Source organism: Pseudomonas sp. G5001, assembly GCF_013385475.1.
Lineage (GTDB): Bacteria > Pseudomonadota > Gammaproteobacteria > Pseudomonadales > Pseudomonadaceae > Aquipseudomonas.
Genome location: NZ_JACAPZ010000007.1, coordinates 1 through 48,326 on the forward strand (window position 1 = coordinate 1; position 48,326 = coordinate 48,326).

At 61.7% G+C, this 48,326-nt stretch carries 42 protein-coding genes and 3 pseudogenes; 23 read left to right on the forward strand and 22 right to left on the reverse strand.

Going from position 1 to position 48,326, the window contains the following annotated elements:
* From HX805_RS05970 to HX805_RS06065, 20 genes and pseudogenes are all read left to right on the forward strand, one after another.
* Positions 1 to 137: hypothetical protein (locus HX805_RS05970; protein WP_177008282.1), on the forward strand; the 137-nt coding region annotated here is incomplete at its 5' end.
* 142 nt (positions 138 to 279) lie between these two features.
* The gene (locus HX805_RS05975) at positions 280 to 1,719 is read left to right on the forward strand and encodes a cytosine permease (protein ID WP_087692903.1); all 1,440 of its coding nucleotides are present in this window, start codon (positions 280 to 282) and stop codon (positions 1,717 to 1,719) included.
* A pseudogene (locus HX805_RS05980) lies at positions 1,706 to 1,853 on the forward strand (histidine ABC transporter substrate-binding protein); the annotation flags it as partial. The gene HX805_RS05975 and the pseudogene HX805_RS05980, both read left to right, overlap by 14 nt.
* A 71-nt stretch (positions 1,854 to 1,924) precedes the next feature.
* Positions 1,925 to 2,776: a proline/glycine betaine ABC transporter permease gene (locus HX805_RS05985; protein ID WP_003209260.1), complete on the forward strand. Its 852-nt coding sequence runs from the start codon at positions 1,925 to 1,927 to the stop codon at positions 2,774 to 2,776.
* Positions 2,773 to 3,597, forward strand: coding sequence for a glycine betaine/L-proline ABC transporter ATP-binding protein (locus HX805_RS05990; protein WP_008430269.1), 825 nt, complete (start codon positions 2,773 to 2,775; stop codon positions 3,595 to 3,597). The genes HX805_RS05985 and HX805_RS05990 overlap by 4 nt, the downstream gene beginning before the upstream one ends.
* Before the next feature lie 146 nt (positions 3,598 to 3,743).
* Positions 3,744 to 5,267, forward strand: coding sequence for a histidine ammonia-lyase (gene hutH / locus HX805_RS05995; RefSeq protein ID WP_102367932.1), 1,524 nt, complete (start codon positions 3,744 to 3,746; stop codon positions 5,265 to 5,267).
* A 114-nt stretch (positions 5,268 to 5,381) separates the two neighbouring features.
* A complete protein-coding gene (hutH, locus tag HX805_RS06000; RefSeq protein WP_085984627.1) occupies positions 5,382 to 6,920 on the forward strand; it encodes a histidine ammonia-lyase in 1,539 nt (512 codons plus the stop codon).
* A 182-nt stretch (positions 6,921 to 7,102) separates the two neighbouring features.
* Positions 7,103 to 8,509, forward strand: a complete 1,407-nt coding sequence (locus HX805_RS06005; RefSeq protein ID WP_177116693.1) for an amino acid permease — start codon at positions 7,103 to 7,105, stop codon at positions 8,507 to 8,509.
* A gap of 16 nt (positions 8,510 to 8,525) precedes the next feature.
* The gene (hutI, locus tag HX805_RS06010; RefSeq protein ID WP_003209269.1) at positions 8,526 to 9,731 is read left to right on the forward strand and encodes an imidazolonepropionase; all 1,206 of its coding nucleotides are present in this window, start codon (positions 8,526 to 8,528) and stop codon (positions 9,729 to 9,731) included.
* 11 nt (positions 9,732 to 9,742) lie between these two features.
* The gene (gene hutG / locus HX805_RS06015; RefSeq protein WP_087692905.1) at positions 9,743 to 10,543 is read left to right on the forward strand and encodes an N-formylglutamate deformylase; all 801 of its coding nucleotides are present in this window, start codon (positions 9,743 to 9,745) and stop codon (positions 10,541 to 10,543) included.
* 259 nt (positions 10,544 to 10,802) lie between these two features.
* On the forward strand, positions 10,803 to 11,750 hold the full coding sequence (locus HX805_RS06020; RefSeq protein ID WP_008439284.1) for a choline ABC transporter substrate-binding protein: 948 nt from the start codon (positions 10,803 to 10,805) through the stop codon (positions 11,748 to 11,750).
* A 154-nt stretch (positions 11,751 to 11,904) separates the two neighbouring features.
* A complete protein-coding gene (locus tag HX805_RS06025; RefSeq protein ID WP_177116694.1) occupies positions 11,905 to 12,840 on the forward strand; it encodes an alpha/beta hydrolase in 936 nt (311 codons plus the stop codon).
* A 103-nt stretch (positions 12,841 to 12,943) separates the two neighbouring features.
* A complete protein-coding gene (gene pip / locus HX805_RS06030; protein ID WP_008439282.1) occupies positions 12,944 to 13,915 on the forward strand; it encodes a prolyl aminopeptidase in 972 nt (323 codons plus the stop codon).
* Entirely contained in the window at positions 13,912 to 14,349 is a 438-nt protein-coding gene (gene dtd / locus HX805_RS06035) for a D-aminoacyl-tRNA deacylase (RefSeq protein ID WP_087692908.1), read from the forward strand. Before pip ends, dtd begins: the two co-directional genes overlap by 4 nt.
* A 267-nt stretch (positions 14,350 to 14,616) precedes the next feature.
* Positions 14,617 to 16,368, forward strand: a complete 1,752-nt coding sequence (locus tag HX805_RS06040) for a glucan biosynthesis protein G (protein ID WP_008439280.1) — start codon at positions 14,617 to 14,619, stop codon at positions 16,366 to 16,368.
* Positions 16,361 to 18,936: pseudogene (mdoH, locus tag HX805_RS06045) on the forward strand (glucans biosynthesis glucosyltransferase MdoH); the annotation flags it as partial. The gene HX805_RS06040 and the pseudogene mdoH, both read left to right, overlap by 8 nt.
* Positions 18,937 to 19,173: 237 nt before the next feature.
* Positions 19,174 to 19,977, forward strand: a complete 804-nt coding sequence (locus tag HX805_RS06050) for a transporter substrate-binding domain-containing protein (protein ID WP_177116695.1) — start codon at positions 19,174 to 19,176, stop codon at positions 19,975 to 19,977.
* A gap of 219 nt (positions 19,978 to 20,196) precedes the next feature.
* Positions 20,197 to 20,994 carry a transporter substrate-binding domain-containing protein gene (locus HX805_RS06055; RefSeq protein ID WP_003209284.1) on the forward strand — a complete coding sequence of 266 codons (798 nt, stop codon included), beginning with the start codon at positions 20,197 to 20,199 and terminating at the stop codon, positions 20,992 to 20,994.
* A gap of 128 nt (positions 20,995 to 21,122) precedes the next feature.
* A complete protein-coding gene (locus tag HX805_RS06060) occupies positions 21,123 to 22,082 on the forward strand; it encodes an amino acid ABC transporter permease (protein WP_003209286.1) in 960 nt (319 codons plus the stop codon).
* Complete coding sequence (locus HX805_RS06065) at positions 22,075 to 22,809, forward strand: amino acid ABC transporter ATP-binding protein (protein ID WP_087692909.1); 735 nt, start codon at positions 22,075 to 22,077, stop codon at positions 22,807 to 22,809. Before HX805_RS06060 ends, HX805_RS06065 begins: the two co-directional genes overlap by 8 nt.
* A gap of 126 nt (positions 22,810 to 22,935) precedes the next feature.
* Here HX805_RS06065 and HX805_RS06070 read toward each other — a convergent pair whose 3' ends face one another.
* The 12 genes and pseudogenes from HX805_RS06070 to ubiE all read right to left on the reverse strand — a co-directional run bounded on the left by HX805_RS06070 (position 22,936) and on the right by ubiE (position 33,127).
* Entirely contained in the window at positions 22,936 to 24,843 is a 1,908-nt protein-coding gene (locus HX805_RS06070; RefSeq protein ID WP_177116696.1) for a methyl-accepting chemotaxis protein, read from the reverse strand.
* Between the two features lie 172 nt (positions 24,844 to 25,015).
* Complete coding sequence (locus tag HX805_RS32540; protein ID WP_371317069.1) at positions 25,016 to 25,888, reverse strand: methyl-accepting chemotaxis protein; 873 nt, start codon at positions 25,886 to 25,888, stop codon at positions 25,016 to 25,018.
* Positions 25,874 to 26,932 (reverse strand): annotated as a pseudogene (locus tag HX805_RS32545) (methyl-accepting chemotaxis protein); the annotation flags it as partial. The pseudogene HX805_RS32545 and the gene HX805_RS32540, both read right to left, overlap by 15 nt.
* Positions 26,933 to 27,110: 178 nt before the next feature.
* Positions 27,111 to 27,818 carry a 16S rRNA (uracil(1498)-N(3))-methyltransferase gene (locus HX805_RS06080; RefSeq protein WP_003209293.1) on the reverse strand — a complete coding sequence of 236 codons (708 nt, stop codon included), beginning with the start codon at positions 27,816 to 27,818 and terminating at the stop codon, positions 27,111 to 27,113.
* Positions 27,815 to 28,606, reverse strand: a complete 792-nt coding sequence (tatC, locus tag HX805_RS06085; protein WP_026078063.1) for a twin-arginine translocase subunit TatC — start codon at positions 28,604 to 28,606, stop codon at positions 27,815 to 27,817. The genes HX805_RS06080 and tatC overlap by 4 nt, the downstream gene beginning before the upstream one ends.
* Positions 28,603 to 29,049, reverse strand: coding sequence for a Sec-independent protein translocase protein TatB (gene tatB / locus HX805_RS06090; protein ID WP_003209296.1), 447 nt, complete (start codon positions 29,047 to 29,049; stop codon positions 28,603 to 28,605). The genes tatC and tatB overlap by 4 nt, the downstream gene beginning before the upstream one ends.
* Positions 29,050 to 29,059: 10 nt before the next feature.
* A complete protein-coding gene (locus tag HX805_RS06095) occupies positions 29,060 to 29,338 on the reverse strand; it encodes a twin-arginine translocase TatA/TatE family subunit (protein WP_003209298.1) in 279 nt (92 codons plus the stop codon).
* A 25-nt stretch (positions 29,339 to 29,363) separates the two neighbouring features.
* The gene (locus tag HX805_RS06100; protein ID WP_008439273.1) at positions 29,364 to 29,696 is read right to left on the reverse strand and encodes a phosphoribosyl-ATP diphosphatase; all 333 of its coding nucleotides are present in this window, start codon (positions 29,694 to 29,696) and stop codon (positions 29,364 to 29,366) included.
* Positions 29,697 to 29,698: 2 nt separating this feature from the next.
* Positions 29,699 to 30,091, reverse strand: coding sequence for a phosphoribosyl-AMP cyclohydrolase (gene hisI, locus HX805_RS06105; RefSeq protein ID WP_003209300.1), 393 nt, complete (start codon positions 30,089 to 30,091; stop codon positions 29,699 to 29,701).
* A gap of 41 nt (positions 30,092 to 30,132) precedes the next feature.
* Complete coding sequence (gene ubiB / locus HX805_RS06110; RefSeq protein ID WP_003209302.1) at positions 30,133 to 31,737, reverse strand: ubiquinone biosynthesis regulatory protein kinase UbiB; 1,605 nt, start codon at positions 31,735 to 31,737, stop codon at positions 30,133 to 30,135.
* Entirely contained in the window at positions 31,734 to 32,357 is a 624-nt protein-coding gene (locus HX805_RS06115) for an SCP2 domain-containing protein (RefSeq protein ID WP_003209304.1), read from the reverse strand. Before HX805_RS06115 ends, ubiB begins: the two co-directional genes overlap by 4 nt.
* Positions 32,357 to 33,127, reverse strand: coding sequence for a bifunctional demethylmenaquinone methyltransferase/2-methoxy-6-polyprenyl-1,4-benzoquinol methylase UbiE (gene ubiE, locus HX805_RS06120; RefSeq protein WP_003209306.1), 771 nt, complete (start codon positions 33,125 to 33,127; stop codon positions 32,357 to 32,359). Before ubiE ends, HX805_RS06115 begins: the two co-directional genes overlap by 1 nt.
* A gap of 143 nt (positions 33,128 to 33,270) precedes the next feature.
* Between ubiE and HX805_RS06125 the strand changes: the two genes are divergently transcribed.
* The 3 genes from HX805_RS06125 (at position 33,271) to HX805_RS06135 (ending at position 35,097) form a co-directional block, all read left to right on the forward strand.
* The gene (locus HX805_RS06125) at positions 33,271 to 33,546 is read left to right on the forward strand and encodes a polyhydroxyalkanoic acid system family protein (protein WP_177116698.1); all 276 of its coding nucleotides are present in this window, start codon (positions 33,271 to 33,273) and stop codon (positions 33,544 to 33,546) included.
* 105 nt (positions 33,547 to 33,651) lie between these two features.
* Positions 33,652 to 34,074, forward strand: a complete 423-nt coding sequence (locus HX805_RS06130) for a phasin family protein (RefSeq protein WP_134325603.1) — start codon at positions 33,652 to 33,654, stop codon at positions 34,072 to 34,074.
* 12 nt (positions 34,075 to 34,086) lie between these two features.
* On the forward strand, positions 34,087 to 35,097 hold the full coding sequence (locus HX805_RS06135; RefSeq protein WP_102367937.1) for a phasin family protein: 1,011 nt from the start codon (positions 34,087 to 34,089) through the stop codon (positions 35,095 to 35,097).
* Positions 35,098 to 35,268: 171 nt separating this feature from the next.
* Here HX805_RS06135 and HX805_RS06140 read toward each other — a convergent pair whose 3' ends face one another.
* From HX805_RS06140 to HX805_RS06185, 10 genes are all read right to left on the reverse strand, one after another.
* Positions 35,269 to 35,889, reverse strand: a complete 621-nt coding sequence (locus tag HX805_RS06140; RefSeq protein WP_008439270.1) for a TetR/AcrR family transcriptional regulator — start codon at positions 35,887 to 35,889, stop codon at positions 35,269 to 35,271.
* 27 nt (positions 35,890 to 35,916) lie between these two features.
* Positions 35,917 to 37,599, reverse strand: a complete 1,683-nt coding sequence (gene phaC, locus HX805_RS06145) for a class II poly(R)-hydroxyalkanoic acid synthase (protein ID WP_177116699.1) — start codon at positions 37,597 to 37,599, stop codon at positions 35,917 to 35,919.
* Between the two features lie 101 nt (positions 37,600 to 37,700).
* Positions 37,701 to 38,546 (reverse strand): poly(3-hydroxyalkanoate) depolymerase, encoded by an 846-nt coding sequence (gene phaZ / locus HX805_RS06150; RefSeq protein WP_003209316.1) that lies wholly within the window; start codon positions 38,544 to 38,546, stop codon positions 37,701 to 37,703.
* A 174-nt stretch (positions 38,547 to 38,720) separates the two neighbouring features.
* A complete protein-coding gene (phaC, locus tag HX805_RS06155; RefSeq protein WP_003209318.1) occupies positions 38,721 to 40,400 on the reverse strand; it encodes a class II poly(R)-hydroxyalkanoic acid synthase in 1,680 nt (559 codons plus the stop codon).
* Between the two features lie 249 nt (positions 40,401 to 40,649).
* Complete coding sequence (locus HX805_RS06160) at positions 40,650 to 41,027, reverse strand: gamma-butyrobetaine hydroxylase-like domain-containing protein (RefSeq protein WP_177116700.1); 378 nt, start codon at positions 41,025 to 41,027, stop codon at positions 40,650 to 40,652.
* Between the two features lie 162 nt (positions 41,028 to 41,189).
* A complete protein-coding gene (gene hslU / locus HX805_RS06165; protein WP_008439258.1) occupies positions 41,190 to 42,527 on the reverse strand; it encodes an ATP-dependent protease ATPase subunit HslU in 1,338 nt (445 codons plus the stop codon).
* A 38-nt stretch (positions 42,528 to 42,565) separates the two neighbouring features.
* The gene (gene hslV, locus HX805_RS06170) at positions 42,566 to 43,096 is read right to left on the reverse strand and encodes an ATP-dependent protease subunit HslV (RefSeq protein WP_003209323.1); all 531 of its coding nucleotides are present in this window, start codon (positions 43,094 to 43,096) and stop codon (positions 42,566 to 42,568) included.
* Between the two features lie 256 nt (positions 43,097 to 43,352).
* Positions 43,353 to 44,057, reverse strand: a complete 705-nt coding sequence (locus HX805_RS06175) for an SPOR domain-containing protein (RefSeq protein WP_003209324.1) — start codon at positions 44,055 to 44,057, stop codon at positions 43,353 to 43,355.
* 1 nt (position 44,058) lies between these two features.
* The gene (argS, locus tag HX805_RS06180; RefSeq protein WP_177116701.1) at positions 44,059 to 45,795 is read right to left on the reverse strand and encodes an arginine--tRNA ligase; all 1,737 of its coding nucleotides are present in this window, start codon (positions 45,793 to 45,795) and stop codon (positions 44,059 to 44,061) included.
* Between the two features lie 234 nt (positions 45,796 to 46,029).
* Complete coding sequence (locus tag HX805_RS06185; protein ID WP_177116702.1) at positions 46,030 to 48,249, reverse strand: primosomal protein N'; 2,220 nt, start codon at positions 48,247 to 48,249, stop codon at positions 46,030 to 46,032.
* Positions 48,250 to 48,326 lie beyond the last annotated feature (77 nt).

The following is a 48,326-nucleotide window of genomic DNA, read 5'->3' on the forward strand; positions in this document are numbered from 1 at the left end:
ACGAAGCCGCCGAGCGTATCGCGCGCGTGCTGCACAACGACCCGGCGACCGGCGTGATGCGTCATGCGGATGCGGGCTACCAGATCGCGATTGATTGCGCCAAAGAGCAGGGCCTCAATCTCCCGATGATCAAATAACTAATGTGGGAGCGGGCTTGCTCGCGAATGCGGTGTATCAGTCACTGAAGTCGTTAGCTGACCCATCGCTTTCGCGAGCAAGCCCGCTCCCACATGTGATCTGCGTTTCACCCAAAAACAATCCATCAGAGGTTGAACATAAATGGCAGTAAAAGACGCTCGTGCAAGCACCACCCCGTTGATCGAAAGGCGTTCGATCGACTACATCCCGGAAGCGGAAAGACACGGCCGTCTATTGAGTCAGTTCACCCTGTGGTTGGGTGCCAACCTGCAAATCACTGCGATCGTCACCGGGGCCCTGGCCGTGGTGCTGGGCGGTGATGTGTTCTGGTCGTTGATCGGTCTGTTGATCGGTCAACTGCTGGGCGGTGGCGTCATGGCCCTGCATGCGGCGCAAGGCCCGCAACTGGGCTTGCCGCAGATGATCTCCAGCCGCGTGCAGTTCGGCGTGTATGGCGCGGTGATTCCCCTGGTGCTGGTGTGCCTGATGTACATCGGTTTTTCCGCCAGCGGCTCATTGCTGGCGGGGCAGGCGGTGGCGCAGTTGCTTCACGTTGAAGACTGGGTCGGCATCGTGTTGTTCGCGGGGCTGATCATGGTGTTTACGATCTTCGGCTACCGGGTGATCCACGGCATCGGTCGCATCGCCAGCGTGCTGGGGGTGGTTGCCTTCGTGTACTTGTTCTACAGGCTGCTGGCCGGTAACGACATCGGTGCGTTGCTGGGCAACAAGCATTTTTCCCTCAGCAGTTTCCTGCTGGCGATTTCCCTCTCGGCGTCCTGGCAGATTGCGTTCGGCCCGTATGTGGCGGACTACTCGCGCTACTTGCCGCGCAGCACGCAGGCCTCGAAAACCTTCTGGGCCGTGGGCCTCGGTTCGGTGATCGGCGCGCAGGCTTCGATGGTGTTCGGTGTGTTTGCGGCAGCCCTGGCAGGCTCGCAATTCGCTCACCACGAAGTGTCGTTTATCGTCGGCCTGGGCGGCACCGGGATCGTCGCGGCGCTGCTGTATTTCAGCATCGCCTTCGGCAAGGTCACCGTCACTACCCTCAACGCCTACGGCAGCTTCATGTCGATCGCGACAATCATCAGTGGCTTCCGTGGCAGCCGGCATATCGGCAGTGGCACGCGGCTGTTGTACATCTTCGTGATGGTGTCGATTGCCGCCGCGCTGGCGTTGCTGGGCAAGGACTCGTTCCTCAAGGATTTCTCCGCGTTCATCCTGTTCCTGCTGGCGTTTTTCACGCCCTGGAGTGCGATCAACCTGGTGGACTTCTACTGCATCACCAAAGAGCGCTATGACATCCCGGCCCTGTCCAACCCCAACGGTCGCTACGGTCGCTGGAACCTGATGGGCATCAGCATCTACGTGTTCGGCGTGCTGATTCAGATGCCGTTCATCTCGACGCATTTCTACACCGGCCCACTGGTCGCGAGCCTGGGCGACACCGATATCTCGTGGATCATCGGGCTGGTGGTGCCGGCGGCGTTGTACTACTGGGCTGCGAAAAAATGGCACAGCCCGATTCCTGAGCGCCTCGTGCTGCCCGATGTGCAGGGCGCCGCTGCTCAACCTGCTTAACCAGAACCCGGTACGCATGACAAACAGCGAATTGAAACAGCAAAACTGGCGAAAACTTTCCTCAAGGGACATCCTGAACTCTGGCACGCATGGTGAGCGACAACGCAGCCAAGAAAATCGACGCGGCCTTGTAGGTTGAGCGTTTCCGGTTGCCGCCACAGGCAACCGGGCGCCCGGCCACAATCCACTGGATCGAGAGCACACTATGTTTCCTGAGAGTTTTACGTTTTCCATCGCCGACTGGGTCAACAGTTGGGTCGATGCGCTGGTGACCAACTACGGCGATGTGTTCCGGCACATCTCCGATACGTTGCTGTGGGCCATCGTTAACCTGGAAGGTTTGCTGCGCGCAGCGCCCTGGTGGTTGATGTTGCTGATTGTTGGCGGTATTGCCTGGCATGCCACTCGCAAGTGGTTCACCACCGTCGTGATCGTCGGCCTGCTGTTTCTGGTGGGCGCGGTCGGGCTGTGGGACAAGCTGATGCAAACCCTGGCGCTGATGATGGTGGCCACGGTGATCTCGGTGCTGATCGGCATTCCCCTGGGGATTCTGTCGGCCCGCAGCAACCGCCTGCGTTCGGTGCTGATGCCGCTGCTGGACATCATGCAGACCATGCCCAGCTTCGTGTACCTGATCCCGGTGTTGATGCTGTTCGGCCTGGGCAAGGTCCCGGCGATTTTTGCCACGGTGATCTACGCCGCACCGCCGCTGATTCGTCTCACCGACCTGGGCATTCGCCAGGTGGACGGTGAAGTCATGGAAGCGATCAACGCCTTCGGTGCCAACCGCTGGCAGCAACTGTTCGGCGTGCAACTGCCGCTGGCCCTGCCGAGCATCATGGCCGGGATCAACCAGACCACCATGATGGCCCTGTCGATGGTGGTGATCGCCTCGATGATCGGCGCCCGTGGCCTGGGTGAAGATGTACTGGTGGGCATCCAGACCCTCAACGTTGGACGCGGCCTTGAAGCCGGTCTGGCGATCGTGATTCTTGCCGTGGTCATCGACCGCATTACGCAAGCCTATGGTCGTCCACGGCATGAGGCGAGCAAATGACTACTGTCAGCAAAATTGAAGTCAAAAACGTATTCAAGATTTTCGGCAACCGCTCCAAGGATGCACTGGCGTTGATTGGCCAGGGCAAGACCAAGGACGAGGTGCTGGCCGAGACTGGTTGCGTGGTGGGCGTGAACGACCTGTCCCTGAGCGTCGACACCGGTGAAATCTTCGTGATCATGGGGCTGTCGGGTTCCGGCAAGTCGACCCTGGTGCGTCACTTCAACCGGCTGATCGACCCTACCAGCGGTGCGATCCTGGTGGACGGTGAAGACATCCTGCAACTGGACATGGAAGCCTTGCGCCAATTCCGCCGGCACAAGATCAGCATGGTGTTCCAGAGCTTTGGCCTGCTGCCTCACAAGAGTGTGCTGGACAACGTTGCCTACGGCCTGAAAGTGCGTGGCGAAACCAGGCAAGTGTGCGCCGAGCGTGCGCTGCACTGGATCGAAACCGTGGGCCTCAAGGGCTATGAAAACAAATACCCGCATCAACTTTCCGGCGGCATGCGTCAGCGTGTAGGCCTGGCCCGGGCGCTGGCGGCCGACACTGACATCATCCTGATGGACGAGGCGTTCAGTGCGCTCGACCCGCTTATCCGTGCCGAGATGCAAGACCAGTTATTGGAGCTGCAAAAGACCCTGCACAAGACGATCGTGTTCATTACCCACGACCTCGATGAGGCGGTGCGCATCGGCAACCGCATTGCGATCCTCAAGGACGGCAAGCTGATCCAGGTCGGCACGCCCCGCGAGATTTTGCATTCACCGGCGGATGAGTACGTGAACCGGTTTGTCCAGCGGCGGGTGGCGGTGGTTTGATCCGATATTTGTGGTGGGTTGGCTGAGGCTATCGCAGGCAAGCCAGCTCCCACATTTGGAATGCGTTTCCCCTGTGGAAGCTGGCTCGCTTGCGATGAGGCCAGTGAAGCTGCACAACAATTGCGAATTTCATGAAGAGGTCAACGATGTCCCAGGCTGAAAAAATCATCATCGCCGACGCCCCGATGCGTTGGCAGGACGTGGTCGCCGTGGCTCGCCACGGTGCGATCCTCGAACTCTCGGGCCAGGCCTGGGCTCGCATCGACAATGCACAGGCCATCGTCCAGCGCATCGTCACCAGCGGCGAGCGCGCCTACGGCATCAACACCGGCCTGGGCGCCTTGTGCAACGTGTCGCTCAAGGACGAACAACTGAGCCGGCTGTCGCGCAATACCCTGCTTAGCCATGCCTGCGGCGTCGGTGCGCCACTGAGCGTGGAGCAAACCCGCGCGATCATTTGCGCGGCGATCATTAACTACAGCCACGGCAAATCCGGCTTGCATCCGCAGGTGGTGCATTCGCTGCTGGGGCTGCTCAACCATGGCATCACGCCGCAAGTGCCGTCCCAGGGTTCCGTGGGTTACCTGACCCACATGGCGCACATTGGCGTCGCCTTGCTCGGCGTCGGCGACGTCAGCTATCGGGGTCGTATCGTTCCCGCACACCAGGCGCTGGCTGAAGAAGGTTTGCAGCCGGTAGTGCTCGGTGCCAAGGACGGGCTGTGCCTGGTCAACGGCACGCCGTGCATGACCGGCCTCAGCAGCCTGGCCCTGGCCGATGCGCACCGCCTGCTGCAATGGGCCGATGTGATCGGTGCCATGAGCTTCGAAGGCCAGCGCGGCCAGATCGACGCCTTCGACGAAGAAATCATCGCGCTCAAGCCGCACCCGGGCATGCAGCAAGTGGGCATCAACCTGCGCGCGTTGCTGGACGGCAGCGAAGTGATCGCCAGCAGCAAAGGCATTCGTACCCAGGACGCCCTGAGCATCCGTTCGATTCCCCAGGTGCACGGCGCGGCGCGCGACCAACTGGAACACGCCACCCGGCAGATCGAAACCGAACTCAACGGTGCCACCGATAACCCGCTGGTGCTCGGCACGCCAGACAGCTACCGCGTGGTGTCCCAGGCCAATCCCCACGGGCAGTCCGTGGCCCTGGCGGCAGACATGCTGGCCATCGCCATGGCCGAAATCGGCTCCATCGCCGAGCGTCGCCTGGACCGTCTGATCAACCCGCACGTCAGTGGTTTGCCGGCGTTCCTGGTGAGCAACCCCGGGGTCAACTCCGGGATGATGATCGTGCAGTACGTCGCCGCCTCGCTGTGCGGGCAAAACCGCCAGTTGGCGCAACCCGCGGTGCTCGACAACTTCGTCACCTCGGGCCTGCAGGAAGACCACCTGAGCATGGGCACCAACGCCGCGCTGAAGCTGTATTCGGTGCTGGAAAACGTCACCCAGATCCTCGCCATCGAGTACTTGCTGGCGGCCCAGGCGTTCGAGTTCCTCCAGGAGCAACGCTTCGGCGCCGGCACCGATGCCGCCTGGCGTTTGCTGCGCGAACACGTCCCGGCCTACGACCAGGACCGCTGGCTGGCGCCAGACATCGCAGCCACCGCCGCGTTGCTCAAGGACGCCGATTTACTGCAACGCACGCTACCGAATTTGCACTGACCTTTTCCCAACAATAACCAGCGTGCCAAGCCGACTGATCCTCTAAAAGAGCACAGTGGCGGATAACGGAAGCATCCGGAGCGACTGGTAGTTAACAACACTCTCAAAAGGAGCATGAATGTGACTGCGCTAAACCTGATTCCAGGCCAACTGAGCCTTGCCCAACTGCGGGCCATCTACCAGCAGCCGGTAACCCTCAGTCTGGATGACAGCGCCTCGGCCCAGATCGAAGCCAGTGTCGCCTGTGTGGAGCAGATTCTCGCCGAGAACCGCACCGCCTACGGCATCAACACCGGTTTCGGCCTGCTGGCCTCGACCCGCATTGCCAGCGAAGACCTGGAAAACCTCCAGCGTTCCCTGGTGCTGTCCCACGCCGCCGGCGTCGGTGAGCCCATCAGCGATGCGCTGGTACGGCTGGTCATGGTGCTCAAGGTCAACAGCCTGAGCCGGGGTTTTTCCGGGATTCGCCGGCAGGTCATCGACGCGCTGATCGCCCTGATCAATGCCGAGGTCTACCCGCATATTCCGCTGAAAGGTTCGGTGGGCGCCTCCGGTGACCTGGCGCCATTGGCCCACATGTCGCTGGTGCTGCTGGGCGAAGGCAAGGCCCGCTACAAAGGCGAATGGCTGGAAGCTACCGAAGCGCTGAAAGTTGCCGGCCTGACGCCGCTGACCCTGGCGGCCAAGGAAGGCCTGGCGCTGCTCAACGGCACCCAGGTTTCCACCGCTTATGCATTGCGTGGGCTGTTCGAGGGCGAAGATCTGTTCGCCGGTGCCCTGGCCTGTGGCGCCCTGACGGTGGAAGCCGTGCTGGGTTCGCGCTCGCCGTTCGACGCACGCATTCACGCTGCCCGGGGCCAACGCGGCCAGATCGACTCTGCGGCCGCGTATCGCGCCCTGCTGGGTGAAAGCAGCGAAGTGTCGCAATCCCACGAGAACTGCGACAAGGTCCAGGACCCGTACTCCCTGCGTTGCCAGCCACAAGTCATGGGCGCCTGCCTGACCCAGTTCCGCCAGGCGGCCGAAGTGCTGGTGGTGGAAGCCAACGCCGTGTCGGATAACCCGCTGGTGTTTGCGGCTGAAGGTGACGTGATTTCCGGTGGCAACTTCCACGCCGAACCGGTGGCCATGGCGGCGGACAACATGGCGCTGGCCATCGCGGAAATCGGCTCCCTGAGCGAGCGTCGCATCTCGTTGATGATGGACAAGCACATGTCGCAACTGCCGCCATTCCTGGTGGGCAATGGCGGTGTGAACTCCGGCTTCATGATCGCCCAGGTGACGGCGGCGGCATTGGCCAGCGAGAACAAGGCACTGGCGCATCCCCATAGCGTCGACAGCCTGCCGACGTCAGCCAACCAGGAAGACCACGTGTCGATGGCCCCGGCGGCGGGCAAGCGCCTGTGGGAAATGGCCGAGAACACCCGCGGTGTGCTGGCGGTGGAATGGTTGGCGGCTTGCCAGGGCCTGGACCTGCGCAATGGCTTGAAAACCTCGCCGGCGCTGGAAAAGGCGCGTGGGATCCTGCGCAGCAAAGTCGCGTTTTATGAGAAGGACCGCTTCTTTGCGCCGGACATCAATGCCGCCAGTGAGCTGCTGGCAACGCGTTGCCTGAACGAGCTGGTGCCGGCGAAGTTGTTGCCGAGCTTGTAAGAGCGACACCGATCCAGTGTGGGAGCTGTCGAGCCCCGGCGAGGCTGCGATGGCGCCGGAACAGGCAACACTTTCGTAGCCTGACCCACCGCTATCGCAGCCTCGCTGGGGCTCGACAGCTCCCACATTTGATCTTCTACAGATTCGAATTTTCTCAGGATAAAAATAATTAAGGACGAGAAATGCACTCGGAAAAAGGTTTAAACCGCGGGCTCTCCGCCCGACATATTCGCTTCATGGCCCTCGGTTCCGCGATCGGTACCGGGCTGTTCTACGGCTCTGCCTCCGCCATCCAGATGGCCGGCCCCGCCGTGCTCCTGGCCTACCTGATCGGCGGCGCCGCGGTGTTCATGGTCATGCGCGCCCTCGGCGAAATGGCCGTGCATAACCCGGTGTCCGGCTCCTTCGGCCAGTACGCCAGTACCTACCTGGGCCCGATGGCCGGCTTTATCCTCGGCTGGACCTACGCCTTTGAAATGATCATCGTCTGCCTCGCCGACGTCACCGCCTTCGGCATCTACATGGGCTTCTGGTTTCCCGAAGTCGCGCGCTGGGTCTGGGTGCTGGGCATCGTGTTGCTGATCGGCGGCCTGAACCTGTGCAACGTCAAAGTCTTTGGCGAAATGGAGTTCTGGCTGTCGCTGCTCAAGGTCGGTGCCATCGTCGCAATGATCCTCGGCGGCTTCGGCATCATGCTGTTCGGCATTCACTCGGCGGGCGAAGCACCGGCTACCGGCCTCAGCAACCTGTGGGCCCACGGTGGCTTCATGCCTAACGGCGTGGGTGGCTTGATCGCGTCCTTCGCGGTGGTGATGTTTGCGTTTGGCGGCATCGAAATCATCGGCATCACCGCCGGCGAAGCCAAGGACCCGCAGCGGGTGATCCCCAAGGCAATCAACGCCGTGCCGCTGCGTATCCTGCTGTTCTACGTGCTGACGTTGTTTGTGCTGATGGCGATCTACCCGTGGCCGCAGATCGGCAGCCAGGGCAGCCCGTTCGTGCAGATCTTCAGCAACCTGGGGATAGGCTCGGCGGCGACCATCCTTAACATTGTGGTGATCTCGGCCGCCGTCTCGGCCATCAACAGCGACATCTTCGGCGCCGGTCGCATGATGTATGGCCTGGCCCAGCAAGGGCAGGCGCCCAAGGGTTTTGCCCAACTGTCGAGCCAGGGCGTGCCGTGGATGACCGTAGTGGTGATGGGCGCCGCGTTGCTCGGCGGTGTGGTGCTCAATTACCTGATCCCGGAAAACGTGTTCCTGGTCATCGCCTCGATTGCAACCTTCGCCACGGTGTGGGTGTGGCTGATGATCCTGGTCACCCAGGTGGCCATGCGTCGCTCGATGACCAGGGAGCAGATTGCCGAGCTGAAATTCCCGGTGCCGTTCTGGCCCTATGCGCCAGCGGCCGCCATCGTGTTCATGCTGTTCATCTTCGGCGTGCTGGGTTACTTCCCGGACACCCAGGCCGCTCTTATGGTCGGCGCCGTGTGGATCGTCTTGCTGATCGTCGCCTATCTGCTGTGGGTCAAGCCCGCCGCCGGGCAAACGGTCAAGGTCCACTACGACCCGGCTTTGTCTCATCGATAACCTAATGGAGGCGTTGATGAAAACGCTTTGGCAACACTGCCACGTTGCAACCATGGCCCAGGGCAACTACTCGATCATCGAGGACGCCGCCATTGTTACCTCGGGCACGCTCATCGAGTGGATCGGCCCGCGCGCCGATCTGCCGGATGCGAACTACGCAACCACCCATGACCTGCAAGGGGCGTGGGTCACGCCCGGGCTGATCGACTGCCACACCCACACGGTGTTCGGCGGCAATCGCAGCGGCGAGTTCGAGCAGCGGCTGCAAGGCGTGAGCTACGCCGAGATCGCAGCGGCCGGTGGCGGTATTGCCAGCACCGTGCGCGCCACGCGTGCGGCGAGCGAAGATGAACTGTTTGCCAGCGGCCACAAGCGTCTGCGCAGTTTGCTGCGCGACGGTGTAACCACCGTCGAGATCAAGTCCGGCTACGGCCTGGACCTGGCCAGCGAGCGCAAGATTTTGCGGGTGATCCGTCGCCTCGGCGCCGAGTTGCCGGTCAGTGTGCGCAGCACCTGCCTGGCGGCACATGCGTTGCCGCCGGAGTACGTGGACCGGGCCGATGCCTACATCGATCACATCTGCACCGAAATGCTCCCGGCGCTGGCAGCGGAAGGCCTGGTGGACGCGGTCGACGCCTTCTGTGAGTACCTGGCGTTCTCACCGGAGCAGGTGGAGCGTGTGTTCATCGCCGCCCGGAAACTTGGCTTGCCGGTAAAACTGCACGCCGAACAATTGTCGTCCCTGCATGGCTCCAGCCTGGCGGCGCGTTACCAGGCGCTGTCGGCGGACCACCTGGAATTCATGACCGAGGAAGACGCCATCGCCATGGCTGCTTCCGGCACCGTCGCGGTGCTGCTGCCGGGCGCGTTCTACTTCCTGCGGGAAACCCAGTTGCCGCCGATGGATGCCCTGCGCAAGCACGGCGTGAAGATCGCGATCGCCAGCGACCTCAACCCGGGCACCTCGCCGGCGTTGTCGGTGCGCCTGATGCTGAACATGGCCTGCACCCTGTTCCGCATGACCCCGGAAGAAGCCCTGGCCGGCGCCACGCAACACGCGGCCACCGCCCTGGGCCTGGGCAACAGCCATGGCTCGCTGGAAGTGGGCAAGGTCGCGGATTTTGTCGCCTGGCAGATTGATCGTCCCGCCGACCTGGCCTACTGGCTGGGTGGCGAGCTGGATAAACGCGTCGTGCGCCACGGCGTCGAAGTCACCGTTTAAGGAGTACCGCTGTGGATAAGGTTCTGAACTTCAAACAAGGCCGTGTGCCGCTGCTGATCAGCATGCCCCACGCGGGCCTGCGCCTGACGCCGGCGGTGCAAGCCGGGCTGATTCCCGAGGCGCAAAGCCTGCCGGACACCGACTGGCACATTCCCACGCTGTATGACTTCGCCGAAGCGCTGGGCGCCAGCACCCTGGCGGCGGAGTATTCGCGCTTTGTCATCGACCTGAACCGGCCTTCAGACGACAAGCCGCTGTACGTTGGCGCCACCACCGGCCTGTACCCGGCGACACTGTTTGATGGTGTGCCGCTGTTCCGCGAAGGCCTGGAACCGTCTAAGGCCGAGCGCGCCACGTACCTGGAGCAGGTGTGGACGCCGTATCACCGCACTCTGCAAAACGAACTGGCCCGGCTCAAGGCTGAGTTCGGTTATGCGCTGCTGTTTGATGCGCACTCGATCCGCTCGGTGATCCCGCACCTGTTCGAAGGCAAGCTGCCGGACTTCAACCTCGGCACCTTCAACGGCGCGGCCTGCGATCCGCAGCTGGCCAGCGAACTGGAAGCCATCTGTGCCGGCCACCCGCAGTACAGCCATGTGCTCAACGGGCGCTTCAAGGGCGGGCACATCACCCGTCACTACGGCAACCCGGCCGAGAACATCCACGCCGTGCAGCTGGAGTTGGGGCAGTGCACCTACATGGAAGAGTTTGAGCCCTTCCGTTATCGCGCCGACCTGGCCGAGCCGACGCGGGTGGTGTTGAAGGAACTGCTGGAAGGGTTCCTGGCGTGGGGCAAGCGGCATTACTCCTGAGTGGCGTCGCTGCTGAGATAGCCTTCGCGAGCAAGCCCGCTCCCACATTCGACCGTGTTTCTTCAGGAGGAACACGGTCGAATGTGGGAGCGGGCTTGCTCGCGAAGAGGCCCTCAACAGCAACACACCTCCCAAGTCGTCTGTGTGCAAATCCCTGTCGCCACAGTTCGCTTTGATCAAGGTCTCGCTGGGTAAGGTGTTGGGCACGGCGCGTCAGACGCCACTCCCACAATAAAAACTGCCGAGTGAGACCGCATCGATGAAAAGACTGTTCAACCGTTGTCTGTTGATTCTCACCGGCGCCGCACTCTTGAGCGCCAACGCGATGGCTGCCGACCCGGCCTCGTGCAAGGTCGTGCGCATGGGCGTGGTCAGCTGGACCGACGTGATCGCCACCAGCGGCATGGCCGACGTGCTGCTCAATGGCCTGGGCTATGACAGCAAGCAAACCAGCGCCGTGCAGCAGATCATCTTTGCCGGCATCCGCGACAAGCGCCTGGATATATTCCTCGGCTACTGGAAACCGGCGATGGACAACAACATCGCGCCATTCCTCGCGGCCAAGCAGGTCAAGGTGTTCGACAAACCGAGCCTGTCCGACGCCCAGGCGACGCTGGCGGTGCCGCAGTACGTTGCCGACGCCGGCTTGAAAACCTTTGCCGACATTGCCCGCTTCAAGGACAAACTGGGCGGCAAGATCTATGGCATCGAGCCGGGCAGCGGTGCCAATACCGATATCCAGAAAATGATCGACAGCAATCGCTTTGGCCTCGGCGGCTTCAAGCTCGTGGCCTCCGGCGAGGCGGGCATGCTGGCGGCGGTGCAGCGGGCGGTGAATCGCAAGGAGTTCGTGGTGTTTGTCGGCTGGACCCCGCACCCGATGAACATCAACATGAAAATGGCGTACCTGACCGGCAGTGAAGATGTGTTCGGTGCCAACGAAGGCATGGCCACGGTCTCCACGGTGACGGCGCCGGATTACGCCGAACGTTGCCCCAACGTGACACGCCTGCTGGAAAACCTGACCTACACCGCGGCCCAGGAAAGCCAGTTGATGGTGCCGATCATGGACCGCAAGACGCCGCAGGATGTGGCCAGACAGTGGTTGCGCGACAACCCCGAGGATTTGCAGCGCTGGCTGGCGGGTGTAACGACCCTGGATGGCAAGGACGGCGTGGCGGCGGTGCAGGCCAGCCTCAAGCCCTGAGCAAATGAAGATCAAAATGTGGGAGCGGGCTTGCTCGCGAATGCGGTGGGTCAGCCACACAAGTATTGACTGATACACCGCATTCGCGAGCAAGCCCGCTCCCACATTGGATTCGTGGCGGCTGTTAAATCCTTATCTTCAGGACGATCCTTCGATGTCCCATTACCCGATTTCCGCGCAGATGTGCGCCTTCGTCGAAAAAACCGAATCCTTCACCAGCGACGACACATCGCTGGCCGGATTGCGCCGAGGCTATGACCGCATGTGCCAGGCGTTCACCCCGGCGCGGCCCGAAGGGTTACAGGTGTCAGACGTTTCCCTGGGTGGCGTGGGCGTACGCATTTATCAGCCGGCGACGCCAATCCCTGATGGCGGCTGGCCATGCATCCTTTATATGCACGGTGGCGGCTGGGTGGTCGGCGGCCTGGATTCCCATGACTTCATGTGTGCTGAGCTGGCCGACTCACTGCAAGTGCTGGTGATCGCCATCGATTACCGCCTGGCACCCGAACACCCGTTTCCGGCCGCCTTTGAGGATTGCCGTGCGGTCTGGCAGGCGATCCAGGTGGGCGAAGCGCCCCAGCCGATCAACCTTCAGCGTCTGGTGGTGGCCGGTGACAGCGCCGGCGGTAACCTGGCGGCGGCCCTGTGCCTGGGCCTGCGGGATGACCATCAGCCGCAGCCCCTGGCGCAAGTCCTGATCTACCCCGGCCTGGGCGGCCCCGCCGACCTGCCGTCCCGCCGCGATTGCGTCGACGCGCCGCTGCTCAGTACCGCCGACACCGAGTGCTATCTCGCCCTTTACCTGCGTGGGCCGGGCAAGCCGTCGCCCTACGCCATGCCATTGCTGGCCGTGGATTTCAGCGGGTTGCCGCAGGCTTTGATCGCTGTCGCCCAGTTCGACCCGTTGCGGGACGACGGCATGCTCTACGCCGAACGCCTGCAAGGCGCCGGGGTGGCGGCCACGCTGTATCCCGGCAAAGGCCTGGTTCACGGCTGCCTGCGGGCCCGGGGCCAGGTGTTGGAGGTCGACCGGCTGTACGTTTATCTGCTGGACTACCTGCGTGGTGTTCTGCTGACACAGGTCTAGGTCCACGAGGACATGCTCATTGCACAATTCGGGTTTATGATGCCAGACGGCAAAATAATAGACGTCCCCCCAGGGATGAACTCGACCCCTTACGGAGCGCGCAATGCAGACTTTGTACCCGCAGATCAAACCCTACGCCCGGCACGATCTGGCCGTCGATGAAACCCACGTCCTGTACGTCGACGAAAGCGGTTCCCCGGAAGGCTTGCCCGTTGTGTTCATCCATGGCGGCCCCGGCGCCGGGTGTGATGCCAATAGCCGCTGCTATTTCGATCCTAATCTGTACCGAATTGTTACTTTTGATCAGCGTGGCTGCGGGCGCTCCACCCCACGGGCCAGCCTGGAAAACAACACCACCTGGGACCTGGTGGCCGACCTTGAGCGGATTCGCGAACACCTGGGCATCGAAAAATGGGTGCTGTTCGGCGGTTCCTGGGGCTCGACCCTGGCCCTGGCCTACGCGCAAACCCACCCGGAGCGTGTGCACGGCCTGATCGTGCGGGGCATTTTCCTGGCCCGCCCCCAGGACATTCAGTGGTTCTACCAGGCTGGCGCCAGCCGGCTGTTCCCCGATTACTGGCAGGACTACCTGGCGCCTATCCCGGCGGAGGAGCGGCACGACCTGCTCAGCGCCTACCACAAGCGCCTGACCGGCAACGACCAGATCGCCCAGATGCACGCCGCCAAGGCCTGGTCCACGTGGGAAGGGCGCATGTTGGGCCTGTGCCCGAACCCGCAATTGATCGAGCGTTTCTCCGAACCCCAGCGCGCCCTGTCGATTGCCCGTATCGAATGCCATTACTTCACCAATAACTCGTTCCTTGAACCTGACCAACTGATCCGCGACATGCACAAGATCGCCCACTTGCCTGGCGTAATCGTGCATGGTCGCTACGATATGATCTGCCCGCTGGACAATGCCTGGGAGCTGCATCAGGCCTGGCCCAACAGTGAGTTGCAGATCATCCGCGAGGCCGGCCATGCGGCTTCCGAACCCGGAATTACCGATGCGCTGGTGCGTGCGGCGAGTGAAATGGCACGGCGCCTGCTTGATTTGCCGCCTGAAGAAGCATGAAGGGGCTTTTGCAACGGGTGCGCGGCGCCCGGGTCGAGGTAGAGGGGCAGGTGGTCGGGGCGATAGACCAGGGTTTGCTGGTGCTGGTGGCTGTCGAGCCTTCGGATACGCAAGCCAGCGCCGACAAGCTGCTGCATAAGCTGCTTAACTATCGGGTGTTCAGCGACGACGAGGGCAAGATGAACCTGTCCTTGAAAGACATTGGCGGCGGTTTGCTGCTGGTGTCGCAGTTCACCCTGGCGGCAGACACCAAGAGTGGGCTGAGGCCGAGCTTCTCCACGGCGGCACCGCCGGCGTTGGGCGAGGCGCTTTTCGACTATCTGCTGTTACAAGCGCAACAATTGCATGGCACGGTAGCGGCAGGGCGTTTTGGCGCTGATATGCAGGTGCATTTGGTCAATGATGGGCCGGTCACCTTCCTGTTACAGACGTGAATGTACTGAAAACGACTTGTGATGCCCAAAAAACCGGGTTTTCGCTACAAATACTTCGCTGACCCTGATGCGTTGTCACGCGGGCTACTAGATAATCGCGCGCTACGGGGATCAGCGTTAATTGGTCCATTTTTGACTTAGGTAGAGACTTGTCCGATAGCCATTGGGGAATCATTTAGCCCCATGGGAGTCGGAACAATGCTCGCCAACCTGGCATATAGATAGCTGGCCGTTGGTTTTTTGATCTGTTTTCGGCGAGGGTTGCTCGTGATTGTTAGTCCCTGTAATGCACCAAAATTGTCTGCCAAACGGTTACGAAACGTACTGGTGACGGGCTCTGCCCTGTTTTGCCTGTTCGGCGCGGGTCAACTGTGGGCATTCAGTCTGGATGATGTGTCGGCCAAGGCAAAAGAGCTGGCCGGGCAGAAATACGAAGCTCCGCGCAGCAATTTGCCGAACGAATTCCGCGAAATGAAATTCGCTGATTACCAGAAAATTCGTTTCCGCAACGAAAAAGCCGAGTGGGCCGATCAGAACACCCCGTTCAAGCTGTCCTTCTACCACCAGGGTATGCATTTCGATACACCGGTGAAAATCAACGAAGTCACCGCCGACAGCGTTCAGGAAATCAAGTACGACCCGTCCCGCTTCGATTTCGGCGACGTCAAGTTTGATCCCAAATCCACCGAACAGCTGGGTTATGCCGGTTTCCGTGTGCTGTACCCGATCAACAAGGGCGACAAGCAAGACGAAATCATGACCATGCTCGGCGCCAGCTATTTCCGCGTCGTGGGCAAGGACCAGGTCTACGGCCTGTCTGCCCGCGGCATGGCGATCGACACTGCGTTGCCGTCCGGCGAAGAATTCCCGCGTTTCACCGAGTTCTGGATCGAGCGTCCAAAACCGGGTGAGAAACAGCTGGTGATCTACGCCCTGCTGGATTCGCCGCGGGCCACCGGCGCTTATCGCCTGATCCTGCGCCCGGGTACCGACACCATCGTCGACGTCAAATCCCAGATGTACCTGCGTGACAAGGTCACCAAGCTGGGCATCGCCCCGCTGACCAGCATGTTCCTGTTCGGCGCCAACCAGCCGTCCAAGGTCCTCAACTACCGTCGCGAGCTGCACGATTCCAGCGGCCTGTCGATCCATGCCGGCAACGGCGAGTGGATCTGGCGCCCATTGAACAACCCCAAACACCTGTCGGTCAGCAACTTCACCGTGGAAAACCCGCGTGGTTTCGGCCTGCTGCAACGCGGCCGCAACTTCAGCCACTACGAAGACCTCGACGACAACTACGACAAGCGCCCAAGCGCCTGGATCGAGCCTGAAGGCGACTGGGGCAAGGGCTCCGTCGACCTGGTAGAGATTCCGACCGCCGATGAAACCAACGACAACATCGTTGCGTTCTGGAGCCCGGAAACACTGCCGGAGCCAGGCAAGCCGCTGGACGTTGCCTACCGCCTGCACTGGACATTGCAAGACGCCGAGTTCCATTCGCCGGAAAGCGCCTGGGTCAAGCAGACCCTGCGTTCCACCGGCGACGTCAAGCAATCCAACCTGATCCGTCAGCCAGACGGCAGCGTGGCTTACCTGGTGGACTTCGAGGGCCCGTCCCTGAAGAAACTGCCAGCTGACGCACCGGTTCGCAGCCAGGTCAGCGTGGGCGACAACGCCGAAATCGTTGAAAACAGCGTGCGCTACAACCCGCACACCCAAGGCTGGCGCCTGACCCTGCGCATGAAGATCAAGGACGCAGGCAAGCCGACTGAAATGCGTGCTGCTCTGGTTCAGGACATCGTGCAGCCGGAACCGGAGAAGGTTTCGACCCAAGTGTTGAAAGCCGACAAGGTCCTGGCCAAGCAGCACGAGAAAGCAGCCAAGAAAGACGCCAAGGACAAGGACGCCAAGCAGCCGGAAGCGGCTGCCCCAGCCACACCACTCCCTACCCAGGATCAGGCCAAGACAGAGCAAGTCCTGACCGAAACCTGGAGCTATCAGTTGCCTGCCGATGAGTAATTCTCAAGTCCAGCCAGAGACTCTTGCCGAGTACCTGGCGCATCTACCGATGACCGATGAGCAGCGCGCCGAACTGGCGGGCTGCGAGTCCTTCAGTGAATTGCACAAGCGCCTGTCATCGTCCACGTTCGACGCACCTGCCGACGCTGCCCAGGCATCGGTAGGCGCCCGGCTGACCCTCAACACTGCCGAAGAGCTGCAAGACGCCGAAATGCTGGTGCTCGACGCCAGCGGCCGGGTTTGCCTCAAGGCCACGCCGCCGATCCGTCGGACCAAGGTCGTGCCTGAGCCGTGGCGCACCAATATCCTGGTGCGTGGCTGGCGCCGCCTGACCGGCCGCACCAATCCACCGGCCCCGCCGAAGGATGAGCGCGTACTGCCGGCCGCCCGCTGGCGCACCGTCGGTTCGATCCGTCGCTATATCCTGCTGGTGCTGATGCTCGGCCAGACGATCGTTGCCGGCTGGTACATGAAAGGCATCATGCCGTACCAGGGCTGGTCCTTCGTCGACTTTGACGAGATCCGCAACCAGACCCTGCTGCAAACCGCGACCCAGGTACTGCCTTACGCCCTGCAAACCAGCATCCTCGTGCTGTTCGGGATTCTGTTCTGCTGGGTCTCGGCCGGTTTCTGGACCGCGCTGATGGGCTTCCTGGAACTGCTGACCGGTCACGATAAATACCGTATCTCCGGTAAAAGTGCCGGTGACGAGCCGATTCCGAAAGACGCCCGCACCGCCCTGGTCATGCCGATCTGCAACGAAGACGTGCCCCGGGTATTTGCCGGCCTGCGCGCGACGTTCGAATCGGTGGCTGCCACCGGTGACCTGGACCGTTTCGACTTCTTCGTCCTCAGCGACAGCAACGAGGCCGACATCTGCATCGCCGAGCAGCAAGCCTGGCTCGACGTGTGCCGCGAAGCCGGTGGCTTCGGCAAGATCTTCTATCGCCGCCGTCGCCGTCGCGTCAAACGCAAGAGCGGCAACCTCGACGACTTCTGCCGTCGCTGGGGCGGTGACTACAAGTACATGGTGGTGCTCGACGCCGACAGCGTGATGAGCGGCGAATGCCTGACCAGCCTGGTGCGCCTGATGGAAGCCACGCCGGATGCCGGGATTATCCAGACCGCGCCACGTGCGTCGGGCATGGATACCCTGTATGCGCGCATGCAGCAGTTCGCCACCCGGGTGTACGGCCCGCTGTTTACCGCCGGCCTGCACTTCTGGCAGTTGGGTGAATCCCACTACTGGGGTCACAACGCGATCATCCGCATGAAGCCGTTTATCGAGCACTGCGCCCTGGCGCCGTTGCCGGGTAAAGGTGCGTTTGCCGGTGCGATTCTTTCTCACGACTTCGTTGAAGCGGCGCTGATGCGCCGTGCCGGCTGGGGCGTGTGGATTGCCTACGACTTGCCGGGCAGCTACGAAGAGCTGCCGCCGAACCTGCTGGACGAACTCAAGCGTGACCGTCGCTGGTGCCACGGCAACCTGATGAACTTCCGCCTGTTTTTGGTAAAAGGCATGCACCCGGTGCACCGTGCGGTGTTCCTCACCGGCGTGATGTCGTACCTGTCGGCGCCGTTGTGGTTCTTCTTCCTGGTGCTGTCCACGGCCTTGCTGGCGGTCAACACACTGATGGAGCCGCAGTACTTCATGGCGCCGCGCCAGTTGTATCCGTTGTGGCCACAATGGCATCCGGACAAGGCGGTGGCGCTGTTCTCCACCACCATCGTGCTGCTGTTCCTGCCTAAATTGCTGAGCATCATCCTGATCTGGGCCAAGGGCGCGAAAGAGTTCGGCGGCAAGTTCAAGGTGACCCTGTCGATGCTGCTGGAGATGCTGTTCTCCATGTTGCTGGCGCCGGTGCGGATGATTTTCCACACCCGTTTCGTACTGGCCGCGTTCCTCGGCTGGGCGGCGACCTGGAACTCGCCACAGCGTGACGACGACTCCACGCCATGGAGCGAGGCAGTCAAGCGCCACGGTCCACAGACCCTGCTCGGCTTCTTCTGGGCGCTGCTGGTGGTGTGGTTGAACCCAAGCTTCCTGTGGTGGCTGGTGCCGATCGTCGGTTCGCTGATGCTGTCGATTCCGGTGTCGGTGATTTCCAGCCGGGTCAAACTGGGCCTCAAGTCTCGCGACGAGAGCCTGTTCCTGATCCCCGAGGAATACAATCCGCCCCAGGCGCTGTTGTCGACCGACAAGTACACCCACGAAAACCGTTGGCATGCGCTCAATGACGGTTTTGTGCGGGCGGTGGTCGATCCGCAGCAGAACGCCCTGGCGTGCGCCTTGGCAACTTCCCGTCACGGGCAGGCGGAGCCGATTGAGTGGCTGCGTGTTGACCGGGTTCGCCACGCGTTGAAAGTCGGCCCGGCCGGCCTCAACAACGGTGAACGCCTGGCCTTGCTCAGCGACCCGGTCGCCCTGGCACGCTTGCACGAGCAGGTCTGGAGCGAAGGCCACGCCGAGTGGCTGAGCGCCTGGCGCGAATCGGTCAAGGCCGATCCGCATGCGCCATTGCTGCCATTGAAGCCGCTGTCGTCCCAGGCTCAACCGGCCTGATTCCGACGCCCCCGAGGTGCCACCTCGGGGGCGTTTGCGATAACCGTCCTACGTTGTTTTTCCCTTCTGCTGCATCGCGCTAACTCCTTGTTATTTCGAAACAAAAGACCCTTCTCCGAGGCATATTGCCGTGCCTGCGAGTGGGTTAGCATCGCCCCCCAAATCTGACTCGAAGCCTGCGGCTTACGCGAACTTGCGCGTGGCCGGGTGTGGGAGTGTTTAATGGAACAGGGGCTTTTTTCATGATCAAAAGGTATTTGTCGATGCTGCTGCTCGGCATCGTCACATTTTCCCACGGTTACCTGGCGCATGCCGGAGCCATAGATGAGGCCGTTCGGCGGGGTGTGTTGAAAGTCGGCACCAATCCGGCCTACGTGCCCTTTGAGATGACCGACAAGAAAGGCCGGATCGTCGGGTTTGAAATTGACCTGCTTCGGGAGATGAGCAAGGCGCTGGGGGTCAAGCTGGAGCTGGTTTCGGTACCGTATATCGACCTGATTCCCGGCCTGCTGGCCAGCCGGTTCGACCTGATCGGCAGCGGCATGACTGTCACGCAGGAGCGCAACCTGACCCTCAATTTCAGCGACTCGTTCATCATCGTCGGCCAGACCGTGCTGCTGAACCCTCGGTTGGCCGACAAGGTCCAGAGCATCGAGGACGTGAACGAGGCCGGTTACCGGATCGTGGCCGCCGAAGGCACCACAGGCGAGGCGGCGGCGAAAAGGTTTCTCGGCACTGCACGGCTGCGCAGTTTTCCAACACCTGAAGAAGGCGTGCGCCAGGTGGTGGAGGGCAAGGCCGATGCGTTTATCCATGATGCGCCGTATAACCTGATCGCCATTACCAAGCCCCAGAACAGTGCGCTGTTGGCGCTGGAGCAACCCTTCACCTACGAGCCCCTGGCGTTCGGTTTGAAAAAGGGCGATTACGACAGCCTCAACTGGATCAATCATTTCCTCAACCAGGTGGCCCAGGACGGCACCTACGATCGGCTGCATGACAAGTGGTTCAAGGACTCGGGCTGGATGGCGGAAGTGGGCTGGTAGTCATAACTGCTTACACATCAAGCAATTGGCTGGGCCGTGGGTCGAGGTGTCTAGCCATGCCTTTCTCTGCACGGTTGTGGGGCTTTTCTGTCATACCTTGGCAACAAATCCCGGCGAAACCTTTGTACCCGGCGGTGAGTGAGTTAGGATCGCACCCCGAAATGGTGCAGCCCTTTTGCGCGCCGACCTCACAAGAAAATGAGTTCAGGGGACTTGATGATGAAAAAGTATCTTTCGATGCTGCTGCTGGGTGTCACCGCACTGGTGGCGGTCAACGCGGCACATGCCGGCGCCATCGATGATGCGGTCAAGCGCGGTACGCTGAAAGTCGGCATGGACCCGACCTACATGCCGTTCCAGATGACCAACAAACGCGGTGAAATCATCGGCTTTGAAGTCGACATCCTCAAGGCCATGGCCAAGTCGATGGGCGTGAAGTTCGAGCCGATTTCCACCGGTTACGACGGCATCATCCCGGCCCTGTTGACCGACAAGTTCGACATGATCGGCAGCGGCATGACCCTGACCCAGGAACGCAACCTGCGCCTGAACTTCAGCGAACCGTTCATCGTGGTCGGCCAGACCCTGCTGATCCGCAAGGAGCTGGAGGGCACCATCAAGTCCTACAAAGACTTGAATGACGAGAAATACCGCCTGACCTCCAAGCTCGGCACCACCGGCGAAATGGTGGCCAAGAAGCTGATCTCCAAAGCCAAGTACCACGGCTATGACAACGAGCAGGAAGCTGTTCTGGACGTGGTCAACGGCAAGGCTGACGCCTTCGTCTATGACGCCCCGTACAACGTGGTGGCCGTGAACAAGGTCGGCGCCGGCAAACTGGTGTTCCTTGATCAGCCGTTCACCTTTGAACCCCTGGCGTTCGGCCTGAAGAAGGGCGACTACGACAGCATCAACTTCATCAACAACTTCCTGCACCAGATCCGCAACGACGGCACCTACGATCGCATCCATGACAAGTGGTTCAAGAGCTCTGAGTGGCTCAAGGACATGGAATAAGGTTGGCTTAATACCGAGTCGAGCCCTTCGCGAGCAAGCCCGCTCCCACATTAGATCGCGGTCGAAATGTGGGAGCGGGCTTGCTCGCGAATAGGGCCTGCCAGGCGATACACATCCCGGAACCTGAAATGAAACAGAAAAAAGCCCAATGGCCCTGGCACCTGCTGACGGTGCTGGTGCTGGTCGGCCTGGCCGGCGCGTTGTATTACGCCACCTCGCTGATGTCCTACGAATGGCGCTGGAACCGCGTGCCGCAGTACTTCGTCTACCAGGCCGAAGAATCCCAGCGTGCGTCGGACATTTCCACCGTCAGCGAGTTGGTGCGCAAGGGCGATGTGGCTGACGTCACCCTGCGTAATGACGAGGGCAACGAACAGCACCTGACCGTGGCCGAGAACAGTCTGCAAGTGGCCAAGGGCGATGACGTGGCCGAGGGCGATGTGGTCGGCGTCACCCGGCATTGGGCTGCAGGCCCTCTGCTGTGGGGCTTGTGGACTACGTTGTGGCTATCGGTGGTGTCCGGGGTGCTGGGACTGTTGATCGGCCTGGCGACCGGATTGTGTCGCCTGTCGAACAACCCGACTTTACGCGATCTGTCGACGATCTACGTCGAACTGGTACGCGGTACGCCGTTGTTGGTGCAGATCTTCATTTTCTATTTCTTTATCGGCACGGTGCTCAACCTGTCCCGGGAATTCGCCGGGATCGCCGCGCTTTCGCTGTTTACCGGTGCCTATGTGGCGGAAATCATCCGCGCCGGCGTGCAGTCGATTGCCCGTGGGCAGAATGAGGCGGCACGTTCCCTGGGGCTCAGTGCCGGTCAGTCGATGCGCCACGTGGTGTTGCCGCAAGCCTTCAAGCGCGTGCTGCCGCCCCTGGCCGGGCAATTTATCAGCCTGGTCAAGGACACGTCCCTGGTGTCGGTGATCGCGATTACCGAGCTGCTCAAAAGCGGCCGCGAGGTCATCACCACCTCGTTCTCGCCGTTCGAAATCCTGTTCTGCGTCGCAGGCCTGTACCTGCTGATCAACCTGCCGCTGTCGAAAATCGCCAGCCGGCTTGAGCGGAGGCTCGCGCAAAGTGATTGAAGTCCGCGATCTGGTAAAAGTCTTCGACACCCGTGGCCACGTCGTGCGCGCGGTGGATAACGTGACCACGCAGGTGGCCAGGGGTGAAGTGCTGGTGGTGATCGGCCCGTCCGGTTCCGGCAAGTCGACGTTCCTGCGCTGCCTTAACGGCCTGGAGGAATTCGATTCCGGCTCGGTAAGCATCGACGGCCTGCAACTGGCAGACCCGAAAACCGACGTGAACGCCTACCGCCGTGAAGTCGGCATGGTGTTCCAGCACTTCAACCTGTTCCCCCACATGACCGTGCTGGAAAACCTCTGCCTGGCGCAAAAAGTCGTGCGCAAGCGCGGCAAGAAAGAGCGCGAGGCCAAGGCCCTGGCGCTCCTGGAGAAAGTCGGCATTGCCCAGAAAGCCCACGAGTTCCCGTCGCGGCTTTCCGGTGGCCAGCAGCAGCGCGTCGCGATTGCCCGCGCGCTGGCGATGGAGCCCAAGGTGATGCTGTTTGACGAGCCCACCTCGGCCCTGGACCCGGAAATGGTCGGCGAAGTGCTGGACGTGATGAAGACCCTGGCCCTGGAAGGCATGACCATGGTCTGCGTCACCCATGAAATGGGCTTTGCCCGAGAAGTGGCTGATCGCGTGCTGTTCTTCGATCACGGCAAACTGTTGGAGGACGCCGCCCCGGCGCAATTCTTCGATGCGCCGAAGGACCCTCGCGCCCAAGCCTTCCTGCGCCAGGTTCTATAAATGCGTGGGAATGCTTCTTGTGGCGAGGGAGCTTGCTCCCGCTGGGCTGCGTAGCGGCTCCCAAAAAAGATAGGAGCGCTGCGCACTCCAGCGGGAGCAAGCTCCCTCGCCACAGGTTGGGTTTTTTCAGACCTTGAACTTGCCCACCCACACCTGCAAATCCGCCCCCAGGCGCGCCAGTTCGACACTGGCCGCCGCAGTGTCCTGACTCGCGGCCCAGGTCTGTTCCGACACGTCCTTGACCTTCAGCACGCTGCGGTTGATCTCCTCGGCGACCGCGGTTTGTTCCTCGGCGGCAGCGGCAATCTGCGGGTTCATCTCCTGAATCACTGACACGGTACGGGTGATACCCGCCAGTGCGTCTCCTGCGCGACGGGTCAGTTGCACGCTGTTGTCGGTGAGGCTGCGACTGTTGTCCATGATGTCGGCCACCTGCTGCGTGCCCCGGTGCAGGCCGCTGATCAACTCCTCGATTTCCTCGGCCGACTGCTGGGTGCGTTGTGCCAGGCTGCGCACTTCATCGGCGACCACGGCAAACCCCCTGCCGGCTTCGCCTGCGCGAGCCGCCTCAATCGCGGCGTTGAGGGCCAGCAAGTTGGTCTGTTCCGATACCGACTTGATCACTTCCAGCACGCTGCCGATCTTCCGGCTTTCCTGTTGCAGGCCTTGCATGGCCTGGCTTGAACGAGCCATCTCCTGAGCCAGGTGCTCGATGTGGGTAATGGCCTCAGCCACCACCTGATCGCCCTGGCCCGCCTGCCGGTCGGCCTCGGCAGCAGCCAGCGACGCTTGCTCGGCATGGCGCGCAACTTCCTGGGAGGTGGCGAGCATCTCGTTCATGGCGGTGGCCACCTGTTCGGTTTCCTGCTTCTGGCCGTCGACCCCGTCGCGAGTTTGCTCGGTGACCGCCGAGAGTTGCTCGGCGGCGCTGGCGATCTGCTGGGCGCTGTCGCCGATGCCGCTGATCAAGCCCCGCAGGTTGAGGGTCATTTGCCCGATGCTGCGCTGCAACTGCCCCAGTTCATCCTGGCGCGAGGCCTGGATGTCGTGGCTCAGGTCACCTTCGGCAATCCGGTTGGCCACGGACAGGGCCTGGCGCAGCGGCGCGACGATCTGGCCGGCGATCAACCAGGCGGCCACGACGCCGAGCAACAGCGCCGCTGCAGTAACGTTGAGCAGCAGGGTGCGGGCGAGGCTGGCTTCGTTGTCACGCTTGGCGGTCTGGTCCTGGCTCAGCAGGTCGCTTTCCGTGAGCAATTGATCCAGCCACTGTTCAAGCTGGTTCTGGGTGGTTTCGGCGCTGAGTTGGGCGTCCTTGAGGCGTGTCAGGTGAGCCCGAAAATCGAGCAGGACTTTTTTCAGGGCGCTGGCGTCAACCGGCAGCGCGCCTACCGCCGCCTGGGCGCCATCCAGGGCCAGTAGCGCATCACCCACGCCCTTGGCATAGGCGTCCAATGACGCAGCGGCCCAGGCGGGGCTCTGGGCGCGGTCTTCGGCTTGTTCCAGGGCCTGGCGCAATTGTTCCACGGCATCGAGGGCCTTTTCATCGTCTTGATTGGGCAGGTTGCTCGACAGTTCAGAGAGGCTGTCACTGCTCTGGACTGAGCTGCGCTTGAGCTGTTCACGGGCGTTTTCACGTTGCTTGATCAGCCCCTCCAGGCCGCTTAAGGCGGTCTTGAAACTGGTGACGAAGCGTCGGCTTTCCTGCAGTTGTTGTTGGTTGACCGGGTCGGTAAATCGTGGGGAAAGATCCACCAGGAACTGGTCGATCTTGTCCATGTGCAGCTCTATTTTGGACAGGCTGGCCGGGTCGTTCAGGGTGCGATAGACGATGCGATCAGCGCGCAACTCTTCGCCGACGACTGCCAATTGCGAGAGCAGCGTGAGTTTTTGGGAGCGCTCGAGGGATGCGCTCAAGGCTTGCCAGCCGGTAGAGGCGATGATCAGGCTGAGGCTGAGCACCAGGCCAAAGCCCAGGGCAAGTTTGAGGCTGATGCTGATGTTTCCGAGCAGGCGGGTCAGTGGACGAAACATGGTGAACCTCCAACGAATCAAAAGGAGCGTCTCAAACGTCCGGCCAACAATGGTCAGGGGAGTTGAAACGCTACTTTTATTCGGCGCCAGGTGTGTGATCCACGACCTGAAAAACGCGTAGGAAATTTCACATATTGTCGGAGCGGCGGCCCTGATGGCCGCCGCAAGCGGGTCAGACCTTGAAGCGACCTACCAGGCTTTGCAGGTAAACCCCCAGGCGCGCCAGTTCGGCACTGGAAGCCGCAGTTTCTTCGCTGGCCGCCGAGGTTTGTTCGGAAACGTCCCGCACGTTGAGCACGCTGCGGTTGATCTCTTCGGCCACGGCGCTTTGCTGCTCGGCGGCGGTGGCGATCTGCTGGTTCATCGCCTGGATCGCCGAGACGGTACGGGTGATGTTTTCCAGGGCATTGCCGGCCCGACGGGTCAGCTCGACGCTGCTGTCGGTCAGGCCGCGACTGTTGTCCATGATGGTTGCCACCTGCTGGGTGCCGCTTTGCAGGCCGACGATCAACTCTTCGATCTCCTCGGTGGACTTCTGCGTCCGCTGGGCCAGGCTGCGCACTTCATCGGCAACCACCGCAAAACCGCGTCCGGCTTCACCGGCGCGCGCCGCTTCAATCGCTGCGTTAAGGGCCAGCAGGTTGGTTTGCTGGGCCACCGACTTGATGACGTCCAGCACACTGCCGATCTTGTCGCTCTCACGCTTGAGATGGCCCATGGCTTCGGTGGAGTTGCCCACCTCGCTGGCCAGGCGCTCGATCTGGGCGATGGCCTCACCGACCACCTTGTCGCCTTCACGGGCCTGTTGGTCGGCGGCTACGGCGGCTTCCGAGGCTTCTTCAGCGTTACGGGCGACTTCCTGCACGGTAGCGGCCATTTCGTTCATGGCGGTGGCGACCTGGTCGGTCTCGACCTTCTGGCTGTTGACCCCGGCGCTGGTCTGCTCGGTAACGGCCGATAGCTGCTCGGCGGCACTGGCGATCTGGGTGACGCCGTCGCTGATACCGCCAATCAGATCCCGCAGGCCCACGGTCATGCTTTGCATCGACCGTTGCAGCTGCCCCAGTTCATCCTGGCGCAGGGAGATCAGGTTGTGGCTCAGGTCGCCGGACGCCACGCGTTCGGCGACTTTGAGGGTCTGGTTCAATGGAATCACGATCTGCCGGGTAATGGCCCAGGCGGCGAGTACACCAAACGCCAGCGCGAGGGCGGTGGCCAGTAACAGCAGGTTCTTGGCGTGGGCGGCATCGGTATCACGCACCACGGTTTGCGAAGTGGTGAGTTTGTTACTGCGGTCGAGCAGGATGTCGCCTTGCTCGCCCATGATTTTCATCGCGGCGGCACTGGCCACCTGGGAGTCGCGGTACTGGCTCACGGCGGCGCGGTAGGCCTGCAGCGAGACGCTGGCCTCTTGCAGGTTGGCCCGGTATTGCTCGGGCAACTGGTCGTTGAGGTCGGTGATTTTCTTCAGGGCGTTGTCGATGGCATCCAGCGCCGGTTGTTCGGCCTCGACCTTGCCACTGTAGGTGTAGCCGCGCACCTGGAAGCGCGCTTGCTGGATCAGTTTGCTCAGGTCGACCACGCTGTTGAACAGGGTGACGCTGTCGCCTTGCAGCAGGGATTTTTCCACTTCGTTGATTTTCGCGACGGCGTTGTCGGCGGTATCGCCCAGTTTGCTGCGGGCGCCTTCACGCTTGAGGCCGGCCTGCACCATGGCGCCGAAGGCTTTTTTGTATTGGCCCAAGGCATCCTGTTGCTGCTCTACCACGAGCTTGTCGTCGGGTTGCTCGATCAGGTCTGCGGCGGTTTTCAGGCCACTGTCCAGCTGGGTGATCAGGTCGTTGACCGCGCTGGTGCCTTGTTCGCCACGGCGCATTTCGAAGTCCAGTCGCGCCAGGCGCAGGTCCTTGGTCAGCCCGTTGAGGCTGGAGATGTAGCCCAGCTTGTCGCCACGGCTGATCACGCTGCTGAGGCCGGTCCAGCCGGTGAAGGTGATCAATAGGGTCAGGACCAATACCAGGCCGAAGCCTATGCTCAGCTTGCGGTTGACGCTGACATTCCCCAGTTTCTCGGCTAACCAACGATACATGCTGCGAACTCCCCTGGAACAAGGCTTGGACTTATTCAGAGCGTATCGGCAGATTCGGATGTTTCTGTAGGAGCGAGCTTGCTCGCGAAGGTCGTCAACGATAACGCGGGCATTCTGAGTGAGCGCGGTGTCCTTGAGTTTTTCGCGAGCAAGCTCGCTCCTACAGGAGAGGGCGGTGTTAGAAAAGGCGGGCGAGCAATGCGGTGACGGCGGTTTCGACTCTCAGGATGCGCGCGCCGAGTTGCACCGGCTGCAACCCGGCCTTGGCCAGCAGGTCCACCTCGTAGGGAATCCAGCCGCCTTCCGGCCCGATCGCCAGGGTGACCGGCTCATCCAGCCCGCGAGGGCAGGGCGGATAGTCGCCAGGGTGACCAATCAGGCCGAGGGTGCCTTGCGCCATGGCGGGCAGGCGGTCTTCGACGAATGGCTTGAAGCGCTTTTCGATCACGATCTCGGGCAGCACCGTGTCCCGGGCCTGTTCCAGGCCGAGGATCAATTGCTCGCGAATCGCTTCCGGCTCCAGGAACGGCGTCTGCCAGAAGCTCTTTTCCACGCGATAGCTGTTCACCAGCACCACCCGCGGCACGCCCATGGACGCCACGGTTTGCAGCACCCGGCGGAGCATTTTCGGACGGGGCAGGGCCAGCAGCAGGGTCAGGGGCAGTTTGGCCGGTGGCGGCTGGTCGAAGGTCACTTCCAGTTCGGCTTCCCGGGCTTCCAGGCGCAGCAACTGCGCGTTGCCCATCAACCCGCCAATCCGTCCGACCCGCAGGCTGTCGCCTACGGCGGCACGGTGGACTTCCTGCATATGCACCAGGCGCCGATCACGCAGCACCACCCGGTCGGCCGCGATAAAGTCGGCCTCCTCAAGCAGCAGCAGGTTCACGGCTGGGTCGCTGGCGGCTGGTCGTCGTCGGCGGGTTGGTCATCGGGGTGATCGCCACGCTTGCTCACCAGGCTGCCAAACAGGATGCCAATCTCGAACAGCATCCACATGGGTACGGCCAGCAGGGTCTGGGAGAAGATGTCCGGCGGGGTCAGGATCATGCCGACCACGAAGCAGCCGATGATCACGTACGGGCGGATCTTCTTCAGGTATTTGACGTCGACCACGCCGATCCACACCAGCAGCACCACGGCCACCGGGATTTCGAAGGCCACGCCAAAGGCGAAGAACAGCGTCATCACGAAGTCGAGGTAGCTGGTGATGTCGGTCATCATTTCCACACCGGCCGGGGTGGCGGCGGCGAAGAACTTGAAGATCAGCGGGAACACCAGGAAGTAGGCAAAGGCCATCCCGGTGTAGAACAGCAGGATGCTCGACACCAGCAGCGGCACGGCGATGCGTTTTTCATGCTTGTACAGGCCCGGCGCGATAAAGCCCCAGATCTGATGCAGGATCACCGGGATCGCCAGGAACAGCGAAACCATCATCGTCAGCTTCAACGGCGTGAGGAACGGTGACGACACGTCGGTGGCGATCATCGTCGCGCCAGCCGGCAAGTAGTCGCGCAGCGGCGTGGAGACGAAGGTGTAGATCTGCTGGGTGAAGGCAAACAGCCCGGCAAAGATGATGAAGATCGCCGCGACACAGCGCAGCAGGCGGGTGCGCAACTCGGTGAGGTGCGAGACCAGTGGCATGTGCTGGTCGGTTTCCGGTTTATCAGCGCTCATGGGGCTCGCGGCGGCAATGTAGGGTCGTGGGGCGCGGGCGACACGGCAGGTGTCGGCGCGGGTTCGGTCGGGGTCACGGGCGCAGTGGGCGCAGGCTCGACGGCGTGCACGGGTTCAGCGACCGGTGCAGGCGCGGGTGCGGCGGGCGGAGCAATCGAATGCTCGGCCACAGGCTCGACCGGCTTGGGCGTTTCCTGCACCGGTGAGAGAATCTTCCGTGCCTCCTGCTCCAACGACAGAATGTGTTCGTTGTGCAGTTGCCGGCGAATCTCGTCGGCGCCGATTTCCCGTTCAACTTCCTGTTTGATGGCGTTGAAACTGCGTTTCAGGCGCCCGATCCACAGGCCGGCCGTGCGCGCGGCACCGGGCAGGCGTTCCGGCCCCAGTACCAGCAGGGCCACGAGGCCGACGAGCAGCAGTTCAGAGAAGCTGATACCAAACATTATTCAGTACTCACGAGTCTTTTTGGTTCTGCTCTTTGACGTGCTCGGCCTGCACGTCGAAGGTGCGACGTTCAGTGATCGGCTGAGTGGCCTGCGGGTGTACAGGCTGCGCCGGTGGCACCGGATTGACGGCCGGGTCGGCAGGCTTTTCGTCGTCGTTCATGGCCTTGCGAAAGCCCTTGATCGATTCACCGACGTCGGTGCCGAGGTTTTTCAGTTTCTTGGTGCCGAACACCAGCACAACGACCACAAGAATGACGATCCAGTGTTTCCAGTCAAAAATGCCCATGCTGCAATTCCTCTGTAAAAGTTGGTCAGACGGACGGGCGCGAGGCCTTTTCGGCATGCCCGGACAAGCCGAAGCGACGGTCCAGTTCATCAAGCACTGCCTGTGGATGCTGCCCCAGTTGGGCGAGCATGACCAGACTGTGGAACCACAAGTCGGCAGTTTCGTAGATCACGTCGCTGCAGTCGCCGCTGATTTGCGCGTCCTTGGCCGCAATAATCGTCTCGACGGATTCTTCGCCGAGTTTTTCCAGGATCTTGTTCAGACCCTTGTGGTACAGGCTGGCGACGTAGGAGCTGTCGGCGTCCGCGCCTTTGCGGTCTTCCAGCACCTGGGCCACACGGTTGAGGGTATCGCTCATGTTCAGTGTCCTGCCGAATAGATAGCGTGCGGGTCTTTGAGCACGGGCTCGACGGTCTTCCACTCGCCGTTCTGGAACACGCGGTAGAAGCAGCTGTGACGGCCGGTGTGACAGGCGATATCGCCGATCTGCTCGACCTTGAGGATCACCACATCGGCATCGCAGTCGATGCGCATCTCATGCAGGGTTTGCACGTGCCCGGACTCTTCGCCCTTGCGCCACAGTTTGCCACGGGAACGTGACCAGTAGATGGCGCGGTTCTCGGCGGCGGTCAGGCTCAGGGCCTCGCGGTTCATCCAGGCCATCATCAGCACGCGCCCGGTCTTGTAGTCCTGGGCAATGGCCGGCACCAGGCCGTCACTGTCCCACTTGATCTCGTCCAGCCAGTCTTTCATTTTCGGCTCCGGCAATTTGCGACAGTGTATAACCGGATTGGCTATCGACGCACGATCAGATACACGCCCACCGCGACCATGATGCCGGCCGGCCAGTGGCCCAGTTCATTCAGCGGCCCGCCAGCGGCCAGTATCGTACCGCCCACCAGGTGCGCGGCGCCCAGTAGGCGCAGGAACCAGTCGTCCTTGCGCTTGTGCCACGGCGGTGCCGGGTCCTTGGCGTGGGGCTGGGACATGCGCTCCAGCAGGTCGCGGGTCATGTTGGCCAGGTGCGGCAGTTGCTCGACCTGGCTTTGCAGGTTGCCCAGCAGGGTTTTCGGGCTGATACGGTCCCGCATCCAGCGCTCGAGGAACGGCTGGGCGGTGTTCCACAGGTCGAGGTCCGGGTACAGCTGACGGCCCAGGCCTTCGATGTTCAGCAGGGTCTTTTGCAACAGTACCAACTGCGGCTGCACTTCCATATTGAAGCGCCGCGCCGTCTGGAACAGACGCATCAGCACCTGACCGAAGGAAATATCCTTTAACGGTTTTTCAAAGATCGGCTCGCACACAGTGCGGATCGCCGCTTCGAATTCGTTGAGCTTGGTTTCGGCCGGCACCCAGCCCGAATCGATGTGCAACTGCGCCACGCGGCGGTAGTCACGCTTGAAGAAAGCGAACAGGTTGCGCGCCAGGTAATCCTGGTCTTCCGGGGTCAGGCTGCCGACGATGCCGCAGTCGATCGCAATGTACTGCGGGCTCCACGGGTTCACGGTGCTGACGAAAATGTTGCCGGGGTGCATGTCGGCGTGGAAGAAGCTGTCGCGGAACACCTGGGTGAAGAAAATCTCCACGCCGCGCTCGGCAAGCATCTTCATGTCGGTGCGCTGGTCGGCCAGGGTCGCCAGGTCGGTGACCTGCACGCCGTAGATGCGTTCCATCACCAGCACTTTCGGGCGGCACCAGTCCCAATAGACTTGCGGCACGTACAGCAGCTGCGAGCCTTCGAAGTTGCGCTTGAGCTGGCTGGCATTGGCCGCTTCGCGCAGCAGGTCGAGTTCGTCGTAGATGGTTTTTTCGTAGTCCAGCACCACGTCCACCGGGTGCAGCAGGCGTGCATCGGCAGAAAAGCGCTCGGCGGCGCGGGCAAGGATGAACAGCCACGCCAGGTCCTGGCCGATGATCGGCTTGAGGCCCGGGCGGATCACCTTCACCACCACTTCTTCGCCGCTTTTCAGTTGCGCGGCATGCACCTGGGCCACCGAGGCCGAGGCCAGCGGCGCGATGTCGAAGCGGCTGAAGACTTCGCTGATCTTCTTGCCCAGCTGTTCTTCAATCAGCGTGACTGCCAGTTGCGAGTCGAACGGCGGCACGCGGTCCTGCAACAGCATCAGTTCGTCGGCGATGTCTTCGGGCAACAGGTCGCGGCGGGTGGAGAGGATCTGCCCGAACTTGATGAAGATCGGCCCCAGGTCCTGCAACGCCAGGCGCAGGCGCGCGCCACGGCTCAGCTCGAGGGTCTTGCGCGGGAACCAGCGCCACGGCAGCACATAGCGCACCGCCAGCAGAAACCACGGCAGCGGCAGGGCGAACAGCAGGTCATCGAGGCGGTAGCGGATTACGACGCGCTGGATACGAAACAAACGGCGGACGGCGAGCAGCTTCATGCGTTATCGCTTGAATCAAGGGAGCGGCTCAGGCGCTCGAAGCGCGCCTCAAGTCGTTCCAGGTCGAGTTTGGCCTGGTCGAGTTCGCGAAAGCGCGCTTCCGCTTCCCGTTGTCCGACCAGGGTGCGCGATTCTTCGCTCAGGTATTCGGCGAGGTTCTGGTTCAGGCTGGCGAAACCCTGCTGGTACCAGCGCGTGCGGCTGCGCAGATGACCGCTGATCAGTTGGGTGGCCACCGGGCCGAGCCAGCGTGACAGCTCGTATTCCCAGTCCAGTTCCAGGTCTTGCAGCACGGCGGCCAGGTCCATCAGCACCGCGCTGTCGCCTTCAAGTTCCACGTCCGGGCCGTGGAGGATCGCCGTCTTGTCCCGGCTCAGGGCCAGGCGCAGCAGGCTTGAGCCGGAAGCACGCAGGGTGCAGTCGGCGTCGGCGGCCCAGTGGGACGCCAGCAACAGGCCTTCATCGCTTGGCAGGATAAACAGCTGCAAGGCGGGGCTGGTGCAGTCGACGGCGATGATCCTGCCGTTCAGGTGCGCCAGCCGTGCCAGGGCGGTGCTGTCCAGGCGCAGTACACGGTTGAGGCCGTGTTCGACGCTGGCGAGAAGGCCTGCGAACAGCATCAGGGCTTGATGCCGCGGTGCAGGGCGACGATGCCCGAGGTCATGTTGTGGTAGGTCACGCGGTCGAAACCGGCCTCTACCATCATCGACTTCAGGGTTTCCTGGTTCGGGTGCATGCGGATCGATTCGGCCAGGTAGCGGTAGCTTTCGGCGTCATTGGTGATCAGCTTGCCCATCAACGGCATGAAGGCGAACGAGTAGGTGTCGTAGACCTTGGACATCAGTGCGTTGGTCGGCTTGGAGAACTCCAGCACCAGCAGGCGACCGCCGGGCTTGAGTACGCGCAGCATCGAGCGCAGTGCGTCTTCCTTGTGGGTCACGTTACGCAGGCCGAAGGCGATGGTCACGCAGTCGAAGTGGTTGTCCGGGAACGGCAGCTTTTCAGCGTCGGCCTGGACGAACTCGATATTGCCCGCCACACCTTTGTCCAGCAGGCGATCACGACCGACCTTAAGCATCGAGCCGTTGATGTCGGCCAGTACCACCTGCCCGGTGGGGCCCACCAGCTTGGAGAACTTGGCGGCCAGGTCGCCCGTGCCGCCTGCGATATCCAGCACACGGTTGCCGGTGCGTACACCCGACAACTCAATGGTGAAGCGCTTCCACAGACGGTGCATGCCGCCGGAGAGCACGTCGTTCATCAAGTCGTACTTGGCGGCGACCGAGTGGAACACCTCGGCGACTTTTTCCGCTTTCTGGCTTTCCGGGACGTTCTTGAAGCCGAAGTGAGTGGTGGGTTCGGCATCGCTGCCTTTGCGCTGATCAGTCATATCGCTGTCACCAAAAGAGAATGGGGGCATTCTAATCCCCAAGGCATGCTTTGTCTTGGCAAGGCTGAAGGTAAGATAGGTGGTCACCGAGACCTTTTGCCGCATGGCGGGTCGACAAGTCTCTATAACGAGGAGTCATTCAAATGGCCCGTATACAGGTTGAACGTGCCCACACACTGGGCAAAGACGCTGCCCGAGTAAAAGCCGACAAGTTGGCGAGCAAACTCAAGGAGCAATATGGCCTGGAGTCTTCCTGGGCCGGCGACACACTGAACCTCAAACGTTCGGGCGTTAAAGGCACCGTGAAAGTGGCGGAAGATTCCCTGCGGATTGAAGTCGAACTGGGCCTGTTGATGTCGGCCATGAGTGGCACCATCAAGTCCGAAATCGAGAAGGCACTGGATAAAGCCCTGGCCTGATTTGCGACCTTCTTAGGGTGCCGATTCTAATTTTTCTGCCTACTTTGTGCCCAAGCCCCCAACTTCTGTGGGCAGTTCCTCCCCCCTTTATGCGTGAGGTGCACCATGGCCAAAGTTATTTTGAAGAAAAAAATTGCTACCGGAACTAACGCCCTGACTGACGTTAAATCCTATGCCCGCAAGATCTGGCTGGCCGGTTTGGGGGCTTACGCCAAGGTCGGAAGCGAGGGCGCCGAGTACTTCAAAGAGCTGGTTAAGACTGGTCAACATGTTGAAACTAAAGGCAAAAAAGTTGTGATTGAACAACTTGATGCAGCCAACAGTCAGATTGATCAAGTCAAGAGCGAAGTCTTCGGCGTCAAAGGTCGAGTCGAAGTGCAACTGGATAAAGTTGAAAGCGCTTTTGATAGTCGTGTTGGAAGTGCCTTGAATCGGATCGGCATTCCGTCTAAACATGACGTGGAGACACTCTCTGCTAAGCTCGATGAGCTGACGGCATTGCTCGAACGTGTCGCGCGTAAACACTAAGGAGACAACGGGATGGCTGGTAAAAAGACTACTGATAAAGAAGGCAGCTCGTGGATCGGGGAAGTTGAAAAATACTCCCGCAAGATCTGGCTGGCCGGTTTAGGCGTGTACTCGAAGGTGAGCAGTGACGGCGGTAAATACTTCGAGACTTTGGTTAAAGACGGCGAGAAGGCCGAGAAGTTGACCAAGAGCACAGTGGGTAAACAAGTCGATGCGGCAAAGGCTTCCGCCGGTTCTGCCAAATCACGTATCAGCGACAAGTGGGGCGAACTGGAAGGGGCTTTTGACAAGCGCCTGAACAGTGCCATTTCGCGACTGGGCGTACCTAGCCGTACTGAAGTGAAAGCGCTGCACAGCAAGGTCGATACCTTGACCAGGCAAATCGAAAAACTCACCGGCCTCAAAGCTGCGCCAGTTGCGGCTAAAACTGCAGCGGCTAAACCGGCTGCCAAGCCTGCGGCGAAAACTGCAGCGGCCAAGCCTGCTGCTAAAACCGCCGCTAAACCGCTGGTCAAGGCCGCCGCCAAACCGGCAGCCAAGCCCGCCGCCAAGGCGCCGGCCAAAGCTGCTGCAAAACCGGCTGCCAAGCCTGCGGCGAAAACCGCAGCGGCTAAACCGGCCGCCAAGCCTGCCGCTAAACCAGTGGCCGCTAAAGCAGCTGCAAAACCTGCGGCGAAACCTGCAGCCAAGCCGGCAGCAAAAGCAGCAGCCAAGCCAGCGGCGAAAACCGCTGCCGCCAAACCTGCTGCTGCCAAGCCAGCCGCTGCGAAACCTGCAGCCAAGCCGGTTGCTGCCAAACCCGCCGCCAAGCCTGCGGCTGCAAAACCTGCAGCGGCCAAGCCAGCTGCAAAACCGGCTGCGGCGAAGAAGCCTGCCGTAGCCAAAAAGCCAGCAGCGCCGAAGCCAGCGGTAGCGGCCAAGCCTGCAACTGCAGCGCCGGCGACCAACTCGGTCACGCCACCGACGCCTGCTGCTACCCCGACTGCAACGCCGGCAAGCCCGACGCCTACCAGTCAGTCCTGATTTTTACGGGACACATAAAAACGCCCGGCCTGCGAAGGTCGGGCGTTTTTTATGGAATCTACAGAACAACACAAATCCAATGTGGGAGCGGGCTTGCTCGCGAAAGCGGTGGATCAGTCACACATGTATTGACTGACACTCCGCTTTCGCGAGCAAGCCCGCTCCCACATTTTAGTCCGCGTCGTCCAGGTAGCGCAGCGCCAACCTCTCTGTCGCCAGCCTCGCCGGCATCAGCAGATGCGGGGCCACCAGCATCATGATCTGGTACACCACCACCCGCACCTCACCTGCTCGGTCGAGAATCCGCTGGTAGTCCAGGGAAAACAGCAAGGTCATGGTGATCTGTTCCACCAACTGCCCCAGCGCCTGGGTTTCACTGACCAGTTGCCCATCCGTCTTGAGGCGGGCCAGCAACGAGGCCAGCGTGCGCTTGAGCGCCGTCAGCAGGTTGCGGATGCCCTTGGCCAGTTTCGGCAAGCGGCCCGCCAGGTTCGACAGGTCCTGGAACAGAAACCGATAGTGCGCCATGCGCTCCACGATCAGGTGCAGGAACAGCCAGTAATCCTCGGCCGCCAGTTGTGCGTCTTCCGGCGGATCGAGCAACGGCGCCAATTCGTTTTGAAAGCGCTCGAACAGACCGAGCACCAACGGTTCCTTGCCATGGAAGTGGTAATAGAGATTGCCGGGGCTGATCCCCATTTCATTGGCCACCTCCATGGTCGACACGTTCGGCTCGCCCTTGTGGTTGAACAACTGCAAGGCACATTCAAGGATACGGTCGCGGGTCTTCATCCAGTCTTCTTAAAGTCGTCGTGGGGCTCAGCGGACTCGCACATAGGTGCCCGGCGCCGCTTCCATCGGTGGGTAATTCTGGTTGCCCAGGGCGGTCAGTGTTTCGCGCTGCACACCGGAGCGCTGCTGGATCCACGCCAGCCAGTTGGGCCACCAGCTGCCCTCGACATGATTGGCGTCGTAGTACCAGGCGCGCGGGTCGCTGCTCAGCTTGAGGTTCTCGACGTAGTTGGCCTTGGGGTTGCCCGGCGGGTTGAGGATGCTCTGGACATGCCCGCTGTTGGACAGAATGAAGCGCTTGTCGCCGCCCAGCAGCTGGGTGGAGCGGTACACCGCGTCCCACGGCGTGATGTGGTCGTTGATGCCGCCCACGCTGAAGCTGTCCACCGTGACCTTCTGCAAGTCGACAGGCGTGCCGCACACCTCCAGGCCGCCGGGGTGGCTCAGCGGGTTGTGCTTGAAGAAGTCCAGCAAGTCGCCATGCAGCGCGGCGGGCAGGCGGGTGTTGTCGTTGTTCCAGTACAGGATGTCGAAGGCCGGCGGTTCCTTGCCCAGCAGGTAATTGTTGATCCAGTAGTTCCAGATCAGGTCGTTGGGACGCATCCAGGCGAATACCTTGGCCATGTCCCGGCCGTCGAGTACGCCTTGTTGGTAGGAGCGGCGCTTGGCGGCTTCCAGCGTCTGTTCGTCGGCGAACAGGGTGGCGGGGCTGTCGATCTGGCTGTCCAGCAGGCTCACCAGGTAGCTGGCGCTGGAGATGCGGCGCAGCTGGCGCTTGGCCTGCAGATGGCCTTGCAGCGCGGCGATGGTCAGGCCACCGGCGCAGGCGCCCATCAGGTTGACCTCACGGGCGCCGGTGATTGCGCGGGTTACGTTCAGCGCTTCTTCCAAAGCCGCAACGTAGGTGGACAAGCCCCATTCGCGGTGGCGTACATCCGGGTTGCGCCAGCTGACCATAAACACTTGCAGGCCATTTTTCAGGGCGAACTGGACGAAGCTGTTGTTCGGGCTCAGGTCGAAAATGTAGTACTTGTTGATTTGCGGCGGCACCACCAGCAGCGGCTTGGCGTACTGTTTTTCGCTCATGGGCTTGTACTGGATCAGCTCCAGCAGTTCATTGCGAAACACCACCGAACCGGGTGTGGTGGCCACCGTCTTGCCGACTTCAAAGGCCTGCTTGGTGACCTGGCGCGGCAAGCCGTTGTTGTGCAGCAGGTCGTCGAACAGGTTGCTGACGCCACGCACCACGCTGTTGCCGCCGGAGTTGAGCAGCTCCTTGATCGCCAGCGGGTTGAGCAGGGTGTTGGATGGCGACACCGCATCGTTGAGCAGGGCAAAGGCAAAGTGCGCCCGGGCCCGGTCGTCGGCGCTGAGGTTGCTGTCGTCGATCCAGTGGCGGGTCTGTTTTTGCCAGCTCAGGTAGGCTTGCAGGCTGCGCCGATAAAACGGGTTGAGCTGCCAGGTCGGGTCGGCGAAGCGGTTGTCCTTCGGGTTCGGCTCGTGCACAGTTTCCCCGAGCAGCACGCGGCCCAATTGCCCGCCCAACTTCAAGGCGTGGCGGGCGGTGTGCACCGGATTGCGCAGGCCGTGTGCGGCGACGCTGCGCAGGGTCGAGAGCAAATCCCGGCCGCGCAGGCCGGTGATCGCACTTTCAATATTGATGAACGCGGCGGGTGTGGGCACCGGGTTCGATACGGGTCTTTCTCGCATGCGCCAACACTCCTTCGTCAAGCCATCAACAAGCACGCCAATTCAGAACCATAGTCGGTTCTGGCCAAGTTGCGCGGCGCGGTCGTCCTGACCGCCGCCGTCTAAAGTGCGGGTTGCGGGTGAATCACCGCCCTCAGGCGTTCCTCCTGGAGAAACTTCATGATGATCGGCGCCACGGCCTCGGCCCGGGTAATCAGGAACAGATGGCCGTCGTCGATGATGTGCAATTGGGCGTTGGGAATGCGCCAGGCCAGCATGCGCATGTTGATCAGCGGGATCAGCGGGTCGTCGTCGCCGGCCAGCACCAGGGTCGGCTGCTTGATCTTGTGCAGCCAGTGGATGCTGGTCCAGCCAAGCCCGGCGAACAGTTGCCAGTAGTAACCCAGCTTGCCCGCCGAACGCACTTTGCTCGCGTGTTCGGCGGCCAGTTTCGAATCCCGACGGAAGGAGCCGCCGTAGATCATCGGTGCAATGCGCACCACGTGGGACGGTTGGATATAACGCCGGGGGCTGGCCATCAGCCACAAGACCTTCGGCTTGCCCGGCACCATGAAGGCACCGGCGGCGGTGGCGGCCAGAATCAGCTTCTTGCAGCGTTCCGGATAGTCATAGGCGAACTGCTGCGCCAGCGCGCCGCCCCAGGAAACGCCCACCGCGTTGACCTGGCCATAGTCCAGGTAGTCGAGCATGCGCGCGGTGAGTTTGGCCAGGCCGGGAAAGCGATAAGGCCGGCTGGGGGTCGACGATCCGCCGACGCCTGGCACATCAAAGGCAATCACTTCCAGGTCCGGGTCCAGGGCCTGGACGAACGGAAACACCAGCTCAAGGTTGGCGCCGATGCCGTTGAAAATCAGCAGCGGCGTCAAGTGAGGCTTGCCCGGGCGTACCGCCGTGCGGATGGCTTGGCCATCCAGGTCGATGGTACGGAAGATGAACGGTTGCGGCATGGGCTTACCCTGCAAAATGGCGCGCTATTCCCTGTCGGAACTCGGTCAGTGTGGGAGCGGGCTTGCTCGCGAAGGCGGTGAATCCGTCTCTAGATGCATCAACTGACACACCCCCTTCGCGAGCAAGCCCGCTCCCACAGTTGATACCGTTCCAGTCACAAAAGTGTGTGTGCTTTATCGTTCATGTACATAAGTGCCCGGCGCCGCTTCCGCCGCTGCATAAGTCTTGTTGCCCAGGTTCGCAGGCGCCTTCTTCAACTTGCCCGACCGCTCCGCCTGCCACGCCTGCCAATGCAACCACCACGAATCGGTGTGCTTGGTGGCGTTCTCCTGCCAGTCCAGGGCCTTGCCCGGCATCGTATCGCTGGTCTGGTAACGCGATTTGGGATTGCCCGGCGGGTTCAGAATGCTCTGGATATGCCCGCTGCTGGACAGCACAAACTCCACCTTGCCGCCAAACAGCTGCGCCGACTTGTAGCAGGACTGCCACGGTGTGATGTGGTCGTTGGTGCCGGCCAAAGAATAAATATCGGCAGTGACCTGCTTCAGGTCGATCGGCGTGCCGCACACTTCCAGGGCATTGGCGCGCACCAAGGGATTGTTCTTGAACAGTTCGATCAGGTCGCCATGGAACGCGGCCGGCAAGCGGGTGGTGTCGTTGTTCCAGAACAGGATGTCGAACACCGGTGGCTCGTTGCCCAGCAGGTAGTTGTTGACCCAGTAGTTCCAGATCAGGTCATTGGGGCGCATCCAGGCAAACACCTTGGCCATGTCGCGGCCTTCCAGCACACCGGCCTGGTAGGAATGGCGCTTGGCCGCTTCCAGGGTCTGTTCGTCGACGAACAACGCCACCTGGGTGTCCAGGGTGGTGTCCAGCACGCTCACCAACAGGGTCAGGGCGTTGACCTTCTTCTCGCCCAGCGCCGCGTAGTGGCCCAGCAGGGCGGTGCAGGTGATGCCGCCGGAGCAGGCGCCGAGCATGTTGATGTCCTTGCTGCCGGTGATCGCGCTCACCACATCGACCGCTTCTTTCAGCGCCTCGATGTAGGTCGACAGGCCCCACTCGCGCTGGGCCTTGGTCGGGTTGCGCCAACTGACGATAAACGTCTGCTGGTTATTGCGCAGGCAGAAGCGCGCCAGGCTCTTGTCCGGGCTCAGGTCGAATACATAGAACTTGTTGATCTGCGGCGGCACCACCAGCAGCGGGCGTTCGTGCACCTGCTCGGTGATCGGCCGGTACTGGATCAGTTCCAGCACATCGTTGCGAAACACCACGGCGCCTTCGGTGGTGCCCAGGCTCTTGCCCACTTCAAAGGCGCCCATGTTGACCTGGCTCGGCATGCCGCCGTTGTGCACCATGTCCTTGGCCAGGTGGGACAGGCCATCCAGCAGGCTCTTGCCGCCGGTTTCAAAGAAGCGTTTGACCGCCGCCGGGTTGGCCGCGCTGTTGGTGGGCGCCATGGCCTCGGTCATCAGGTTGATGACGAAGTGGCCGCGGCTGATGTCGTGTTCCGACAGGTTGCTGTCACCGATCCAGTCGTGCAGCTCCTTGCGCCACGCCAGGTAGGTTTGCAGGTAACGTTTGTAGAGCGGGTTCTGGGTCCACGCCGGGTCGTTGAAACGACGGTCGTCGGCCTCGGGTGTCAGCTGTGATTTGCCGAACACCACGTTCTTCAATTCGACGCCGAAATGGGCGACATGCTTGACGCTGTGCAACGGTTGTTTGATGGCCTGGGTCAGCACCATCCGAGCGGATGCCAGTAAATCCTTTTTCCGTAACGCGATGATCGGGTTCAGCCCCAGGGTGTTTTCCGAGGCCTGGCGTTTCAAGTCATCGTTGTTCTTGTTACTCATCTACGACGCTCCATTGTCCGACAGACGAGTACCGGGTACCGCTGTGTACCACTACTTGCCACACAGCACAGCCTGGTACTACTGCTCGGGTGACCGTTAATACCGCATCGTCAAATGCAGGGAACTTGCCAGTTCCATTGGTTACCCGAGTTTAATTTTTTTCGCAAGCGGGCCAATCGTTGGCCACGACAGAGGGGCATTCAAGCAGATGGAATTAGAAAATGCCCACTAATGAGCAAGAGGCCTGGGCTAGAGCATCAGCCGCACGACCGACTGGCTCGGGTCGCGGGTTTTTCCGGCGGCTTTCAGCTCGGCAAGATAGTCAGCCCACAGCGCGTCCTGACGCACGGCAAGTTGATAGAGGTAGTCCCAGGTGAACAATCCGCTGTCATGGCCATCGTCGAAGGTCAATTTCAGTGCGTATTGGCCGGCGGGTTCGAGCTTGGTCAAGCCGACATTGAGCTTGCCGAATTGCAGGATCGGTTTGCCGTGGCCCTGGACCTCGGCGGAGGGGGAGTGCACGCGAAGGAATTCGGCGGGCAGTTGATACACCTCGTCGGGACCGTAGGTGAGGCCCAGGGTCTTGGAGGCTTTGTGCAGGTTGATGGCGGTAGGCAGTTTGGTCATTTGGGGAACCGCTCAGAGATGATCCTGAAGGAACCGGCTTTAAACTGTGGGAGCGGGCTTGCTCGCGAATGCGGTGGGTCAGTTCATGCAATTGTGACTGACCCACCGCATTCGCGAGCAAGCCCGCTCCCACATTAAAGCAGAGCGGTTCCTGCGTGAGGCTTACAGGATATAACGAGACAGATCTTCGTTCTGCGCCAATTCACCCAGGTGGCTGTTGACGTAGTCGGCGTCGATCTTGATTGCTTCGCCATTCTGCGCACCCGCCATGTCGCCGGCACTGAAGGACACTTCCTCCAGCAGGCGCTCAAGCAGGGTGTGCAAGCGACGGGCACCGATGTTCTCGGTCTTCTCGTTGACCTGCCAGGCAATCTCCGCCAAACGCTTGATACCGTCCGGCAGGAACTCAATCCCCAGGCCTTCGGTTTTCAGCAGCTCGCGGTATTGCTCGGTCAGCGACGCGTGGGGCTCGCTGAGGATGCGTTCGAAGTCGCCCGGCGTCAGCGCTTTCAGTTCAACGCGAATCGGCAGGCGGCCTTGCAGCTCCGGCACCAGGTCGCTTGGCTTGCTCAGGTGGAACGCACCGGACGCGATAAACAGGATGTGGTCGGTCTTGACCATGCCCAGCTTGGTGTTGACGGTGCAGCCTTCGATCAGCGGCAGCAGGTCGCGCTGCACGCCTTCGCGGGACACGTCGACGCCGCCGGAATTGCCGCGCTTGGCCACCTTGTCGATCTCGTCGATAAACACGATGCCGTGCTGCTCGACCGCTTCCAGGGCCTTGGCCTTGAGTTCTTCCTCATTCACCAGGCGCCCGGCTTCTTCGTCACGCACCAGTTTCAGCGCTTCCTTCACCTTGAGCTTGCGGCTTTTCTTCTTGCCCTTGCCCATGTTGGCGAACAGGTTCTGCAACTGGCTGGTCATTTCTTCCATGCCAGGCGGTGCGGAGATGTCGACGCCGGACACTTCGGCGACTTCGATCTCGATTTCCTTGTCGTCCAGCTGGCCTTCACGCAGGCGCTTGCGGAACAGCTGGCGGGTGTTGGAATCCGAGCTCGGTGCGGCGTCTTCGTTGAAGCCCATGCGTGCCGGTGGCAGCAGGGCGTCGAGGATGCGTTCTTCGGCGGCGTCTTCGGCGCGATGGCTGACCTTGGTCATTTCCTGTTCGCGCAGCAGCTTCAGGGCCGCGTCGGCCAGGTCACGAATGATCGACTCGACGTCACGGCCCACGTAGCCCACTTCGGTGAACTTGGTGGCTTCGACCTTGATGAACGGAGCATTGGCCAGCTTGGCCAGGCGCCGGGCGATCTCGGTTTTACCGACACCGGTCGGGCCGATCATCAGGATGTTCTTGGGGGTTACTTCAACGCGCAATTCTTCGGGCAGTTGCATCCGGCGCCAGCGGTTACGCAGGGCGATGGCAACGGCGCGCTTGGCATCGTCCTGGCCGATGATATGGCGATTGAGTTCATGGACGATTTCGCGGGGAGTCATGGACATAGTAATTGGCGGTCCTCAAGCGGGAATAAGCCTGCGGCTTATTCGGCGAGGTCCTGCTCCTCAATGGTCAGGTTGTGGTTGGTGAAGACACAGATGTCGCCAGCGATACCCAGGGCAGTCTCGACGATTTCCCGGGCCGACAGGTCGGTTTTCTTCAGCAGGGCGCTGGCCGCCGCTTGTGCGTAGCCGCCGCCGGAGCCCATGGCGATCAGGCCTTCTTCGGGTTCAACCACGTCGCCGTTGCCGGTGATGATCAGCGAGGCGTCTTTGTTGGCGACGGCCAGCATGGCTTCCAGGCGGCTGAGTGAGCGATCGGTGCGCCATTCTTTGGCGAGCTCGACGGCGGCACGGACCAGATGGCCCTGGTGCTTCTCAAGTTGGCCTTCAAAGCGCTCGAACAGGGTAAAGGCGTCAGCGGTGGCGCCGGCGAAACCGGCGAGGACCTGGCCGTGGTACAGGCGACGGACTTTTTTCGCGTTGCCTTTCATCACGGTATTGCCAAGTGAAACCTGGCCGTCGCCGCCCATGACGACTTTGCCGTGGCGGCGAACTGAAACGATGGTGGTCAAGGGGAGAGTCTCCACGCTGCGGGGCGAAAATGCCCTGATGGAACTCATATGGGGGTGGCGGGGGGGATTTCAACTGTAGGACGGGAGGGCGGACGAGTGGTGTTTATGTGTCGGACCCGGTCCTGAGGGCGATGAAAATCAAATGTGGGAGCGGGCTTGCTCGCGAATGCGGTGTGTCAGTCACCTAAAATATTGACTGATCTACCGCATTCGCGAGCAAGCCCGCTCCCACATTAACCCGATGCTGTTTCCGGAATCAGCGGCTCTGGCGTTGTTGTAACAACAGGTTGCTAAACCCGGCGCCGGCCAGTTGCTTCTGCGCCACGGTCAGCTGTTCACGGTTGCTGAACGGCCCCACCAGCACGCGATACCAGGTCGCATCCTTAACCGTCCCGGACTCCACCGTCACCGCCTGCCCCAGCAAAATAATCTGCGCGCGTACCCGGTCCGCATCCGCCTGTTTCGGGAACGAGCCCGCCTGCAGGAAGAACTTGGTCACGGGCGCGGCCTTGGTGGTGGCGACCGGCGGCGGTGGCGGCGGGGTAATTCCGGCCAGCGCAGCCTGGGCCCGGGCCGTGTCGATCTTCGCTGCTTCCGCCGGGGTAACCGGCGTAGTCGGCACCGGCTGCGGCGTCGGCAGGGTTTTCTCCGGCACGGCGTCCGGCGGCACGATCACTTCCGATTCCGGCAGCAGCGTGTAGAAGTCGTATTTCGGCTTCACCGGCGCAGTCGGGCTAGGCGGTGTCTTGTTCGCCTCGGCCATTTTCGTGGCCTTCTGCTGTTCTTGCTTGACCCGTTTGACGTCATCGCCCTTGCCCGGGTCGAGCTTCATCAGGAACACCACAAACGCGCCGACCGTCAGGCCGATGGCCATCCACAACCAGCCCGGAATAGGCTTCTTCGCCGGTGCCTGGTAGCGGCTGGCGCCGCGCTTGGGTGCAGGTTTTTTCTTGGCAGCCAACTTACATACGCTCCAGAGTTTCCAGGCCCAACAATTCCAGGCCTTGCTTGAGGGTCCGTCCTGCCAGTGCGGCGAGGCGCAGGCGGCTCTGCTTTTGGGCTTCGTCGTCTGCGGTCAGGATCGGGCAGTTCTCGTAGAAGCTGGAGAACAAACCGGCGACTTCGTACAAATAGGTGCAGAGGATGTGCGGTGTGCCTTTTTCGCCGACGCTATTCAGCACTTCGCCGAATTGCGCCAGTTTGGCGGCCAGTTCCTGCTCGTGTGGCGCCTCAAGGTTGATCTGGCCTTCGACTTCGCTGAAGTCCTTGCCGAGCTTGCGGAACACACCGGCCGCCCGCGTGTAGGCATACAGCAGGTACGGCGCAGTGTTGCCTTCGAAGTTGAGCATCAGTTCGAAGTTGAAGCTGTAGTCGCTGGTGCGGTGCTTGGACAGGTCGGCGTATTTCACCGCGCCAATCCCCACGACGCGGGCGATGTTGCGCAGGTCGGCTTCGGCCAGCTCCGGGTTCTTTTCCTTCACCAGGTTGTAGGCGCGGTCCTGGGCTTCGTTCAGCAGGTCGATCAGCTTCACGGTGCCGCCGTCACGGGTCTTGAACGGGCGGCCATCGGCGCCGTTCATGGTGCCGAAGCCCATGTGTTCCATCTGCATCGGGTGGGTCACGAAACCGGCGCGGCGCGCCACTTCGAACACTTGCTGGAAGTGCAGGGCCTGGCGCTGGTCAACGAAATACAGGGCACGGTCGGCTTTCAGCACGCCGCTGCGGTAGCGCACGGCGGCGAGGTCGGTGGTGGCGTAGAGGTAGCCGCCATCGGCCTTGACGATGATCACCGGCAGCGGGTCGCCGTCGGCGGTCTTGAATTCTTCGAGGAACACGCACTGCGCGCCGTTGCTTTCAACCAGCAGGCCCTTGGCCTTGAGGTCGTTGACCACGTTGATCAGGTCGTCGTTGTAGGCGCTTTCGCCCATCACGTCGGCCATGGTCAATTTGACGTTGAGCAGCTCGTAGATTTCCTGGCAGTGGGACAGCGAGATCTCGCGGAAGCGGCCCCACAGTTCCAGGCATTCGGCATCGCCGGCTTGCAGCTTGACCACCAGGCCACGGGCGCGGTCGGCGAATTCTTCGGATTCGTCGAAACGCTTCTTGGCGGCGCGGTAGAAGTTCTCCAGGTCCGACAGCTCGTTGCTGGTGATCGGGTTTTCCTGCAGATAGGCCATCAACATGCCGAACTGGGTACCCCAGTCGCCCACGTGGTTCTGGCGGATCACGTCGTCGCCGAGGAACTCCAGGACCCGCGCCACGCCGTCGCCAATGATGGTGGAGCGCAGGTGGCCCACGTGCATTTCCTTGGCCAGGTTCGGTGCCGACAGGTCGATGGCCACGCGCTGTGCCGGGCCGGCCTTGCGCACGCCGATTTTCGCGTCGGCCAGGGCCGCGTCCAGGCGCGAAGCCAGGGCCTGGGTGTTCTGGAAGAAGTTGATGAAGCCTGGGCCGGCGATTTCAGCCTTGGTTACCTGCGGGTCGGCCGGCAGCGCGGCGATGATTTTTTCCGCCAGGTCGCGCGGCTTCAGGCCGGCCGGCTTGGCCAGCATCATCGCGATGTTGCTGGCGAAATCACCGTGGGTCTTGTCGCGGGTATTTTCCACCTGGATCGCCGGCGTCAGGCCTTCAGGCAACACACCTTCGTTGACGAGTTGGGTGAGGGCTTGTTGGATCAGCTGGCGAATGGTGTCTTTCATGGTGTTCTCTTTCGACCGCAAGCGGTGGCGCGCGATGCGCAGGTGGAAAAACTGGGCATTATCCGTGGCGAGGGCGGGCTTGCCAACCTTCGCGGGACCTTGACGGACGATTAACCTGTGGCGAGGGAGCTTGCTCTGGCGAGGGAGCTTGCTCCCGCTGGAGTGCGTAGCGCTCCCGGCTTTTTTGGGGCTGCTACGCAGCCCAGCGGGAGCAAGCTCCCTCGCCACAGGGGGTTAGTACAAATCTACCGGGTCTACGTCCAACGACCATCTCACTTGTCGCCCGCTGGGCATTTGCTCCAGCGCAAGTAACCAGCTGCTTAATAAACGATGCAGCGGCGCGCGGGCGCTGGCTTGCAAAAGTAGCTGGGCGCGGTAACGCCCGGCGCGGCGTTCCATCGGTGCTGGCACCGGGCCCAATAGCTCGATGCCGGTCAGACCCAGTTCCCCCAGCAAACGTTCAGCCTCGCTGCACGCTTCATCCAGGAAACCTTCGGCCTGCCCCGGCTTGTGCGCTTCGGCCCGCAGCAGCGCCAGATGCGTAAACGGTGGCAGACCTGCCGAGCGTCGCTCGCTCAAGGCCTGTTCGGCGAAGGCAAAGTAGCCTTGTTCTGTCAGTTGAATCAGCAGCGGGTGGTCGGCCAGGTGCGTCTGGATGATCACCTTGCCCGGCTCTTCGGCCCGCCCGGCCCGGCCTGCGACCTGCACGATCAACTGCGCCATGCGCTCGCTGGCGCGAAAATCCCCGGAGAACAGCCCGCCGTCGGCATCCAGGATCGACACCAGGGTCACCCGTGGGAAGTGATGCCCTTTGGCAAGCATCTGCGTGCCCACCAGAATGCACGGCTGGCCCTTCTGGATCGTGGCGAACAACTGATTCATCGCGTCCTTGCGCGAGGTGCTGTCGCGGTCGACCCGCAGCACCGGGTAATCCGGGAACAGGATGCCCAGTCGTTCTTCGGCGCGCTCGGTGCCCGCGCCCACCGGTCGCAAGTCGACTTTGCCGCACTGCGGGCAGTGCCGCGGCACCCGCTCCACATGGCCGCAGTGATGGCAGCGCAACTCGCCGGAGCGCTGGTGCACGGTCATTCGCGCATCGCAGCGATTGCACTCGGACATCCAGCCGCAGTCGTGGCACAGCAGCGTCGGCGCAAAACCCCGGCGGTTGAGGAACACCAGCACTTGCTGGCCCGCCGCGAGGGTTTGCCCGATGGCTTGCTGCATCGGCCCGGAAATGCCGCTGTCCAGCGGGCGACTTTTTACATCCAGGCGCAGGAAGCGTGGCTGCTTGGCGCCGCCGGCCCGCTCATTGAGACGCAGCAGGCCGTAGCGCCCGGTGTAGGCGTTGTGCAGGCTTTCCAGGGAAGGCGTGGCCGAGCCCAGCACAATCGGGATGTTTTCCTGGCGGGCGCGCACCAGCGCCAGGTCGCGGGCGTGGTAGCGCAGGCCTTCCTGCTGTTTATAGGAGCCGTCGTGTTCTTCGTCGATGATGATCAGCCCGGGATTTTTCATCGGGGTGAACAGCGCCGAACGGGTGCCGATAATAATGTCGGCCTCGCCGTCCCGGGCGGCGAGCCAGGATTCCAGGCGCTCGCGGTCGTTGACCGCCGAGTGCACCAGGGCGATGCGCGCGTTGAAACGCTGCTCGAAACGCGCCAGGGTTTGCGGGCCGAGGTTGATCTCGGGGATCAGCACCAGTGCCTGTTTGCCGGCTTCGAGGGTTTCGCGGATCAGTTGCAAATAGACTTCGGTCTTGCCGCTGCCGGTGACGCCCGCCAGCAGGAACGCGTGGAAACTGTCGAAACCGGCGCGAATCGCTTCATAGGCGGCACGTTGTTCGGGGTTGAGCGGCAGTTCCGGCTGGGCCAGCCAGTGTTCGTGGCGCTCGCCGGGGGCGTGCTTGCGGATCTCCACCTGCACCAGGCCCTTGGCCAGCAGCAAGTCCAGGCTGTCCTTGCTCAGCATCAGCTTGCTTAAAAGCTGATGGGCGACGCCGTGGGGATGCTGGGCCAGGGTTGCCAGGGCTTCACGCTGGCGCGGGGCGCGGGCGATGCGCGGGTCGTCCATGTGCGCCCCCGGGACCATCGACCAGAAACGCTCCTGGCGCGCCTCGGCCAGTTCGCCCTGGCGCAACAGCACCGGCAGCGCCCAGCTCAGGGTGTCGCCGAGGCTGTGCTGGTAATACTGCGAGGTCCACAGGCACAGCTTGAACAGCGCGGGCGGCAGCGGCGGCGTGCTGTCGAGGATGGCCACGGCCGGCTTGAGCTTCTCGGCGGGCACTTCGCTGTGATCGGCGACTTCCACCAGGATGCCGATCATCTCCCGCCGGCCAAACGGTACCCGTACGCGCATGCCGGGCTGCAACTGCGACCGCAATACGCCGGCAGGGGCCCGATAATCGAACAGGCGGCGCAGGGGCGAGGGCAGGGCGAGGCGCAAAATGGCGTCGGGCACGCGGGGGTTCTCATATGACGGGCGGCGAAGAAGGGCGGGAGCCTAGCAGACCAGCGGTGGATGTGGGAGCCGGGCTT

Excerpts from the sequence above, each read along its gene's own strand:
- HX805_RS06025 (WP_177116694.1), top strand. The coding sequence starts at position 11,905 with ATGTCCCATTACCCGATTTCCGCGCAGATGTGCGCCTTCGTCGAAAAA.
- hisI (WP_003209300.1), bottom strand. The coding sequence starts at position 30,091 with ATGAAAGACTGGCTGGACGAGATCAAGTGGGACAGTGACGGCCTGGTG.
- HX805_RS06100 (WP_008439273.1), bottom strand. The coding sequence starts at position 29,696 with ATGAGCGATACCCTCAACCGTGTGGCCCAGGTGCTGGAAGACCGCAAA.
- HX805_RS06055 (WP_003209284.1), top strand. The coding sequence starts at position 20,197 with ATGAAAAAGTATCTTTCGATGCTGCTGCTGGGTGTCACCGCACTGGTG.
- HX805_RS06005 (WP_177116693.1), top strand. The coding sequence starts at position 7,103 with ATGCACTCGGAAAAAGGTTTAAACCGCGGGCTCTCCGCCCGACATATT.
- HX805_RS06115 (WP_003209304.1), bottom strand. The coding sequence starts at position 32,357 with ATGCTGTTCGCAGGCCTTCTCGCCAGCGTCGAACACGGCCTCAACCGT.
- hutH (WP_102367932.1), top strand. The coding sequence starts at position 3,744 with ATGTCCCAGGCTGAAAAAATCATCATCGCCGACGCCCCGATGCGTTGG.
- HX805_RS06070 (WP_177116696.1), bottom strand. The coding sequence starts at position 24,843 with ATGTTTCGTCCACTGACCCGCCTGCTCGGAAACATCAGCATCAGCCTC.
- dtd (WP_087692908.1), top strand. The coding sequence starts at position 13,912 with ATGAAGGGGCTTTTGCAACGGGTGCGCGGCGCCCGGGTCGAGGTAGAG.
- HX805_RS06125 (WP_177116698.1), top strand. The coding sequence starts at position 33,271 with ATGGCCCGTATACAGGTTGAACGTGCCCACACACTGGGCAAAGACGCT.
- phaC (WP_177116699.1), bottom strand. The coding sequence starts at position 37,599 with ATGCGAGAAAGACCCGTATCGAACCCGGTGCCCACACCCGCCGCGTTC.
- HX805_RS06095 (WP_003209298.1), bottom strand. The coding sequence starts at position 29,338 with ATGGGCATTTTTGACTGGAAACACTGGATCGTCATTCTTGTGGTCGTT.
- ubiB (WP_003209302.1), bottom strand. The coding sequence starts at position 31,737 with ATGAAGCTGCTCGCCGTCCGCCGTTTGTTTCGTATCCAGCGCGTCGTA.
- HX805_RS06050 (WP_177116695.1), top strand. The coding sequence starts at position 19,174 with ATGATCAAAAGGTATTTGTCGATGCTGCTGCTCGGCATCGTCACATTT.
- hutH (WP_085984627.1), top strand. The coding sequence starts at position 5,382 with ATGAATGTGACTGCGCTAAACCTGATTCCAGGCCAACTGAGCCTTGCC.
- HX805_RS06020 (WP_008439284.1), top strand. The coding sequence starts at position 10,803 with ATGAAAAGACTGTTCAACCGTTGTCTGTTGATTCTCACCGGCGCCGCA.
- ubiE (WP_003209306.1), bottom strand. The coding sequence starts at position 33,127 with ATGACTGATCAGCGCAAAGGCAGCGATGCCGAACCCACCACTCACTTC.
- HX805_RS06135 (WP_102367937.1), top strand. The coding sequence starts at position 34,087 with ATGGCTGGTAAAAAGACTACTGATAAAGAAGGCAGCTCGTGGATCGGG.
- HX805_RS05985 (WP_003209260.1), top strand. The coding sequence starts at position 1,925 with ATGTTTCCTGAGAGTTTTACGTTTTCCATCGCCGACTGGGTCAACAGT.
- HX805_RS06160 (WP_177116700.1), bottom strand. The coding sequence starts at position 41,027 with ATGACCAAACTGCCTACCGCCATCAACCTGCACAAAGCCTCCAAGACC.
- phaZ (WP_003209316.1), bottom strand. The coding sequence starts at position 38,546 with ATGCCGCAACCGTTCATCTTCCGTACCATCGACCTGGATGGCCAAGCC.
- HX805_RS05975 (WP_087692903.1), top strand. The coding sequence starts at position 280 with ATGGCAGTAAAAGACGCTCGTGCAAGCACCACCCCGTTGATCGAAAGG.
- tatC (WP_026078063.1), bottom strand. The coding sequence starts at position 28,606 with ATGAGCGCTGATAAACCGGAAACCGACCAGCACATGCCACTGGTCTCG.
- pip (WP_008439282.1), top strand. The coding sequence starts at position 12,944 with ATGCAGACTTTGTACCCGCAGATCAAACCCTACGCCCGGCACGATCTG.
- phaC (WP_003209318.1), bottom strand. The coding sequence starts at position 40,400 with ATGAGTAACAAGAACAACGATGACTTGAAACGCCAGGCCTCGGAAAAC.
- HX805_RS06130 (WP_134325603.1), top strand. The coding sequence starts at position 33,652 with ATGGCCAAAGTTATTTTGAAGAAAAAAATTGCTACCGGAACTAACGCC.
- tatB (WP_003209296.1), bottom strand. The coding sequence starts at position 29,049 with ATGTTTGGTATCAGCTTCTCTGAACTGCTGCTCGTCGGCCTCGTGGCC.
- hutI (WP_003209269.1), top strand. The coding sequence starts at position 8,526 with ATGAAAACGCTTTGGCAACACTGCCACGTTGCAACCATGGCCCAGGGC.
- argS (WP_177116701.1), bottom strand. The coding sequence starts at position 45,795 with ATGAAAGACACCATTCGCCAGCTGATCCAACAAGCCCTCACCCAACTC.
- HX805_RS05990 (WP_008430269.1), top strand. The coding sequence starts at position 2,773 with ATGACTACTGTCAGCAAAATTGAAGTCAAAAACGTATTCAAGATTTTC.
- HX805_RS06060 (WP_003209286.1), top strand. The coding sequence starts at position 21,123 with ATGAAACAGAAAAAAGCCCAATGGCCCTGGCACCTGCTGACGGTGCTG.
- hslU (WP_008439258.1), bottom strand. The coding sequence starts at position 42,527 with ATGTCCATGACTCCCCGCGAAATCGTCCATGAACTCAATCGCCATATC.
- HX805_RS06140 (WP_008439270.1), bottom strand. The coding sequence starts at position 35,889 with ATGAAGACCCGCGACCGTATCCTTGAATGTGCCTTGCAGTTGTTCAAC.
- HX805_RS32540 (WP_371317069.1), bottom strand. The coding sequence starts at position 25,888 with ATGCAAAGCATGACCGTGGGCCTGCGGGATCTGATTGGCGGTATCAGC.